The 40,902-nt window shown below is 37.2% G+C and carries 36 protein-coding genes, 1 tRNA gene, 1 other RNA gene and 1 pseudogene (1 of these 39 cut by a window edge); 23 read left to right on the forward strand and 16 right to left on the reverse strand.

Going from position 1 to position 40,902, the window contains the following annotated elements; genetic code table 11:
• Nucleotides 1-368, forward strand: partial view of a response regulator transcription factor gene (locus R2Q77_RS19365; protein ID WP_316805357.1) — the 3' portion only. Its footprint begins 319 nt before the window's first position; 368 of the gene's 687 nt are visible here — the last part of the coding sequence; the start codon falls outside the window, past its left edge; its stop codon occupies nt 366-368.
• Nucleotides 369-590: 222 nt separating this feature from the next.
• On the opposite strand, the gene R2Q77_RS19370 is transcribed toward R2Q77_RS19365, so the two are convergent.
• The 5 genes from R2Q77_RS19370 to R2Q77_RS19390 all read right to left on the reverse strand — a co-directional run bounded on the left by R2Q77_RS19370 (nt 591) and on the right by R2Q77_RS19390 (nt 6,462).
• On the reverse strand, nt 591-1,691 hold the full coding sequence (locus R2Q77_RS19370) for a serine hydrolase domain-containing protein (RefSeq protein ID WP_316805358.1): 1,101 nt from the start codon (nt 1,689-1,691) through the stop codon (nt 591-593).
• Entirely contained in the window at nt 1,684-2,196 is a 513-nt protein-coding gene (locus tag R2Q77_RS19375; protein WP_316805359.1) for a nuclear transport factor 2 family protein, read from the reverse strand. The genes R2Q77_RS19370 and R2Q77_RS19375 overlap by 8 nt, the downstream gene beginning before the upstream one ends.
• 128 nt (nt 2,197-2,324) lie before the next feature.
• Nucleotides 2,325-3,137 carry a helix-turn-helix transcriptional regulator gene (locus R2Q77_RS19380; RefSeq protein ID WP_316805360.1) on the reverse strand — a complete coding sequence of 271 codons (813 nt, stop codon included), beginning with the start codon at nt 3,135-3,137 and terminating at the stop codon, nt 2,325-2,327.
• A gap of 273 nt (nt 3,138-3,410) precedes the next feature.
• Nucleotides 3,411-4,859 carry a serine hydrolase domain-containing protein gene (locus R2Q77_RS19385; RefSeq protein WP_316805361.1) on the reverse strand — a complete coding sequence of 483 codons (1,449 nt, stop codon included), beginning with the start codon at nt 4,857-4,859 and terminating at the stop codon, nt 3,411-3,413.
• Between the two features lie 181 nt (nt 4,860-5,040).
• On the reverse strand, nt 5,041-6,462 hold the full coding sequence (locus R2Q77_RS19390; RefSeq protein ID WP_316805362.1) for a S41 family peptidase: 1,422 nt from the start codon (nt 6,460-6,462) through the stop codon (nt 5,041-5,043).
• 294 nt (nt 6,463-6,756) lie between these two features.
• Here R2Q77_RS19390 and R2Q77_RS21055 point away from each other — a divergent pair.
• The 4 genes and pseudogenes from R2Q77_RS21055 to R2Q77_RS19405 form a co-directional block, all read left to right on the forward strand.
• Nucleotides 6,757-7,023: pseudogene (locus R2Q77_RS21055) on the forward strand (hypothetical protein); the annotation flags it as partial.
• Nucleotides 7,024-7,037: 14 nt separating this feature from the next.
• The gene (locus R2Q77_RS19395; RefSeq protein ID WP_316805363.1) at nt 7,038-7,595 is read left to right on the forward strand and encodes a helix-turn-helix domain-containing protein; all 558 of its coding nucleotides are present in this window, start codon (nt 7,038-7,040) and stop codon (nt 7,593-7,595) included.
• Between the two features lie 96 nt (nt 7,596-7,691).
• Entirely contained in the window at nt 7,692-7,952 is a 261-nt protein-coding gene (locus tag R2Q77_RS19400; protein ID WP_316805364.1) for an aldehyde dehydrogenase family protein, read from the forward strand.
• A complete protein-coding gene (locus R2Q77_RS19405; protein ID WP_316805365.1) occupies nt 7,933-8,460 on the forward strand; it encodes an aldehyde dehydrogenase family protein in 528 nt (175 codons plus the stop codon). The genes R2Q77_RS19400 and R2Q77_RS19405 overlap by 20 nt, the downstream gene beginning before the upstream one ends.
• 187 nt (nt 8,461-8,647) lie before the next feature.
• Here the strand turns inward: R2Q77_RS19405 and R2Q77_RS19410 are convergent, their stop codons facing one another.
• The 3 genes from R2Q77_RS19410 to R2Q77_RS19420 are packed head-to-tail and all read right to left on the reverse strand — an operon-like array spanning nt 8,648 to nt 10,805.
• Complete coding sequence (locus tag R2Q77_RS19410; RefSeq protein ID WP_316805366.1) at nt 8,648-8,980, reverse strand: antibiotic biosynthesis monooxygenase family protein; 333 nt, start codon at nt 8,978-8,980, stop codon at nt 8,648-8,650.
• Nucleotides 8,981-8,987: 7 nt separating this feature from the next.
• The gene (locus tag R2Q77_RS19415) at nt 8,988-9,908 is read right to left on the reverse strand and encodes a helix-turn-helix transcriptional regulator (protein ID WP_316805367.1); all 921 of its coding nucleotides are present in this window, start codon (nt 9,906-9,908) and stop codon (nt 8,988-8,990) included.
• Nucleotides 9,909-9,920: 12 nt separating this feature from the next.
• Nucleotides 9,921-10,805 carry an NAD(P)H-binding protein gene (locus tag R2Q77_RS19420; protein WP_316805368.1) on the reverse strand — a complete coding sequence of 295 codons (885 nt, stop codon included), beginning with the start codon at nt 10,803-10,805 and terminating at the stop codon, nt 9,921-9,923.
• 786 nt (nt 10,806-11,591) lie between these two features.
• Between R2Q77_RS19420 and R2Q77_RS19425 the strand changes: the two genes are divergently transcribed.
• The 11 genes from R2Q77_RS19425 to R2Q77_RS19475 all read left to right on the forward strand — a co-directional run bounded on the left by R2Q77_RS19425 (nt 11,592) and on the right by R2Q77_RS19475 (nt 22,270).
• A complete protein-coding gene (locus R2Q77_RS19425) occupies nt 11,592-12,884 on the forward strand; it encodes a hypothetical protein (protein WP_316805369.1) in 1,293 nt (430 codons plus the stop codon).
• A gap of 143 nt (nt 12,885-13,027) precedes the next feature.
• Nucleotides 13,028-14,083 carry a reverse transcriptase family protein gene (locus tag R2Q77_RS19430; RefSeq protein ID WP_316805370.1) on the forward strand — a complete coding sequence of 352 codons (1,056 nt, stop codon included), beginning with the start codon at nt 13,028-13,030 and terminating at the stop codon, nt 14,081-14,083.
• 365 nt (nt 14,084-14,448) lie between these two features.
• Nucleotides 14,449-15,651, forward strand: a complete 1,203-nt coding sequence (locus R2Q77_RS19435) for a hypothetical protein (RefSeq protein ID WP_316805371.1) — start codon at nt 14,449-14,451, stop codon at nt 15,649-15,651.
• Between the two features lie 2 nt (nt 15,652-15,653).
• Complete coding sequence (locus tag R2Q77_RS19440; protein WP_316805372.1) at nt 15,654-16,283, forward strand: P63C domain-containing protein; 630 nt, start codon at nt 15,654-15,656, stop codon at nt 16,281-16,283.
• A gap of 340 nt (nt 16,284-16,623) precedes the next feature.
• Nucleotides 16,624-17,874, forward strand: coding sequence for a hypothetical protein (locus R2Q77_RS19445; RefSeq protein WP_316805373.1), 1,251 nt, complete (start codon nt 16,624-16,626; stop codon nt 17,872-17,874).
• A gap of 213 nt (nt 17,875-18,087) precedes the next feature.
• Complete coding sequence (locus tag R2Q77_RS19450; protein WP_316805374.1) at nt 18,088-19,284, forward strand: hypothetical protein; 1,197 nt, start codon at nt 18,088-18,090, stop codon at nt 19,282-19,284.
• Between the two features lie 58 nt (nt 19,285-19,342).
• Complete coding sequence (locus R2Q77_RS19455) at nt 19,343-19,651, forward strand: helix-turn-helix domain-containing protein (RefSeq protein ID WP_316805375.1); 309 nt, start codon at nt 19,343-19,345, stop codon at nt 19,649-19,651.
• A 514-nt stretch (nt 19,652-20,165) separates the two neighbouring features.
• Nucleotides 20,166-20,420: a helix-turn-helix domain-containing protein gene (locus R2Q77_RS19460; RefSeq protein WP_316805376.1), complete on the forward strand. Its 255-nt coding sequence runs from the start codon at nt 20,166-20,168 to the stop codon at nt 20,418-20,420.
• Nucleotides 20,407-20,736, forward strand: coding sequence for a hypothetical protein (locus tag R2Q77_RS19465; protein WP_316805377.1), 330 nt, complete (start codon nt 20,407-20,409; stop codon nt 20,734-20,736). Before R2Q77_RS19460 ends, R2Q77_RS19465 begins: the two co-directional genes overlap by 14 nt.
• A gap of 4 nt (nt 20,737-20,740) precedes the next feature.
• Entirely contained in the window at nt 20,741-21,289 is a 549-nt protein-coding gene (locus R2Q77_RS19470) for a BfmA/BtgA family mobilization protein (protein WP_316805378.1), read from the forward strand.
• A gap of 3 nt (nt 21,290-21,292) precedes the next feature.
• Nucleotides 21,293-22,270, forward strand: coding sequence for a DUF5712 family protein (locus R2Q77_RS19475; protein WP_316805379.1), 978 nt, complete (start codon nt 21,293-21,295; stop codon nt 22,268-22,270).
• A gap of 24 nt (nt 22,271-22,294) precedes the next feature.
• Here R2Q77_RS19475 and R2Q77_RS19480 read toward each other — a convergent pair whose 3' ends face one another.
• From R2Q77_RS19480 to R2Q77_RS19490, 3 genes are all read right to left on the reverse strand, one after another.
• Nucleotides 22,295-23,239 carry a hypothetical protein gene (locus tag R2Q77_RS19480; protein WP_316805380.1) on the reverse strand — a complete coding sequence of 315 codons (945 nt, stop codon included), beginning with the start codon at nt 23,237-23,239 and terminating at the stop codon, nt 22,295-22,297.
• Nucleotides 23,239-24,237, reverse strand: a complete 999-nt coding sequence (locus tag R2Q77_RS19485; protein ID WP_316805381.1) for a DGQHR domain-containing protein — start codon at nt 24,235-24,237, stop codon at nt 23,239-23,241. The genes R2Q77_RS19480 and R2Q77_RS19485 overlap by 1 nt, the downstream gene beginning before the upstream one ends.
• A gap of 154 nt (nt 24,238-24,391) precedes the next feature.
• Nucleotides 24,392-24,796 (reverse strand): helix-turn-helix transcriptional regulator, encoded by a 405-nt coding sequence (locus R2Q77_RS19490; RefSeq protein ID WP_316805382.1) that lies wholly within the window; start codon nt 24,794-24,796, stop codon nt 24,392-24,394.
• Nucleotides 24,797-24,921: 125 nt separating this feature from the next.
• Here R2Q77_RS19490 and R2Q77_RS19495 point away from each other — a divergent pair, with 125 nt between their 5' ends.
• The 3 genes from R2Q77_RS19495 to R2Q77_RS19505 are packed head-to-tail and all read left to right on the forward strand — an operon-like array spanning nt 24,922 to nt 27,436.
• Entirely contained in the window at nt 24,922-25,818 is an 897-nt protein-coding gene (locus tag R2Q77_RS19495) for a HEPN domain-containing protein (protein WP_316805383.1), read from the forward strand.
• Nucleotides 25,811-27,130: a hypothetical protein gene (locus tag R2Q77_RS19500; protein WP_316805384.1), complete on the forward strand. Its 1,320-nt coding sequence runs from the start codon at nt 25,811-25,813 to the stop codon at nt 27,128-27,130. The genes R2Q77_RS19495 and R2Q77_RS19500 overlap by 8 nt, the downstream gene beginning before the upstream one ends.
• A 9-nt stretch (nt 27,131-27,139) precedes the next feature.
• Nucleotides 27,140-27,436 carry a hypothetical protein gene (locus R2Q77_RS19505; RefSeq protein ID WP_316805385.1) on the forward strand — a complete coding sequence of 99 codons (297 nt, stop codon included), beginning with the start codon at nt 27,140-27,142 and terminating at the stop codon, nt 27,434-27,436.
• Between the two features lie 312 nt (nt 27,437-27,748).
• Here R2Q77_RS19505 and R2Q77_RS19510 read toward each other — a convergent pair whose 3' ends face one another.
• Together R2Q77_RS19510 and R2Q77_RS19515 are read right to left on the reverse strand one after the other, a co-directional pair.
• Nucleotides 27,749-29,092: a site-specific integrase gene (locus tag R2Q77_RS19510; RefSeq protein ID WP_316805386.1), complete on the reverse strand. Its 1,344-nt coding sequence runs from the start codon at nt 29,090-29,092 to the stop codon at nt 27,749-27,751.
• 245 nt (nt 29,093-29,337) lie between these two features.
• Nucleotides 29,338-29,410: transfer RNA gene (locus tag R2Q77_RS19515), tRNA-Lys, on the reverse strand.
• Between the two features lie 329 nt (nt 29,411-29,739).
• Between R2Q77_RS19515 and R2Q77_RS19520 the strand changes: the two genes are divergently transcribed.
• Nucleotides 29,740-31,026, forward strand: a complete 1,287-nt coding sequence (locus R2Q77_RS19520; RefSeq protein ID WP_316805387.1) for a sugar MFS transporter — start codon at nt 29,740-29,742, stop codon at nt 31,024-31,026.
• 128 nt (nt 31,027-31,154) lie between these two features.
• A complete protein-coding gene (locus tag R2Q77_RS19525; protein ID WP_316805388.1) occupies nt 31,155-31,649 on the forward strand; it encodes an HAD family hydrolase in 495 nt (164 codons plus the stop codon).
• A gap of 464 nt (nt 31,650-32,113) precedes the next feature.
• On the opposite strand, the gene fsa is transcribed toward R2Q77_RS19525, so the two are convergent.
• Nucleotides 32,114-32,773, reverse strand: a complete 660-nt coding sequence (fsa, locus tag R2Q77_RS19530; RefSeq protein WP_316805389.1) for a fructose-6-phosphate aldolase — start codon at nt 32,771-32,773, stop codon at nt 32,114-32,116.
• Between the two features lie 82 nt (nt 32,774-32,855).
• An RNA gene (ffs, locus tag R2Q77_RS19535) (signal recognition particle sRNA small type) lies at nt 32,856-32,955 on the reverse strand.
• A 434-nt stretch (nt 32,956-33,389) separates the two neighbouring features.
• On the opposite strand from ffs, the gene gltB reads away from it, so the two are divergent.
• Nucleotides 33,390-37,889: a glutamate synthase large subunit gene (gene gltB / locus R2Q77_RS19540; RefSeq protein WP_316805390.1), complete on the forward strand. Its 4,500-nt coding sequence runs from the start codon at nt 33,390-33,392 to the stop codon at nt 37,887-37,889.
• A 3-nt stretch (nt 37,890-37,892) separates the two neighbouring features.
• Entirely contained in the window at nt 37,893-39,359 is a 1,467-nt protein-coding gene (locus tag R2Q77_RS19545; protein WP_316805391.1) for a glutamate synthase subunit beta, read from the forward strand.
• 122 nt (nt 39,360-39,481) lie between these two features.
• Here R2Q77_RS19545 and R2Q77_RS19550 read toward each other — a convergent pair whose 3' ends face one another.
• Nucleotides 39,482-40,684 carry a DUF763 domain-containing protein gene (locus R2Q77_RS19550; RefSeq protein ID WP_316805392.1) on the reverse strand — a complete coding sequence of 401 codons (1,203 nt, stop codon included), beginning with the start codon at nt 40,682-40,684 and terminating at the stop codon, nt 39,482-39,484.
• Nucleotides 40,685-40,902: the final 218 nt, after the last annotated feature.

Raw genomic sequence — 40,902 nt, forward strand, 5'->3', positions numbered from 1 at the left:
TCGATGAGTTGTTTGTGCGTGTAGAGTCTTTATTACATAGATTTGGAGGGTTAAATGGTACTCAGGAACTAAAAACAAATTATGAGTTTGGTAACTGTAAACTGGAGACTTTGACCCAGAAACTAAGTACATCAGTTGGAGAATTTGCCCTCTCTTACAAGGAAATGATCTTGCTGGAGTTGCTGCTTTTAAACCGTAACCAAGTACTGCAACGAAGAGATGCCCTAATTAAAATCTGGGGAGAAGATACCTATTATAATGGCAGAAGTATGGATGTATTTATGGCCCACTTACGCAAGCTTTTGTTTAGCGAGCCAGAGATTCAGATTATAAGTTTAAGAGGGGTGGGGTACAAACTTATTTGCTAACAGAACAAAATCCACAACAATAAATACTTTGTGCTTAAAGGTTTTTGATAACATACAGGCCAGCTCATGCTTATTTTTATTTCTTTTAACGCGAAAAAAAGATAACACAATTGTATGCTCTTCCTAAAAAAATCAGTCGGTTGTTAGATGGGCAGCAGGTGTTCTGCGGGTTTACATACTGCCCATCCTATGTGGTTTTCATGGGTTGTGGTCGTTCATCACCTAATTCAATCGAAGATAATTTTTTAGGTGCTCATGCAGTTCTCCAGCCAAATCACTGTTGGTGAAAAAAACATAGCCATTTCCAGCTTTCCTATCCATCCAGAAATAAGATTGAAAATTACCATTGTTGCCCCGGTGTTCGTAACTAATTTTTTCAGGACCTTCCATAACGGCAACACCCAAACCCCAGCCCGTATCTCCATCATGGTCTTCATCAAGGGGTAGTTTAATCTGAGACCTGAAAAGCTCATCTGTAGTTGTATTTTTAAAACCCTTGCTTTCCATCAGTGCAATCAACAACGTGGCATAACTTACCGCTTCCGTATGTAAACCACCAGCAGCACCAAATTTTGTAGAATCCTGTGTAGCCAAAGACCCCGGCCACCTCAAAATGGGCTTTTTATTCCTATACCCAGTTACCTTGTTAAGTCCGATAAAATCGTTGTAGCTAAACCAGCACCGTTGCAAACCCAATGGCTGGGCAACTTCCCGTTGGAAAATAGAATCAAGTTGCTTCATATCAACTTTGTTAATCACCGCGATAACCTGTGAAAGATAATAATAGCCCTCTCCTGAATATGAAAATTGAGTGCCAGGTGTGAATTTGAGGTAGAGTTGTCCTCTTTTCACATTTAAGGAACTGTCTGGAAAGTCAGTGGTTCTCCAGTTGGGAAAGCCAGCAGTATGGCTAAGCACCATCCTGGCGGTTATCAGCTTGTAACGGGAATCATAGGCTATATCATCATATTCCATGTACTTGTAAAGTGGCTTATCCAAATCCAGTAATCCTTTGTCTACCTGCTTCATCACAAAATAGGCAAATGCAGTTTTTGATAATGATGCCGCTTCAAAAATAGCCTCATCGTTTATTTTTTTACCCGACTGAAGATTTGCTACCCCAAGTGCCTTATGGAAAACAATTTTACCTTTTCTAATAACAGCAATGGATAGCCCTGGCATTCCGATACTATCCATTTTAGCCTTTAAAAACGCTTCGAGCCGTTTATTTTCGGTTCTTCCGCCTTCAAAAATCTTGGTTTGAGCAGTCCCATAAAAACCAAAACAGCAAATAAATAGAGCGGTAATAAAGAACTTAGTCATTGTGCATCACATCATGTCCATAACTTATTACCCTTGCAATTTTCCATTGTCCGTTAGTCAGTTCCCAAACCTGAACAAACTTATATTCACCACTAAGTTTTTCGCTCTGGCCTTTATTGGTGTGGTAAAACCGATGTACTCCAATCTCAACAGCCCCATAACCTTTTAATGGATAAACCTCCAGCGTTTCTTTTAAAAGCTCTCGTCTGATGTGGTTACCTCTGGCACACATTTCTTTGATCGATTTCATCTCATTATCAACCCCCACGGTTAGCCCGCCCAGGTCATGATAAAACTCTAAATCATCTTTAATGAATTTACGGTAGCCAACCGTATCGCAGTTATTGAACGCAGCAAAAACCAGGCTATCTGCTTTCGCCACCTCCAGAAACAGTTTGCTTGGCAAGGGTTTTACCGGCTTCAAACCAGTAGTGGTAGTTTGTTGAGCAAAGGCAGCCGTTATGGCAAAAACTGCCGGCAATAGAAATATTAAAGTTTTTTTCATATTTGTTGTCATTGTTTATTAAAATATTTGCAATATAATTACCAATAGTATACGCGTGGTTAATTAAGTTGCGAAAACAAAGTTAGTACATAGTTATTTGTTGAAATTGTAAAAAAGCGAACAGAGGCTTATTTTTTTAGCGATAGAAGGTAATCTGTAGACTTGAAATTTTTCGGACTCTTTCCAAGAAGAAGCTGGAATTTATTATTGAAATGAGCTTGGTCGTAAAATTTATTTTCCAAGGCCACCCGCGATAAAGTAATTTGACCATCCGGAGGATAGGCGATATCATCTACCGATGTTCTTAATTGTATAATTGCAGACAATTCTTTTGGCGTAAGACCAACATGACTTTTAAAGCTCTTTTGAAGATGACGTGTTGAACAATTGAGAACCTGGGCAATGGCGGAGATCTTAATATTTCCATTCGCCGAAAAAATCATTCTTGAAGCTTTTTCTATAACTTCAGCAGCCTCCTTGTTTGTTGCTGCAAAAGAGGTAAAGGCTATGGCCAGCTGCCTTATTAAATCGGCATAACCTGCTGTGGTAATTAACTCGTTATTAAGTATTATCCCTTTAAATACATCGCTTATTGCCAGGATGTTATCGGTTAAGACTGTTGCATTTTGTAAGCCAAAATAAGCCGGGGTCCATGGATGTAGCTGAACCATGGTTGCATTTGTATGAGCGAGTACATCTACATAAACGGGCTTGGTAAATTGGCCACATAAGTATATTCCCTCGCTCAATTGCTGTTCCCAGTTCTGCGATCTTACAATCAACCCAGGCCCCTGCAAAATGGCAATATTAAAGCAGCCATTGGGCAGCACACATTTTTGTTCTACCGGATAATCATTAAATAAGTTTTCTAATTTCCAGAGTTTTTTCAAAAAACGTGAAAGATAATTTTTGACATAATACTCGCGGTAATTAAAGCTCATGAGCAAAAGTAATTCTTTGTAAGGGGATTTGAATGTTAAATTATGTTATTAATAAGCTAAGTATACAAACAGCGAGTGCTGGAATTTTTAAAGAATCCATCTGAAGCTTAATAAAATGTTTTAAGTCACTAACCTTTATTTCCCTTCCCCTGATAGTCTTTATTACTGTGGCTTTTGATCTTTTGTCTTTCTGGGTGAGACAGGAAGTCAAAAGATATAACTGCTAGAGTATTAAGTAAATGGAGATATTGGAAATGTTTTTTTCATAATGCTTTAATTTATTTTATTTGCCTGAGAACTGTCACCGCTTGATTTCCAAATTTCAATCGATTTACCTTCTCCTTTAGGAAAGATGAGTTTCAAAGACTTTTCAGGAATTAAAAATTGATTTTCGGCAATGGGGATTAGCTGATATCGGTCGGAGTTGATCAGTACAAAAAGTTTATCATCTTCTTTGGTAATTATCAAAAAATTCCCTTCCCAGTCAAACTGGCCTGTAAACTGCTTTAATGACTTAATATCAACTGAGGCCACCTCATAGAATTCGGGACGGAAATAATCCCATTTATATTCCTCGGCTACTGCACGCTGGATATGATCGAACAAATCCCCAGTATTTTCACCATTGCTCATCACGACAACAGCTTGGTTTTTATCAACTGATCCGAATATAAAGGAAGTAAAGCCAAGACTGTGTCCAGTATGCCTGAATATGATATCATTTTTATAGGTCCATAGTGAAAATGCAAGCTTATCCTTATCCTCTCCTTTGTTAAAAACATTTTTGGTTATTTCCTTAGATAATATAGTGTGTGAATCTGTTTTATAGTCTTTCATTAAAGAAATGACAAATTTTCCCAGATCGTCTGGCGTTGTCCAGATCGCACCTGCTGCTCCAAATGGATATATTTTATGAGGAAACGGACGCAGATTTCCGGAATATCCTGTTGCCAGCCTATTTCTTAACTGCTCAGGAAGGGGCTGCAGAAAAGTACTGTTTGTCATCCCACAAGGCTTAAATATTAGCTGGTCTACAGCATTGGCAAAGGACTGGCCACTTACGTCTGCAATTAGTTTTCCAACAATTAAGTAACCCGTGTTAGAATATCGATGGGCCTTTCCTGGTTCATTAAAAAAACGAAGTCTCTGATCAACAGAGGGTTTTTCACCAGTCAGCATCTGTTCAAAGGTTGGAATAGAATCCTTTTCAAGATATTCTGACCAGAGTTGTCTGTCAAGACCTGAAGTGTGGGACAGTAATTGTCTTAACGTTACTTTCTGTACTTTTGTAAACTCGTTTTCGGGCACCTTCCATCCGACCAGTCTTTTATTTATATTTTCATCTAAATCCAGTTTACCTTTTTCCACAAGATTTAAAGCGGTAACTGCTGCTACAGGTTTTGCCAGAGAAGCTCCCGCAAATACCGTATTGATACTTACCTTTATTTTTTTTTCAATATCAGCATATCCATAGTCTTCAGACCACGCTATTTTTCCCTTATCAATAAAAACAATTCTTAACCCCGGGATGTTGTCTCGCTTTAAAAAATCAGAGATTGACATTTTTGGAGTCTGTCCTCTAATGGAATAAATCGGAATCAGATTTTTTTCTATATTCTTAAAATGCTGAAGATCTGTTTCTTTTCTGGATACATTATCCTGAGCTTTTGCAGTCCAAACTAAAGTGCAGAGTATTAACGATGCTAAAAATCGAGTTTTCATAATTATATCTTTATTTTATTAATGATTGAAGCCATCAATAAGATAGTTCAACACTGTTTTTGTTACCTTATTTACTATAAATACCTATATTTACCATTTATGACATGGCTGGTAAATTAGGAGAAGAAGAATTGGCATATCTGGTTTAGGAAAACTAAGACTATATGTTAAACCTATCGGATTATGCCAGATAGTCTAATGCAAATTTTATCCAGTCTTTGATACTCTTATCTAAGTAGATGTCTGGTTGCAGACCGATATTGTCAATCGGATATTCTGGCAATCTCAAGGAACGATAGGTAGGTAATTGCAATAGATATTCAGGACATCCAAAATCGAACATGCGGGCCGCAGCATAATCAAGTCCTCCCGAAGTCACAGCGCCCAATATTTTCACTTTTTTACTTTGTTTAGCCTTCATAACGAAACTCTCTGCAGAACTCCCTACACCTTTATCGATCAAAATAATCACATTGTCAGGACTATTTTTGATAAGATCTGTTTCTTGTATGGAAAATGCGCTGTCTTTAAGATTTACGAATTTACCCATATTTTTTTCGTAAAGTCCAATCCAACGTTTAACAGTGTCTATTTCACCTTGCTTTTCTTTATTGTTACTTACTGTTTTAATATAATTCTCAAGACCATTTACTAAAGTTTGGGTTGCCAGATATTCAACTCCCATATTTCTAATAGCATTTGTCATGATGTAAGGAAATAACATCTCATAGGCATTGTCTGTTCCTCCAGAATTTCCTTTGATATCGATGATCAAATTTTTACACTGTAATAAAGATTGATTATTTGCTAAAAGATCTGCAATGATGTCAACGAAGGGATAATCAAAAGAGGGAAGTGTTAACAGTGCTGTTTTATCGTTGAGCTTTTTCAGGCCGAACCCATAAAGTTCTCCTATTTTTCTTTTCAATTTTTCCTGAGTTAAACCTAATACAGGTAATTCTTTTATAAAAGAGGCTTTTGCCTCTTTAAAGTAGATGATACTATTCTGGTAAATCTCATAATTTCCGGTCTTCAATTTTTTGTCAAAAGTGTATAATTCATACTTTCCATCTGGATACAATCTGAATTTTGTCTCATTGGGTTTCCAGAAAGAAGAAGTGGAGCTGATCACAAAACCTATTTTTACCCCATCACTGTTTTTAGTAATTCCGATTTCATAAACTGCACCTCCCGTCCATTCAAATTTGTTTTTCCAAACTCCTTCTAATGGATCATGAGGAGTTTTTAGCCCCATCCTAAATTTTTCAATATCGATATTAACCGAATCCGTACTGCTTACACCATTTTTGTTTATTGAAGTTGCTGGGTATATCCAGATATGGCCATCTCTAAAGAAATTTGCATATTTTTTTAAAACATTGAAGCAGTCCGTTTTATCTGTACCAATTGCTTGTTCCCTAAGTTGCTTTTTGAAACTATAATATAGTGTTTTATCCTTGGTCTTTTCTTCAAATCCAGGATATTCTTGTTCTATTTTTTTTATTAACAAGTTTAGGGCCTCGCTACATTTGCAAACGCTTTGAGCATAGGTTATATTTGTGAGGAAGATTATGGCTATTGTAAGAATTATTTTGCTTTTCATATCTGATATTAATGAGGTACAAAGAAAAACTTTGCCAAAGATTAGAAATTGTAAAAATCGTGCAGGGTATTTATATGGCAGATTTATGTCAGATCATTTTGGTAGAAATTTAAAGGTTTGCCTTCATAAGTCATAACTTTAAGTTGATTCAACATTAGCTATTGAATGTTGATTGTGTTTTTTGACTTACTCAAAAAATCATTCGAAATAAATTGTAACATAATGGTATTTCGCAGATCTGTTTACTAAACTTAAAAGAATCAGCTACTTTTTGCTAAGTAGTTATCCCATGATATGAATACACGCATTGTTACTGTTCAGGATTCGATATTGAAGACTTACATTCAATATTTTATTTTTTTTGATCGTAGTGATGAGGGGCAATTTTCTTATCAAACCTTTCCGAACACTAATCTTTGCTTAGCTATATATAGGAATAATAAGGTTGAATACAAACGGAATAAAAATGAAAACCAATGCACAATATTCGCAAGCCAAAATGCATTTTCGAGCCGTTTGTTTGGTTTTCATGAACAGCCTTTTAAAGTTGAAATTAATAACGCTCTTGACCAGATATGTATTTTATTCCATCCAGCAGGATTAAGGGCTTTACTAACGTACCATATTCCGATTTGCTTAACGAAGCAGATGTTTTTCAGTGTATTTTCGGAAATCAAACTTTTATGCTTGAAAAACTTTTTGAGCGCAATGACCCGCTAAAAAGAACTAATCTAATAGAGGCTTTTCTGATGAAAAAGCTAATGACGAGCTACATAGATTCGAGAACACAATTTGTGCTGGATCATATCTATCAAAGTAAAGGAAACATTTCTGTCTACGAACTGTCTTGCTCTCTAAAAATAAATGAGTCTACACTATACCGTTCTTTTAAAGCAGCCTTAGGCCAAAGCCCGAAAGATTTTATTCAGACGGTTTGGTTCAGAAATGCTTTTAAATTATTGTTGGATCAAGATTGCATAGGCTTGACAGAATTAACATATAAAGCGATGTTTTACGACCAGTCACATTTTATCAGAGATTTTAAAATGCGTTCTGGTATTCTACCTAATGAATTTCGAAAAAGCACACTTTTCGAGCAGTATTTGTTTGCATGGCTTGTAGATGATCGCTAAATATTGTGGACTGTTTGTTTGTAGTTAAGTCTGGATTTTTAGCTTCCCCTCAAAAATTTTTTTACGCATTTGAGCGTTTTCCGTTAAAGTGTAGATTTGTCGCTCAACTTCGGTTCTACGCTAGTAGGAAAAATTATTGCAAAAGGAGCCGTTGATACCATGAAGCGGGTTACACTGGAACTTGGTGGAAAGTCTCCAAACATCATTTTGGATGATGCTGATTTAGAGACGGCAATCCCGACAGCAATTATGGGTGCTTTTCTGAATAGTGGACAAGCTTGCGCCGCCGCTACCCGTTTATTAGTTCCTTACAGTAAATTGGATGAAGTAAATGTAATTGCAAAAAAAAACAGTTGAAAAAATAAAGGTAGGCGATCCCAAAAATGCAGATACCGGTGTAGGGCCGATGGTAAGTGAAAAACAGTTTGACCGGGTACAGGAATATATCAGAATCGGACAGGAAGAAGGAGCGACTTTATTAGCGGGAGGTTCCGGAAAACCTGAAGGATTAGAAGACGGAAATTTTGTAAAGGCAACTGTTTTTACTCACGTGAAAAATGAAATGCGTATCGCTCAGGAAGAAATTTTTGGACCAGTTCTAAGTATCATACCTTATAGAGACGAAGAGGACGGAATATCCATTGCCAATGATACAGCCTATGGACTGTGTGCATACGTTAGCTCATCAGATAAAGAAAGAGCTTACCGGGTAGCTACTCAAATTGATGCCGGAAGAGTCTGCATTAATGGTATTGCCCACGATTCGAAAGCACCGTTCGGTGGTTTTAAGCAATCGGGTATTGTACGGGAGTATGGTGAATTTGGCCTGGAAGAATATCTTGAGCCTAAAGCAATTTTGGAATAACAGCAACAACATTACTGTCCTATTTTTATAGGAAGGTATAAGGATGTAAAAAATAGATTAGAAATGCGGTTGACAGATGTCAACCGCATTCTGCTTAAATATTATATCGACCCCAAGAAAGACGTATTTGTTGACTAAATCCACAGTTAAATTTCATCCGATAATATCATCTGATAAAAAAGTTGTTTCAACCCTCCGCCTCCGGTAAGAACGTTGCAACAACTTCATACATTCCAGGATCAAATTTGGCTATTTTGAGTGCTTCATCAAAATAAGGAGAAGCTGCGGAATTATCCCGCATATTTTGATAGTCTTCTAAACTTTTCCACTGTGCATACATGGTAACTTTTCTGCCATCGATACTTCGGTGCAGACTTGATGAAATAAAGCCGACTACTTTTCGGACACTGTTTTCTGTTGCCAAAATTAGTAAGTCAACAAGTTTTTGCTGATTAATAGGATCAACTGTAAATACGTTGATCAGCGTCAGAAATTTATGTTCTTTACTAATGGTTGTCATATTTTTATCAATTAAAGTGTTCTCTAAATGCCAATGGCGATTGATTTGTTTTGCTTTTAAATAACCGGCTGAATGACTGTGGATGCTCAAAGCCCAATTCATAAGCAATTTCGCTAACAGATAAATCTGTAGTGGATAGTTTTTCTTTCGCTTTCTCAATCAGTTTATGGTGGATGTGCTGCTGTGTGCTCTGTCCGGTCAGTACTTTCAACATATTGCTTAAATAATTAGGCGATACATTTAATTGTTCGGTAATGTACTGAACGGTCGGCAGTCCTTTTCTTAACAAATCATCATTGTTGAAATGATTCAATAAAATTTCCTCCAAGCGGTCAAGCATTGTATGGTTGACTATTTTTCTGGTAATGAACTGGCGATGATAAAACCTATCCGCATAATTCAGCAGCAATTGCAGTTGCGCAATAATTAGGCCCTGACTGAATGTATCGATGTTTGAATGATACTCTTGTTTAATACTTTGTAAGATCGCTTTAATAATTGCTTCTTCTTTATCTGAGAGAAACAAAGCTTCATGAACAGCATAATCAAAATATTCATATTGTCCAATTGTTTTTGCCAGAGCAGTACCCCAAAGAAAATCGGGATGAATAAGCAGCAGCCAGCCTGAATGTTTTAATTCCTTCTCTTTGTTTACTTCAATTTTAAGCAGCTGGCCCGGCGACATAAATGTCATAATACCTTCGTCAAAATCATATTTCTGCTGACCATATTTCATATGGGCATTGAAGTTTCTTTTCATTGCGACTGAATAAAAATCATTGACAATACCTGCTGGCTCTTCTTCCGGTAAATTACTAATGTCTTCAAAATTTATTACACTGATTAGTGGATGCTCAGGCTTTGGCAATCCTCTGAACCGGTGAAATTCAGTAATGGTTTTAATCCGGTGTGGTTTTATGTTTGCCATAGTGAAATATACTTATTTTTGATGGTAAACCGCTGCAAATTCCTTTGCAAAATCTTCCAGTTTTACTTTCCCCATAACGGGTTGATGCTGGTCATAATCTTCCCTCATTGCACCACTGTGAATGGCCGTATTCAATTCTACCAATAAATTGGCAATATAGGGCGATATTCCATTACTTTCCAATGCAATCCCTGTTTGTTCATCGGTAAACAATTTCCATTGTAAATCCGGTTTGCCAATGGCAGCTCCCAAAACAGCAGCAACCTCGTTACAGGTTCGGTCATCGCTGGCTATATATCTTATTTTTCTGCCTGTCGTAGAAATTTCCAGCTCTTCTGCTGCTGCCGCTGCAATATCTACAGGCGAAACCATGGCTACTTTATCATTGCCGCCAAAGTTGGTACCTATAAAACCTGCCGTTTTGATCATGTCTATATAATGAAATAAATTATAGTAGAAAGAAGTCGGGCGCAGGTAAGTAATGTCCACATTTTTAAGTTGGTTAAAGATTTGCTCTACATGATACGAACCGGTAATAACGCCTGTACCTTCAGGCAGGTGAGCACCCCAACTACTCAACTGAACCACTTTTTTTACGCCTGATTGTTCAATGGCTTGTGCATAACAGCCGCCAATGGTTTGATAACGGGCAATAAGATCTGGGGCTGCAAAATCTGGTGGTATCATTGCGTAAACCGCATCTGCACCACTGAATGCCGCTGTAAGAAATCCGATATCTTCTAATTTTCCAATGGCTGCTTTTGCACCTAATGCTTCAATGTCTTTTTGCTTGTCAGGGTTACTGCTGATTACCGTAACTAAATGTCCTTTTTGTATTAATTCTTCAGCAAGAGGTTTGCTGATGTTCCCAAGAGAACCTGTTATAACTATTTTCATTTTCTATATTTTTTGTTGATACAAAGTTCAGCAGTAATAGAGAAACAGAAATAACCAAATCTACTTTTGTTGTAACAGTTTCCAATGGTCGGGGTAATTTACTTTGCCTGGTGGCTATCTATACTTGCTAAAATTGCTTCTTCTTTACTTCTTGGATGCTAAAAACAAAGTCATTAGTGGAGGCACTGTAACGCTTAAAAAACGCTGTAATCCTCTCAAATAGCAAAACCGTAGTCCACCCTGAATTGCTGATATGCTCCCAGGAGCGATCATTTTAGGCAGAAATTGAAAGATTATTACTGAAAGCCAGTTGCGAAAAAAACTGATCGAAAGATCAGAACGGCCAGTTTGCCCCGGAACAGGTGGTCACTTTAAAGCGAAATGGGGTGACAGTTTAAATGCGGAACGGGCGGCCATTTTTGCCGAAATGCACAATTAGTGAACCCAGTTTATGTTATTATACTAGGTTCATTTTATAAGTTTAAAACTGACAGTAATATTGACTGTAGAACTAAAAAGCCTCTGTAAGTATTTGACTTACAGAGGCTTTTGTTTGTTTTGGTGATCCCGCTGGGATTCGAACCTTGTGCGAAAATCAGCGATTAATAGTATTTGGTGTGGTTTTTAAATTCGACTCACCGAATCGCTCACCATTTTATTTGTACGTTTTTAACTGCAATTGCTATGTTTAAATATAATAATTATCTTTAAAAAAATCAACTAAATAACAAGGATTATTAATTTTTTGATTTCTTAAAGTTAGTAGAGGTACAAATAAATTTAATAGTGAGAGAAATATATAACAATCTTGTCGAGTGGATAAAAGGTAGTGCTCTATACAGGTTATTTTCAGTTGCAAAGGTTGATGATCGTCAATTAAATAAAGTCGATCCCAATACTATTAATTTTATACTAACAAATCTTGATGGTACAAAAACAGAGATGGAACTGTTGCAGTGGCTTGGTAATTTTGACGAAGAAGATAGAGCCAATGCCGTTAAAATCCTCACGAGGCTGGTGTTTGTTGGTCAAAAAGAGCTTTATTTTCGAACCAATGAATTAGTTGAAAAAGTTGAAAATATTGTTGCAAAAGAAAGCCATATTTATTTTTTACCTATTGCCAAATACGGAAAAAGTGCAACGATGTTGAGCTATTATTTCAAGAAATCTGGTGTCTTCCAAAAGATGGAAAAAGATGGGAGAGCAACTTTCCTAGTTACTGATCAACAAATTATGGATTGCAAATTTGATGGTTCTTGTGCATTGGTATTTTTTGACGACTTTCTGGGCACTGGTGGGTCTTTTGCAGAATATTATGCTAAGGTAATGTTGTTGAGTGCGAACAAGATTGAAAGATTGGATACATTTGTAAGTGCACTTCATTTTATGCCCGCAGCGGTCGAAAAAATTAAGCATGTTGTACCTCATGCACAGATTGATGGACATCTACATGAGCCAATTTTTGGATCTACGCCCTTATTCTGGACGGACAAGTCAGAGCGTGATCTCCTGCAAAAACTTGCTACTGAGTACTTCACTTTAAAAAAGCTATGGGGTAATAAGCATGCCCTAGGATTTGAAGGATCGCAAGCTATAATCGGCTTCGCCTATCTTCCTCCGAACAACACTTTGCCGATTATATGGTCTTCAAAGAACCAATGGTGGCCTTTGCTGCCAAGGGACTATCAATTTATCCTAGAAGATTACGAACGCGATCGACAAGGTATAATGCATGCCGCTTCGCTGATGAATCTGGAAATCCCTCCCGGTTTTTCTCTCTATCACAATTATCCTAAAAATAAGTATATTCTGGCTAATATTTTATTGATGATTGAGAAGAAGATAGCCGAGCCAGTAATCGCAAGAAGTCTTGGTGTGAACGTGGACATGTTGGATAAGTTCATCGCTGTTGGACAGGAGATGGATTTCTTGAATGATGAGCATGATTTGACACATCAGGGCAGAGAAGAATTGGAAGATGTTAAGCTAGAAATACAAAAATTTAAAAATAATAGGAGCAAAAAAGTTAAGTTTGTAAAGAAGGACAACTATGTTCCAAAGGATTTCTCTAGAGTTTGATGTTTCTCCGTGCATTAGCGTATTTAGTGTCTTGACACTATGCTCGGTGCCATTAGGGCTGGGTTCTGTAAAGGTCTCTTTGAAGAGATATTTTATAATTTTAAATAATTGGGCGCTTATGGGTCTGTATTTAGTAGTGATGTATGGATAACGGATTCTCTAGGGATTTTTTGCGTAAGACTGCTATCGCTTATAAAAGGCCTCAAGAGTTAATTGAAAGGTTAGATCAGTACGCGGCCAAATTGATAGCAGACAGTTTGCCTGTTATCTTCTCACCATTACATCTAAGTATTTTAATGGGTATTGAAGAAGACGACTTCAATACGGTTCTTAATAAACGTCATAGCTATTATAAGCATTTTCGCATTAAGAAGAGACGCGGTGGATTCAGGTATATAAGCGCACCAAAAAATGAGCTGCTAAATTACCAATATTGGATCAAGGAGTTTATCCTGGATAGTCTTTCGTTCCCAGACTATCTAACTTCATATCGTAAGGGAATTTCAATTGCACAGAATGCGTTTCCACATCAAGGAAAAGAGCTCATTATCAAATTTGACCTTAAGGATTTTTTCGATCATATCACGCAAGATAAGGTTTTCGGGATGTTTAAGATCCTTGGTTTCAATGAATCAGTGGCGATAGATTTGGCAAGAATTTGTTGTATTGAATCTGTTCAACGCTACGGTAAAAGCTACAAAAAAAATGCTGTTATACCACAGGGTGCACCTACAAGTCCAACGATATCCAATTTTATAGCAAGCCGAATGGATATTAGGTTAAATGGATATGCTTTAAAAAATGGATTTTCATATACACGCTATGCGGATGACCTTACATTTTCAGGGTCAGTTAGCAATAAACTAAAGAAGTCGGTGATTGAGAATATTATTAGAAAAGAAGGTTTTTTGGTGAATAATGAAAAAACGACCTATGTGACATCCTCGAATAATCAGTTGGTTACTGGCATAAACGTTAATCACCACGCTTGCGTGCCAAAGAAGTTCAGAAAGAATATTCATACACATCTTCACAACTGCCTGAGATTTGGCCCATATGCGAATTTAGAGCGTTTAAATTCAAGTGATAAGATAAATTATAATGGTTGGCTTTTAGGTAATATTCACTATATATCTGCACATCATCTAGTAGAGGGAAAGAAGATGTTGAAGAAGTTCGAACAGATAAATTGGATTTAGTTGTTTATCCATCTGCTTTTGTCTTTAAACTTCAAAAGTTTGTAGTTTTTTCAATTTACCAAATCTTCGTTAATTTTGGATCGTTAGAATCCTCGCGTAATGAGGTGCTATTCTTATATTTTTTATAGTAAAAGTATTTTAAAATGCTATTAATCGTTAAACTGTCCTACAGCACTAACTAAATTATCAATGATAAATCAGTGTACGTCAGAGAAACTACACAAAGTCATTTAGAATTTATAGACCTCCATTATTTGGAACCGATTTTCATTAAAAAATGTACTAATACATTTTTTAATATTTTAAAATAGTTTTATTGACACTTTTAATTATATTTGCAATGTAAATATAGGAGTGTTATTATTATGGGAGAGTTTAATGTTGATGATTTATTGGGGAAGATCATTTCTGATATGAATGATGGAGGCTCGGAGACATTGGCCACTGTATTTGAGAAAAGGTTGGCTGATCTGGATATTAATCAGACCACTGCTGCGGAGATTATGGGAATTCAGCATCGAGGACTAGTTGGCGTCCTTAATGGTACATTGAAGAGAGTTGATTTCTTAACTTTAATAAAGTTATCTTCTTTTTTGCAAAGACCAGAAAGGGAGGTCTTAGAATTGTTTATGAAATCCTTTAGGGAGCAGCTCCCTTCAAAAGACAATCAGGAAAAAGTAGAGTTTATTCGAGATAATTTTGATCTAGCCACATTAAAGAAAGTTGGTTTTATAAATGACATTACCGACTTCGATGAGGTTGAGGAAAAAATCTGCAAACTCTTTCATTTGAGTAATGTGCTTGATTATAAGCCATCTAATATTGTTCCTGCCTTTAGTTCTGGTAAGATAAAAAAGACAAATAGCCTCAGTCAGAATATCTGGTTAACTAAAGCTGAAGAAATTTTGAAAGACCTTAATAATCCTTACACTTATAATAGAGATAAGTTAATAGAATTTTTTCCGAAAATAAGGTGGTATTCTACTCAGGAAAAACTTGGTTTAAAAGATGTCATATCACAGCTTTATAAGTGTGGAGTTAGTGTTGTTTTTATGCCTTCTTTTCCAAATCTACATGTACGTGGGGCAACTATTCCGGTAGATGGCAAACCAGCCGTGATATTGACTGATTATAAAGGGTTTTATGCTACATTATGGTTTGCTTTAATACATGAGTTATATCATGTTCTCTTTGATTGGGAAGAGATATCTCAAGGAAGTTATCACTTAAGTTTAGATGAAACAGAGAATGCAGTTCTGGCACAGAAGGAGATGGAAGCTGACAGTTTTGCTAGAAAATATCTTTTTTCTAAGGAGAAATCATCAATGATAAAAAGACACCTTAATAATCATCAAGAGGTAATAAAATTTGCCAAGTTTAATGATGTCCATCCATGTATGATTTATTTGTTTGAAGCTTATGATGCCGGTAATAAGGCAACTAATTGGATGAAAGCAAGAACCTATAATGTTGATGTATCTCAAAGTTTAGGAGATTTGAGTTCTGCTTGGGATAATCTTGAAAGTATTAACAGGTATGTACTCCGTAATAGACAACTATATAGTTAATTATGAAAAAAAGAGAAAATAATAAGATAGTTGATAGCTTTTCGCAACCTAATGTTGACAAAAAGCAAGACCAGCTGAGTAAGGAAGCTCTTCAAGAGTTAATTTTTGATCTTACAGAAGCGCCTGTTAAAGAAAAATTTTCTGATTTTAATCTTGACAGAGAGAATGAGAAGATACTATTAACAGGTGGAAGGGAAATCTCCTTGTCTGATATAAAGGACAACCTAGATAAGTTCATAACAGCATATGCATCTGAATATACTAAGCGGTTCCCTCAATCATTTTATGACGAGATTTATAGATTGAATAATTGGCCAATTCCCAAGAATAAGACGTTCCGTAAATATATTGTTGGTAGATATACTAATGAACTTATATATAGGAGGTTTACTAACGAGGGACTGTCAAAACTTCAAAGGGTGAATCCTTATGTGCAAATGTTTAGTAGAGCATTTAAGCATTTTCAATTTCTAAGTGATGAAGCCAAGATATTTCTTGATCAATTTATATACGAGGCAACGGAGTGTATGAAAGAATGTACTACATGGTATGAGTTTAGATTGAAATATGGATTGAAATATAACCTTAATGTACAATTGAGGATGTTTGAGGAGTTAGGTTTAAAAAAATAGATTAAGGAGATATGAAAAGTTAATAGTTTAGATATTGAGATGATAGATAAAATAAAAAACTCAGGAAGATCCTACTCAACCTGAGTCCTTATAAATTTTACATCATCATCAAGCCAATCAGCTAGGATTGAAAAGAAGATTTAGTAAATGCGTTCGTCTAAAAACGCTGCAAAGGTATAATTTGTTTTATATGCAGCAAAAATAATTCCACTTCTTCTTTTTCTGATTGATTTCATGGTCGCTTATTAGCGAAAGGTGTGAGAATATGTTGTTTTCACAGCTAGTCAACCATGTCAATGTTTTTTGACGGAAAGTTTATTAGATTTTAAAATGAATAAGGATGGAAAGAAAAGATTTCTTCGTACAGAAGAATTACAAAATGGAAAATTTTGTGGGCGGTGAAGGTTATGTACACTCTCATCAGTTAATTGACTTAATAAAAAATGAAGAAGTCAAAGATTTGATTGTAGCCAAATATGAGCTCGAAGATGATACTAGGATTGAATTTGATAAGATAGATTTACTTGTGCCATTGGTAAAGAAGTATACCTCTCGTTTTGAGCAAATCCGACTCATGGCTACCAACGACAACGTTATCACATCATTTGATGTAGATAATGATGTTATTTTCACGATTAAAAATGCTGAGATTGAAGGTGCAGTAGTAGATGAATTGATAGCTACAGGACTTTATAACTCCGTAAATATGTTTTATGAAGGAAGGAAATTAAGTCAGTACATCAATTTTTTGAAAAAGAATGTTCGAGATCAACATTTATTAAATGCGGTCAATACATCTTGGCAAGATCATTATTTGGAGAAAGGATCGAAATTATCACCGCGATTGTATCGATTGTTGTATGATAGTGTAGACGGAGGATATTTTTTAAAAAGTATTAATTCAGATAAGTACAGGGAGTATGGAGTGGCAGAAACTTTTGTATTAACAATTTTAGAATTACATCGAATTAGTACAGTTGAAGGACGTAGTTTCAATATCAGCTCCATTGCCTTAAGTGAGTCTAAAATCGAGATAATTCTCCCAAGTTCTCACCAAACGTATTTGAAAGAATTGGGATATATTCATCCATCAATAGCTATTCGCAATGAAGATCAAGGAAACACCTCAATTGGATTTTATAGTTCTTTAGAATTTAAGTTAGCTCATGAGGATGAGAACGGCAAACTGTATTTTTTTCCTAACAAGCGTGTTAAGGATATTAAATTAGATAAAACAATTAATCACACAGTAGTACCTAAAACATTCGTCGAGAGCTATGGAAGTATATCAGAATTCTTTCACGATATAGATTTCTTCAAAGAGGAGTTTTATTTCTTAAAGGAAGCCACTTCGCCGGACAGCTTACGAGCGAAGATAGAAGAAAAAATTATAAGTCCTCGTAGTCCATTTAGAGGAATAAAAGAATTGAAGGATTTGTTTACTAGGGACAAAGTTGGACATCTGGATAATCTAAGCACACTTCTAAAATTATGTGGAAAAGCTGAGATGATAGATATGAATTATGATTTGAAATTTGAGCTTCGGTATATAATTTCAAATGTTCTTCTATATGGTAAACATAAAGAATAAGGCGACTTAAAAAAGGTCTTTTTGTGAAAACAACAAAACCAACAGGTTTTCAGTTGGTTTTGTTGTTTATTCAGATGAAGAACCGCTAAACACGGTGAATTTGTGCTTTAGGGTAAATAAAATGACTCATTAGAACAACTCTGGTTTATTATTAACTTATTGACTAACTAATTTCATTAATTTAGCAATAATAGTTTCTAAAAACTGAACTGTATGTTTTTCCATCACCTCAAAAATTTCAGCCCTTATTCCGGCCATATTTATGACGGCATGAGAGTGCCGTTAATCAAGAAGAAAGACAGCTATATTGAAAAAAGTGATAGCCGTTTTGATTTGCTTAACCGTTTAGGCTATTTTCCTTTTAAAGAACTTTTACGGAACGATCAACCATATTTCATAAGCGATATTGAGTTGTTTGAATTTTTGCAGACCAATACAGATCATTTAGAAAATTACGAAGTCAGTTTTTTTATGGACTGGAATTTTCAGGCTAAAGAGAATTTTGTAGAACTATTTATTAATGGTTATGGACTCGGGATAAAGGAATTTAATAGCAACATTGTTCAGTCCAATACCCTTCCTTCTGAACAAAAAATATCTTATCTACGCAATTTCTGCCTATTCTGTCTTGATTTCTTATACTTTGATGGAGAGTTAGATAAGGGCTTGTTTTATAATTTAGGTTACTTGCAAGCTAATCTTTATCGGGGCTTTGTTGAAATCAATAATTTAGAAAGCGCCCAACCTGGGGGAAGCCCCGGATTGCGCTTTCATTATAACGGCTATGGTAAGAACTTAGGTAATATCAATAACGAAAATATAACCGAAGAACAACCCAGTGTCAAAGTCAAATCAGAAGTTAAGCCCTCCGAGTTTATTGATTTTGACCCTTTTGAATCCACTGATGATGTAACTGATAGTGAAGTTGTAGCAACCGAACGCATAGAGCTTCTTTGTAATTTAGAGGAAATTAAATCGTTATGGCTGATACTTACAGCCCCACTAGTCACCAAAAACGGTAAAGAAGAAGCGATATTTGATACTGATCAATTGTCGAAGTTTCTGGGGGCATCTTTTAGTTCGGGTGCATTTCCAGATGCTTTCATACCATATGACAAAGATTTGAATAAACGTACTTCTAAGGGCGATATGCGTCAAGTACTGAACGCATTAATGTATGCAACATACAACGTTAATCATGAATATAACCGTAAAGTTACACAAATGGAATACGTAGGTATTTTAAAAAGACACTTCACTGTCTTTTCAGGTTCTGAGCCTATGAGCATTAAGAACACAATGTCTACCAATAATCCAAAAGGCCTTGAAATAATAAAGAACAGCAAATTGGTTAATCCTTATGTAGAAGAATTGTTAAACATCCTTAAAAAACATAAATTATTACATTAATGACATTGTAAATTTATATGTTTTTGTGCTATTCCTTTGTGTCCATAAAACGAATATTATGGACAAAGAAAAAATCTTATTTACCGTCCTATCTAAAGAAGAGCTTTCCGCCATCATGGAAACATCTGTTAGAAATGTTATCGGTGAATGTGACATTAAAGCATCCGGTACAGACCAGTTACTAAATGCCAGGCAAGCAGCCAAACTAATCAACTACAGAAGACCTACGCTTTATGGTCTGGTCAGACAGAACAAAATCCCTTTTTCCAAAACAGCAGGCAAATTGCTGTTTTCCCGAAACAAATTACTGGAATGGGTCGCTAACGGTAAACATAGCCCCACAGCAAAAAGTCCCCCGCAAGAATAAGGTGTATAACTGCTTAGCTATATAACCGATAGGCTGTCTATCTATATAACCATATAGCTAGATAGTTGGCAGGCCATATATCTATATAACCAATACGCGGCATATCTGCATAACAATATAGCTGATAAGCAATATATCTACGAACCTATTATAGCGGGTTATGTGTAACAAAAACAGAGGACACATCCATGAACAGCATACCGTTAATGGGCTTGTGGTTATGTAAGACAGCATGTTCTAAAGTGGTAGAAAGGCGGTTCAGACAGTCAGTCCCCTTTCGGGGTTTGAGCAAGCGGAAGTTGGGCAGAGCCCTACTTTCTTGCCCCTACGCTATCACTAGATGGGTTCAAAGTATCCTCCGGGGATACTTTCAGGGGTTACAAGCCCCCAAACGCAATAAACAGGATACCCGGCGGTATCCTGAAAATATAGCCACTAGGCTATAGTAATACAGTGAAATAATAACATAAAATAACAGAAAGGAGCGCAATTTATGAAAATGGATATTATCACAATGGAAGACTTACAACAGTTCAAGACGGATTTTTTGGAGGAAATGAAAGGTATCATAGGGCAGAAAAAAGAAAGCCAGAACAAACAATGGTTAAGAAGTTCCGAGGTCAGGAAAATGTTAAACATATCGCCCGGTACTTTGCAGAACCTCCGCGTTAACGGCACGTTACCGTTCCGTAAAATTGGCGGTAGTATGTTTTACAGCAAATCAGAGATAGATCAGATCATGGAAGGAGGACAAAATGCAAAGCTATAATATGGATTACCTGAGCATACAAAAACACGCCCTTAGTAGTTACTTTGAGCATGTGGCATCGGATGAACGATTGTTTCCAACTCATATCAGCCTGTTTATGGCCTTGTTTTATTTCAGTAGTGGAGAACACCCCGGCGCACCTTTTCAGATCAGCAGGCCAAAGTTAATGCGTTTTTCACGCATCCGATCAATAGCAACCTATCATAAAAATATTAAGGACTTGGTAAGTTACGGCTATATCGAATATAAGCCCTCATGGCATCCCCAGAAGGGTACACAAATCAGGCTGACTTTTGAAACAATAGATAACAGATAAGCAGATGGAAGATCTTAATGTTAAATCTATACGTTACCCGGTAACGGTAGATGATAAGCTGGAAAAACTTACTTTAAAATTTGGGCGTACCAAGCGGCTGTTTTTCATTCAGATGGTTGACTATTTCTATAAGAGCAAGAAAGACCCCTCAGACCTTAGCGATGAAGTATTGAAAAAAGAGCTAATTAACGGCGTAAGCAGGATCATTTCTTTTATCCGCCAGCAGGAAAGCGATTTCCTCATGCCTATTTTGTCGGACATTGGAAACCTTATTGCTATCGCAAATGTACACACCAAATACTTTAAAGGCATTAGCCAATATGCGTTAAATGATGAAGAGCAGACCAAACAAATCCTTATGCGTATGGCACTTCTCGACAAAGCTATTGCCATAACACAAGCCAGTCTGGATGATAAGGCAGTATTAAAAGCCAACTTCAAAAAGATACTGGAGTATTATATCACGCACCGTGAATCATTGGGCTGGCCTGTATCCGCTGTAAAAAAAGAAGAACTGCAAAGTCATGTAAGGGATTCCCTCAAAAAATTATAATGTATGTTTATCAACATCACAGCATCCGAGACAGGCAATAACAAAGGGAGCAGCGGCGCACTGGTCAATTATCTGGAAAAGGAAAACCACCTGCAACCCGAAAAAGGCAGAGGCTTACCACAGGAAAATTGGTTTAATGGTACAGGAAACGAAATCAGCCGGCAGGAAGTCAGGATGAAGATAGACCGTAATATTGCTAAACTCGGCCGTAACGACAATAAGTTTTTTCTGATTAATATCAGTCCGAGCCAAAAGGAACTAGCACACCTGTTCGCCAAATATGGCGAACAGGGTGCAAAGGACAAGTTAAAGCAGTTTGCAGTGAAGGTAATGGACGAATACGCCCGGAATTTCAAAAGACCAGGCATTAACAGTCACAAAGATTTAGTTTGGTTCGGGAAACACGAAAACTACCGTTATTACAGCCACAACGATAAAGAAGTTAAAAGTGGGACGAGGCAAAAGGGAGCGCGCAAAGAAGGCCGTCAAATGCACATACAGATCATTGTCAGCCGTAAGGACAAGAACAATACCATAAAATTAAGCCCGCAAAATACCTCAAAAGGGACAAATAAAGAACATTCTGAAAAATTAGGACAGTTTAATCGTACTGCCTTTAAACAATCCGGGGAAAGTCTTTTTGATGAGTTTTTTGAATTTGAAAGGGGGCTGAAAGATAGCCTAGCTTATGCCAATACCATGAAGAACGGAACAGCCGTACAAAAATCACAGATGCAATTATTAGGCAATCTACCTGAACATCACACCGGGCAGAATAATATGATTAGAGAATTAAGCAGGAACGTGGCAAACGGGCTTTTTGAAACCACAGGACAGATGGTCGCATCCGCACCAAATACGGGAAAGGATTTACTTACTATTTTATTGGAACCTGTTTATGAAGCACCACAAATAAACCCCGAAGAAGAAGCCGCAATCCGCAGGAGAAAAAACAAGAAAGGAGTTAGCAAAAGTAGATAATCAAAAAATTATAGATTCCAGTCCTCAATTATTAAAAATTGATATGCCTTTTAGCTTGAAAAAATCCTTTCTAATTTTTTCAAAATCTTTTCCAAATTCACTTCTGGTATTGTATTCATTATATAGTGTATTTGCATACTTGAATAGAAATGACGAGAGAAAAGAAATCGCATTAATTTGATTTTCCAACCTCGAATCATTATTAATTGATAAAATACCCCTTATTAAATCTCTCTCCTCAAATTTTAAATCTTTGTTTATCAATTTTTTATCTAAATCTAATAAAGAGGAGTCACCATGATAATTTAATTTATTCCTTAAATGAGATGGAAATTCCGATTTGAAATATATGAAATAATTTAATAGAGATTGAAAAATAGTCTTTTCATCAGCATCACAAAATGGCAAGAACTCCCTAATCGTATTTTCTAATTGAATCCAACTGAGTTTATGAACTCCCTCTCCTTTATTACTTAAATTTAATATTATGTTACCGTTTGCACTTTCCCCGTTATAGCTAAAATAATAGTTGCCAGGTTTGACACTTATGATAGTACCATACATGGCTAAGCTAAAATTTTCCAAATTTCTGGCTTGGTCTTGTTGCAAAAAAATAAACCCTTTTCGCATCAAACGAAAAAAGGCGGTCATGGAAAAAAAAGATAGATAATACATCGTCACGAAAGACCACGTTGAAGAGTTATTTTTTGAAACAACGAAATCATTATATTGAACGAAACATTTGTTCATAAACAGCTCAATATCACAATGTAAAGCCTTGTAGAAATCTGACTTAGATATTTCTATTTCATAAATATTGGCTGAAATTTTACGCAATTCAATGAGCTGAGTTGTCAAGACTTCCTTGAAGCCCCAATGTTCAACCTTAGTTTTTTTTATGCCATACCCAATGCTGGGAATTATAGATTCGTTCCTTATTCGGAAATAGTTCTGACCAAATAATTCCATTAAAATAGATCTTCACTATCCATAGCATTATATCGCTTCTCATATCCATTAAGTTCTCTCCGCATATCAGAAACAACCTTGTTGAAAGTTGCGTTACTTGTACCTGTATAAAGATCAAAAGCAATTCTGGAAATTGGGTCTAAACTATTGGTCAACGATTCGACCTTTAGGTCTCCGCTATCTTTTAAGGCGGCATCTATTATTTCATTAAAGATCGCAAATAAAGACCTAAATAATGTTGAATTTGTTAGTTTTGCTTTTTCGGATTTACTTCTCTTAAATACGAGTTCCGCCGCTTCGAGATAGTTTTTGACCCCTTTGTAGACTGTATCGATATCCTTATCTTGGAAAAAACCACTTTCAAAAAGTTCATTTGTAGCTTGGTTAAATGAAACTCTAGTAATTTTACCAACTTTACTCTTAGCTGGTGACATTAATCCAGCTAAAACACTCTCTTTGTTTAATCTATCAAACAAATCCCTTTGCTTTTCTTCTTTTTTAGACTCCCTTCCTGAAAGATTTTTAATATCAAGTAACAAAGTTGTAGGAACGCCTTTTTGGGTCGTATTTATATCAATAAATAGATTAACCTCAGAAGCAGTATTTAATCCGTTAAATATTACTACTGGTATATCATAAGTTTTTGTTGCTTTTAGCAATCCATATAGTCTATGTTGCCCATCCAAGACCATAAAGCTACTTGGTGAGGTTAGGAAAGCAATCTTTCCCGTTTCTTTGTCAAACCTGAATTTTGCGGTATCTTGAGCACTAAGGATGAGTGCCGAGGGTATAATTCCCTTATTTTCATCTAAGTATTTAGCGATATCTTTAGCTCTAGATTCATTTAGAGTTCTCTGAAAACCTTTTTCTGCATCTTCATCTCTTCTGGAAATAAAGCATACTTGCTCTAATATACTATTTGGCAATATTGCTACATAGAATACTTTATTATTTTGTGTGCAATCTAAAGCATTATAACGGACTGTTTTGGGTGGCATAAAAATGTGTTTAAGTAATTGTTCAATTCGCCAATTAGAATTAGTTTGTGGTTATTAACGACTAACTACCCATTTTAAATTCTAAGCACAAAGACGGTATTCGATTGTACTTCAATAAAGAGATTTCATCTGGATTGAGAGGTTAAAAATTAAGTTACTTGCTTTTTTTTAATATTTCTATTTTATCCTGCTCACTTTGTAACAGTCGTTCCAGAAGGGCAACCTTTTCATCGTAAAGTTCAATTATCTTTTCCAATGGATTTATGGTACACAAATAATTGTTGTTATTTGAACTGCTATCAGTAAAAGTGTTGCCTATAATATTAAACACTGCTTCGTCATTAAAATTTCGTATCCCTTCGCTCGGCACACCTAATACCTTGGCAATTTGTTCTAAAAGCTCTTCTTCAATCTTCTCGCTTTGTTCGATTTTAGAAACAGTTTGCTGGCTAATACCCAATTCCATAGCCATTGCTTCCTGCTTCATTCCTCTTAACTCACGAATCCGACCGATTTTTCTTCCAATATGCAAGTTGTTAAGTTTGGTTGTTGTTTCCATAGGAACAAATATAAAAAATTATCACGCAGTAAAAAACAAGTAATCAGGCGTAATATACCACGCATTCCGGTTCGGTACGTACCTGATCGGGATGAGATTTGGTTTTTAATCAAACGCTAGTTATTATGGAAACACAAATCTCATTACCTGTATTCGAGCAAAAAGCTCATTTTAAAGACTTCATACAATCTATTGTTCAGAAGTTCCAACCCCTACAGATTTTCTGTTTTGCAAGAAATGCTTTATCAGAAGAGACGGCAGGATGTTTTTTTGAAGAGCAAACAAAGTATAAATGTAATTACTGTTTGCTTTTGGTTACCGAAAGTCCCACCCGAATTGATTATGAGGTGCAGGATTTTTCAAATACACATTATAAACATGGGACAATTACCATCTTATGTCATGGAAGAGAATCAATCGAAGAAGCCATAAAAGCCAACAGCCGCTTTTTCATTACCGTTTATAGGGTTGGAAAATTGATCTACAGCCATGATGGCATGACCAATCTTGATTTTCCCTTTTGTTTTATTCCCAGTGTAGCTGCAATAAAAGCAAAAAAACACTTTGATTACATACTGCCGTTAGCAGAAAGTTTCCTGATTGGTGCAAGTGAATGTCTGAATAAAGAACAGTATAATGTTTGTGTATTTATGCTCCATCAAGTAGTTGAACAAACATGTATTGGATTAATCAGAGTTTGTCAGGCTTATCGTTCAGAAATACATAATCTCCATAGGCTCTTACGCTTATGCTGTAGTTTTTCGTATGAACCGATCAAAACGTTTTTATCTGGCAGCTACGAAGACGAAAGGCTGTTTGATATATTACAAAAAAGCTATTCTGGTGTCCGTTATAAAAATTCATTTGTTGTTTTAGCTGATGATGCTTGGCTATTGTACAACAAAGCTGTAGTGTTTATAGCACTTGCTAAGGATATGTGTACCAATAAAATAGTACAGCTACAGCAGGAAGCCGAGCAATACAAGGAACTTGCCGGAGAAAGTGAGGTGGACGATGAATAAGGCAATTAAATCACCACCTGCCGGGTTACAGTTCTTTAAACTTCCATTTGAAAAAGGCACACTAAGGCTGACCCGGTTAACCCTAGACAAACATTCTGATTTTAGGAGAACAGAACGACCTTATCAAAGCATTGATGTCCGGAAAATCTCTTACCATAACGAGATATTGACTATTGGCATTGAACTCGAAAACGAAAATAAAGAAAGGGTTTATTTACAGGCAACGGCTACAGAATTGCTGGTAAGTTGCAGTGTAGATACCCATGAAGCCTATTTAAGCCGTCATGCTTATTTGGCTTTAAATCGATTGATTCACTTCGATGACCACTATGATTTTGACAAGTATTATTGGCCGGGATTCTTTGATACGAAAACAGGCAAAAGTAAATTCCTGACTGTAATTAATGACAGGCAGGGTTTAGATGTATACCTGAAGCCTAGATATTCTAATTTCTATAAACCGGAACAGCAACTAATATACCCGCTTAACGATACAAGAGATAAAGTGCGTGTGAATCTGAAGCAAGCCAAAGAAAGTATCGCAGGCGAAAACGGTGAGACTATAGGTTATTGTTTGGCCGATACATTATTAAGATCATGGCATTCTAATCACCTTCCTTTCTTAATTCCTTATTCGGGACTATTGACAAACAAAAAGGATGCTGTTAAGACCTACGTGAATTTCATTAAAGATCAAAAGGACTTACCTGTACTGGATTATACACCTGTTCAGCAAAAGCTAAATCAACTTTGCTTTAAAATGATGGAACTGGCTTTAATCAAGTCGCCTGAATATCAAAGCACTGAAAAAGAAAAGGAAGACATTAAAAAGGATAACATCCGAAAAAGAGAGAAAGTATTCCTTTTATGGCAACAGGCAATTCCGCTATTGAAATGTCAGTTATTTGCCAGTCATTACCATACGCTTGGTATGAAGAACATAGTCGGTAAACCCAGAAAAAAAGATATGCCCGTCTGTTCTTTTTCTATGGAAGTTCCTAGAATTTGCTTCCTGTGGCTGGATAAAGGGGATTATTACGAATTAAGGTTACGCTTTAAAGTGGGTAAAAAAATATTCATACCGGAACAACGCAATGTTACATTTTTCATCAGTGCGAAGAATGACCCCAAAAGGTTCTATCTGCTGGAAACCTTAACCGATTATACTGTTCTGACCTATTTTGAAGAACGGAAACTTAATATTTCAGTACTTAAAAGCCATTATCAGCAACATTTTAAAGGCTTTAAGGAACAATTGGCAAGGGTCTATGAATTTATAGAAAGTCCTAAACCTTCAATTGCAATTAATTAACTAATCTGTATGGACTTAAATCTTATTATTATGGAAGACGTAATGAAAGAGCTGGATTTCCAGCCCGCAAACTTAACCAACTATGAAATGGAAAATCCTTTGAACGTGATGATCGACTTTTTTGGCAATCATGCCCTGCATGATATAAGGGAGAAAACATGGCAACTTTACAAAGGGTGGATAAATGCATCATCTGATTTTGCCGAGGGAAAGGAAAGTACCGATATGCTGTTTTTTTATACCCAACTTATAAACTTTATGAATGCAAGCTATATATACACCGAGAAGAAGAAGTCAGAACTGTAAAAATTTGAAGCCTTATGTATAATTGCAATGGCCATGTTTCAAAGGCCAATAAATAGAAGCCACCACAGCAATGCAGTGGCTTTTATCATGAATGGATAGGCTCTTTTAATTTATCCCCACGCTCGGTGTGGCTTGCGAAACCCAGACGCACTGTCTTTGCACTGTTCTCGCTTTTGGCATTTACGGAGTGGTGGCCGTCAGTTTCCTTCGGTTGAGGCCTGGACATTGCAGAGCCGAACGTTCAGCCACTTTTGGCGCACTTTACAAGGACTAAAAGCAAGCCCGAAACAACGTTTCAGGCTTGTTTGGCGTTTATACCGCTGTCTGGAATTTCTCCCGTAGTATGGCTACATCCGCAATTATTTTATGGTCTGTAGCATCAATAGCCAGTATTTCATCTGTAATTATTTTACCAGCTATAGCTTTTACAGCTACAGCGGGGCTTGCGGCAAACATTTCTCTTAATGGTGCCATGTCATTACCCACTTTTTCATCCAATATCTTAGCGTAAAGCTGGGTAGTACGTAGGTTAGTATGCCCAAGCATTTTAGAAACACTTTCAATCGGTACACCGTTCATTAAGGTTACTGTAGTAGCGAAAGTACGTTTGGCAATGCGGTTGCCCAGCTTTTTGTCTACTTCCGAAAGGGCGGCAATTTCTACCAGATATTCGTTCATTTTCTGGTTACTGGAAACAGGTAAAGCCTTTCCTTGATTAACGCATACAGGACAGTCTTTATATTTGTTCAGTATGACTTCTGCAACGGGAAGTAAGGGAATTGCTGCTCTTGTATCTGTCTTTTGTCTGTAGGTCACTATCCAGCGTTCTCCGTCAACCCCGATACCAATATCTGATGACTTTAGTTTTTGAACATCCGCATAAGACAACCCTGTATAGCAACTGAACAGGAAAAAGTCCCTTACCTGTGAAAGTCTTTGTGTGGTAAAATCCTTTTGCGCTATTCTTTGCAGTTCATCCGCTGTCAGGTAATTACGGTGTACTTCTTTGGATTTTAATTTATAGCCAAAGAAAGGATCGCTACTGATCCATTTGTTACTTACGCAAATGCGGATGATCTTTCCTAAGTTTTTAAGGTGTTTGACAGCGGTATTGTTGGTGTTTGCTTTTTGACTGCGCAGGTAAAAATCAAACCCGCTGATAAATTCATGGTCTACATATTTTACCTTCAGGTCGCTTTTACGGTATTGAAAAGAGAGATATTCCGAAACGTGCCTTCCAAGTACTTCAAATCTTTTGAGCGTTCCTTTGGCATAATCTTTCCCTACTAAAACTTTCATGTTCTTATTATGCGCTTTGATGGCTTCACACAAGGTATGCGCTTTTTTTGCTTTGCCCAGATACCTTAATTTAACATTTTCAGCGGTTATGTCTTCTTCTTCTACACATGATAGCGTATGTGAAGCAGTAACGCCCGCTTTCATTTTGTCCAGATAGGCATTAAAGTTTTTGGTTTCTTCCTTTGTGCCTGTCATGTGTCCGGCCTTCGTATTCCATAGCCCTGGTTCACATTCCCGGCTGGTAGCAAGTTCGGCACGTTTGCCGTCAACGGTAATTCTTAAATAAACAGGAACAGCACCTTTAGTGTAATTTTTTGGCTTTTTCAGGTAGAAAAGCAGACTGAAACTTGTTTTCATAATCAACTGATTTAAGGTTAACAAAAGTAGCCTTGCAGTCAGTGTACGTCAAGTCGTTCAATAGATGAAGTTTCTGTAAATCAGAAACTTACATTCAATTTGGTGAGTAAATAAACAACTAAATTACTCACCGAATCACTCACTTTTTATATGTGATTTTTTGAATATTTTAGTGTTAACCGTAAAAGCAAAAAGCCTGCAATCAATTGATTGCAGGCTTTTGTACGTTTTGTTACTATTCTTTGTGATCCCGCTGGGATTCGAACCCAGGACCACTACATTAAAAGTGTAATGCTCTACCAGCTGAGCTACGGAATCATCTCTTCTTAAAACGTCTCCGTTTGTTTGAAGTGCTGCAAATGTAGGGTTCTAATGCATGTTTTGCAAATATTTTTTCTCAAAATCCCTTAGTTTGTTGATTTATAGGAAGATTAATTATTGTGCAGATAATTTAAATATGAGGCTACAGGCCGGAGATCCAAATTTAACAGGATTTTAGGGCTTTATCGACTTGTTTTCGGATTCAAAAGATTAATTATTTACCCGATGTAGTATAATTTGAAAATCACGCAAACGTTTGATGGTGTAATTTTTAAATTATTTGTTTAGTTTGGCACCATCAATCAAAACCAATCCATAACCAAACTATGCTGACCCAAAACACACAAAACCCTTCAAGAGGACCAAAACCACTTGTAATCATTTGCATTCTGTTTTTTATTTTCGGATTCGTAACCTGGGCAAACGGAACCTTAATTCCATTTTTCAAGTTATCCTTCGGTTTATCTGATATTCAGGCATTCTTAGTTACTTTCGCTTCTTATATGGCTTATTTCTTTTTAGCCCTTCCAGCTTCCTGGATTTTGAAAAAAGTAGGATTCAAAAATGGAATCATATTAGGCTTAATTGTGCTGGGCATTGGTTCTTTAATATTTATACCGGCTGCACAAACCAGAACATTTGGATTGTTTTTAACAGGTATTTTTGTACAAGGCGCAGCCTTAGCTTTATTGCAAACTGCTTCTAACCCATATTTAACAATTATTGGTCCGATAGAAAGTGCTGCAAAACGCATTAGCATGGCCGGCATCTGCAATAAGTTTGCCGGTATTATTGTACCATTTATTATGGGAACCTTATTTCTTAAAAATGCATCAAATATTGAGAAAAAGATAGAAGCGGCTACCGGCATTGCAAAGGAGCAATTATTAAATGATGTACTTGGGCGTGTAAATATGCCTTACATTGTGTTGGCTATAGTTTTTTGCTTATTTGCCCTGGTAATTAAGTTTACCAGTTTACCCGAAGTGCATGTAGAAGAAGATGTAGTAGATGAAAGCAATGGAGCCGTTGTGGAGCATAAAAGCATATTCCAGTTTCCGCATTTGTTTTTAGGTGCCTTTTGTATTTTCGTTTACGTAGCGGCAGAAGTAATGGCTGGTGATATTATTGGTGTTTATGGTAAAGCCTTAGGAATCAGCCCTGATATTAGCAAGTACTTTACGGCGCTAACCTTGTCTGGAATGTTAATTGGTTATATTTTAGGTATTATCGCCATTCCTAAATACATCTCACAGCAATTTGCGCTTCGCATTTGTGCTATTTTAGGGATTGTTTTTACTTTGGTAGCTTATTTAACAACAGGTTATACCTCTGTTATTTTTATTGCACTTTTAGGTCTTGCAAATTCTTTAATGTGGCCGGCAATTTTTCCGCTGGGCATTAGTCATTTAGGTAAATTCACTAAAACCGGATCAGCAATTATGATTATGGGTATTGCAGGTGGTGCGGTATGGCCTTTATTGTATGCGTATTTGAAAGATCATTTACATTTAGATTTCCAGCTATCTTATTTTATAACGGTTTTACCTTGTTACCTATTTATCCTGTTTTTTGCCGTAAAAGGACATAAAGTAGGTTTAAAATTAAAATAAAGAATCTTAAAATAGTTTCAAAGCCCAATCCATATCCGGTTGGGCTTTTTTATGCCGTTAATTTTCCCTTATTTTGGGCAATTATTTAAATGAGGAATAACCTCATATCTCAATATTCATATCTGATAATGAACAAAGCTATTTTTTTGGATCGTGATGGTGTTTTAAATCACGAAATGCACGATTACATTTGCCGTGTAGAAGATTTTAAAATTCTTGATTACCAAATTCCGGTACTTAAAAAACTATTTGACGAAGATTACCTCTTAATTGTAATTACCAACCAGGGCGGTATCGCTTTAAAAAGATATAGCGAAGAAGAATTGGCAATTATGCACCAGTTGTTGCGCAATGCCTTTACTAAAAAAGGAGCAGAGATTGCAGCGTTTTATTATTGCCCGCATCACCCAACGGTTTCGGGCGATTGTAAATGCCGCAAACCAAAATCAGGTATGCTTTTAGATGCTATTGATATGTTTGATATTGATCCGGCGTTATCAGTTATGATTGGCGATAAGCCGCGCGATGTTGAGGCGGCAAACGGAGCGGGAGTGAAGGGCATTTTAATTGAGCCTGATGAACAAATTAGCTATGAAAAGATTAAAGAAGTATTAGGTGCATAAATAAACTATTTCATTTTTAATATTAAAATCCTGAGTTTTAAATCGATACCGCCGGCTTATAACTTAGGATTTTCTTATTTATGATTCGGGCGTTTTAACACGCTGTTCGTTATATCTTTTTTGCCGCCCTTGATTACAGCCCGGTGTTTAAGCAAAAAAGGATGTCACTTCCATCGTTAACGCCTATATTTTCCGGTATAATAAAGCTATAATTTTTATTTCTTACCCGGGTTAAGGTTCAATAGCCTCCGATTGAAATGGCAGCCCAATTTTTCTATTGGGCTATAATGGAAAACGGGAGTATGGTAACCTATTTACGCAGAAACCTGCGCTTCAAATGGTTATTTTGACCCTGTATTCCTCTATTTATTAAGTTATTTACTTGTACCCTCGGTAGAAAAACAATGTAAACAAAGAAGCCCGCATCAAACGATACGGGCTTCTCTTATAAAATAACTTAACGCTTATTTACCTGCAGCCTTAGCATGATCTGCCAGGAAAGTAGCTAAACCGCTATCGGTTAATGGGTGTTTTAATAAACCTACGATTGCAGTTAAAGGAGCTGTAATTACATCAGCGCCTAATTTTGCACAATTTACAATGTGCAACGGACCACGGATAGATGCGGCTAAGATTTGAGTTTCGTAACCGTAATTATCAAAAATAGTTCTGATGTCTTCGATTAAAACTAAACCATCGCTTGAAATATCATCTAAACGGCCTAAAAATGGAGAAACATAAGTTGCACCAGCTTTAGCGGCTAATAACGCCTGTCCGGCAGAGAAAATTAAAGTACAGTTGGTTTTAATTCCTTTTGATGAAAAGTATTTAATCGCTTTAACACCATCTTTAATCATCGGTACTTTTACAACAATTTTAGGGTTTAAAGCCGCAAGTGCTTCACCTTCTTTAACGATTTCGTCGTAAGTAGTCGCAATTACCTCTGCACTTACATTATTGTCAACAATATCGCAAATTGCTTTATAGTGGTTAATTACATTTTGGTCGCCGGTAATGCCTTCTTTAGCCATTAAGCTCGGGTTGGTGGTTACGCCATCTAAAATGCCAAGATCTTGTGCCTCTCTGATTTGATCAAGATTAGCTGTGTCAATAAAAAATTTCATGTTTATAAATTCTTAAGTGATAATTAGGTGTAAACCCTGAAGAATTTCGTGTCCCCCTTCAGGGGAATGGGGGAGTAAAAAAAAAGGGCAAGCACCTCTTATCGCACCGCTACAACCTTCTACCCTTGCTGCGTTCCCGCCCTGGGGGGATTCAAAGGGAGCTGGTCGTAAAAGACTTGCCCGCCACAAAGGTAGAAAAACAAGTTGTTTTACAAAATTCATTTTTCTATTTTTTTGAATAGTAAAGCTATGTTGTTGATTGTTAAATTAATATAATTATTAAATTATTTTTAGTTGCTGCTTTTGGCTGCCAATAATTGTTTTTTTTAGGTTGAATTGCATTTTTCGGTCGTTTTTTAGAAGATTTAAATCATATAATTTATGGATTAGTAAAATGTTTTAGTACTTAAAAAGGCTCTTTTTAGCGTTTTTTTAATAAAATTACTGATTATCTAAATTGTAAATTATTGGTTTGAATTTTACGAATATGATAATTAACTTAATTTAAATTACTTTAAAACTAAAATTATCCTAAAAGGAATGTAAAGTCTATAATTTGTAATCGATTTCTTTTATCTTAGTGTTTCCTATACACTAACAACTAACGAGCAAAAGAATGAAATTAAACAGTGGATTGTACGATGCACAATTTGAACACGATGCCTGCGGTATTGGGTTCGTTGCGCATGTGAAAGGGCGGAAATCGCATCAGATCATCTCAGATGCACTTACTATTTTAGAAAATTTAGATCACAGAGGCGCTTCGGGAGCTGAACCAAATACCGGAGATGGCGCAGGGATTATGATTCAGATTCCACACGAGTTTTTCTATGATGAATGTCTGAAAACAGGATTTAGTCTTCCTGCAACAAATAATTACGGCGTAGGCATGCTTTTTATGCCTAAAGATTTAAGATCAAGGGAAGAGTGCAGGGAATTAATTTACCGCGCTGCAGAAAAATTAGGGCTTGAAGTTTTAGGTTTTCGAAAAGTTGATGTAGATACTACAGATATTGGAAGTATGGCCCTTTCTGTTGAGCCAGAAATTGAACAGGTTTTTATTGCCCGTCCTTATGCTGTTGCTCCTGGTGCCGATTTCGAGCGTAAGCTTTATATATTTAAAAACTATCTGATTAAGCTGATTTTGAATACCGTAAATGGTGGTAAAGATTTTTATATTGTTTCCTTATCTGCACAAACCATTATTTATAAAGGGCAGTTAACTTCTTTACAGGTACGTACATACTTTAAAGATTTAAGCGATAAACGCCTGGTTTCTGCTTTGGGTTTGGTGCATTCTCGTTTTGCAACCAATACTTTTCCTTCATGGAGATTAGCGCAACCCTTTCGTTTTATTGCGCACAATGGAGAGATTAATACTTTACAGGGAAATTTAAACTGGTTCAGGGCAGGTGTTAAATCATTCGCATCTGCTTATTTTACACCTGAAGAACTGGATATGTTATTGCCGGTTATAGACGAAACCAATTCTGATTCAGGTTGTTTAGATAACGTAATTGAATTATTACTTCATGCTGGCAGAACATTGCCTCATGTATTGATGATGCTTGTACCCGAAGCCTGGGATGGTAACGAGGATATGGATCCGCTTAAAAGAGCTTTTTACGAATTTCACGCTACTTTAATGGAGCCCTGGGATGGGCCAGCTGCAATTGCCTTTACAGATGGTAAATTAATTGGTGCTACTTTAGACCGTAACGGCTTACGTCCTTCGCGTTATGCCATTACTTCTGATGACCGGGTTATTATGGGGTCAGAAGCAGGTGCTTTAGCTATAGATCAAAGTACAATTATAGAAAAAGGCCGTTTAACGCCGGGCAAAATGTTTGTTGTAGACATGGAGCAGGGCAGGATTATTAGTGATGATGAAATAAAAACACAGGTTTGTACAGCCAGTCCGTATGCAGACTGGTTAAATCAGTATCAAATCCGTTTAGAAGAATTACCTGAACCACGTGTAATGTTTACGGGTCTTTCTAAAGAATCGGTACTTAAATATCAGCAGGTTTTTGGCTATAGCAGAGAGGATGTAGATTTATTGCTTAAGCCAATGGCTTTAGAAGGTAAGGAACCTATTGGATCAATGGGAACCGATACACCTTTAGCCATCCTGTCGAAACAACCACAGCACTTATCTAATTATTTTAAACAGTTATTTGCGCAGGTAACCAATCCACCAATTGATCCTATCCGCGAAAAAGTGGTGATGAGTTTAGCTGGTTTTATGGGTAATAATGGTAATCTTTTAGAAGAAAGCCCAATGCAATGCCACTGTGTGGGTATTAAACACCCAATTTTAACCAATCAGGAATTAGAAAAATTAAGAAGTATAGATACCGGGGTTTTTCAGGCCAAAACTTTACAAACCTATTTCAGGGCTGATGGGAAACCTGGTGCCATGGCTAAAGCTTTAGACCGCCTTTGCCGTTACGCAGTTGATGCTGTTGAGGATGGTTTTCAGGTTATTGTGCTAACCGATAGGGCCATCGATTCTGAACATGCGGCCATGCCTTCGTTATTAGCCGTTTCGGCTGTGCATCACCATTTAATCCGTAAAGGTTACCGTGGTGCTGTTGGTATTGTGGTAGAAGCCGGCGATGTTTGGGAAGTTCATCATTTTGCTACTTTAATTGGTTTTGGTGCAACGGCGGTTAACCCTTACTTAGCTTTAGAAACCATACATGGTTTTACGGCAGAATCGGGTTTATCAATCGAAACTTTAACTAAAAACTATACTTACGCCGTAAATAGCGGTTTGTTAAAGATCTTCTCAAAAATGGGAATCTCGACCTTGCAATCTTATCACGGCGCGCAGATTTTTGAAATTTTAGGTTTAAACAAGCAAGTTGTTAATACTTATTTTACAGGTGCGGTTTCGCGCATTGGAGGTTTAGGTTTAGATGAGATTGCGCACGAAACCTTAATTAAACACCGTCGTAGTTTTGGCGTTTCTACACAAACAGAAAATTTGTTGCCAGCTGGTGGTACTTATAAATGGCGCAGAAGGGGCGAACAGCATTTGTTTAACCCACAAACCATTCATTTATTGCAGAATGCAACCCGTAAAAACGATTACCATATTTTTAAACAATACTCTAAACTGGTTAATGAGCAAACACAACAGGCTTATACCATTCGCGGTTTGTTTGAGTTTAACTATAACCGTCCTTCAGTACCTTTAAATGAGGTTGAATCTACTGAGTCCATCTTAAAAAGGTTTGCTACCGGAGCCATGTCTTTTGGGTCTATTTCTCACGAAGCCCATTCTACACTCGCTATTGCCATGAACAGGATTGGCGGTAAAAGTAATACCGGCGAAGGTGGTGAAGATGAAATGCGTTATACCAAATTACCAAATGGCGACAGTATGCGTTCGGCCATTAAACAGGTTGCATCTGCACGTTTTGGGGTAACCAGTTATTATTTAACCAATGCAGACGAACTGCAGATTAAAATGGCGCAAGGGGCCAAACCGGGTGAAGGTGGGCAATTGCCTGGGCACAAGGTAGATGACTGGATTGCAAAAGTCCGTCACTCTACACCAGGGGTCGGTTTAATTTCTCCACCGCCACACCACGATATTTACTCTATTGAAGATTTAGCCCAACTGATTTTTGATTTAAAAAATGCAAATCGTGAGGCCAGGATTAATGTTAAACTGGTTTCTAAAGCTGGTGTGGGTACCATTGCGGCAGGGGTGGCAAAAGCACATGCCGATGTAATTTTGGTATCTGGCTTTGATGGTGGTACAGGTGCTTCTCCGTTAACATCCATCCAGCATGCTGGTTTACCATGGGAATTAGGCCTTGCAGAAGCACATCAAACGCTGGTTAAGAACAGACTGCGTAACCGTATTGTTCTTCAAACAGATGGGCAACTAAAAACGGGCAGGGATATTGCAATTGCTGCGCTTTTAGGTGCCGAAGAATGGGGCGTTGCAACTGCAGCCCTGGTTACTTCCGGCTGTATTATGATGCGTAAATGCCATTTAAATACTTGTCCTGTTGGTGTTGCAACGCAAGATCCTGAATTAAGAAAATTATTTACAGGCGATCCTGATCATGTGGTAAACTTGTTTTATTTTCTTGCCGAGGAATTACGCGAAGTAATGGCAGAACTTGGTTTCAGAACCATTCACGAAATGATTGGCCAGGCTGACGCTTTGAAAGTCCGTGATTTAGGTGCTGAGGACTGGAAATTAAAACACATCGATTTATCAGGCATTTTGTATAAAGCAGAAGATAATGGCTTACCATATTACAACACTGAAAAACAAGATCACGGGCTGGCCCATGTTTTAGATCACCAGCTGATTGCGGCTGCTAAACCGGCTATTGATCATAATGAGCCTGTATTTGCAAGTTTCAATGTTAAAAATACTGATCGTGCTACCGGAACCATGCTTTCAAACGAAATCTCGAAAGTACATTTAGGTATGGGCTTGCCTCCTGATACCATTAACTTTAAGTTTAACGGTTCTGCCGGGCAAAGTTTTGGCGCCTTTAGTACTCGTGGTTTAACTTTATCGCTCGAAGGCGAAGCAAACGATTATGTAGGTAAAGGTCTTTCGGGGGCAAGACTTGCCATTTATCCTTTTGGAAATGTAACTTATGTGCCCGAACAAAATATTATTATTGGTAACGTAGCCCTTTATGGGGCCACATCGGGCGAGTTATTTGCCCGCGGAAAAGCTGGTGAACGTTTTGCTGTTCGCAACTCAGGTGCAACTGCGGTTGTAGAAGGTGTGGGCGATCATGGTTGCGAATACATGACTGGAGGTGAAGTTTTAATTCTTGGTGATACCGGAAGTAATTTTGCCGCTGGTATGAGTGGCGGTGTGGCCTGGATTTATGATGCCAATGGAACTTTTGCACGTAAATGCAATAAGGAAATGGTTGATTTAGACCCGCTTTTAGCTGAAGATGAGGAACGCATTTTAGCTTTGCTTAAAACTCATATTCGCCTAACTGATAGTAAGGTTGCTGAATTTATATTAAGTGATTGGAAAACACAGTCTGCTCATTTTGTCAAAGTATTCCCCAAAGAATATAAAGCCGTTCTTAGCAAACGTAATCAACAAGTTAAAACACACTAAGCCATGGGAAAAGTAACAGGATTTCAAGAATACGACAGAGTTGCACCGCTTAGAGAAGAAGCTACTAAACGTGTGAAACATTACGGGGAATTTTTAAATGAATTGCCTTCAGCAGAATTAAACAGACAAGCAGCCCGTTGCATGGATTGCGGCGTTCCATTTTGCCAGTCTGGTTGCCCGCTGGGTAACGTAATACCCGAATTTAATGATGCTGTTTACCAGGCTAAATGGGAGCAGGCAGCAAATATTTTATTAAGTACAAATAATTTCCCTGAGTTTACAGGCAGGATTTGCCCGGCTCCATGCGAATCAGCATGTGTGTTAGGCATTAACCGTCCGCCGGTTTCTATTGAAGAAATTGAAAAACACATTATTGAAATCGCCTTTGAAAAAGGCTTTATTAAAGCTAAAGCACCCCTTATCCGCACGGGTAAAAAAATAGCAGTTATTGGTTCAGGTCCGGCAGGCTTAGCAGCTGCTGCTCAATTGAATAAAGCAGGGCACGAGGTTGTTGTATTTGAGCGCGATGATGCACCAGGCGGTTTACTCCGTTACGGTATTCCTGATTTTAAATTACAGAAAAATATCGTTGATCGCCGCATTGACTTAATGAAGGAAGAAGGGATTGTATTTAAATGTAATGCTAATGTTGGCGAGAATGTAGAGATAGGAACCATTCTGCGCGACTATAGTGCAGTGGTTTTGGCGGGTGGCTCAACCATTCCGCGCGACTTGCCTATTGATGGGCGCTCGGCTAAAGGTGTGCATTTTGCAATGGATTTCTTAAAACAACAAAATAAGCGTGTTGCAAATCGAGAAGTGGTCGTAGAAGACATTATGGCAACCGGTAAAAATGTAATCGTAATTGGTGGCGGCGATACGGGTTCAGACTGTATTGGAACATCTAACCGCCATGGTGCAAAATCGGTTACCCAGTTTGAAATTATGCCTATGCCTCCGCAATTGCGTAATGCACACATGCCATGGCCAACCTATCCAATGCTTTTAAAAAGTACTTCCTCGCACGAAGAAGGTGCGCAGAGGGCCTGGTCAGTAAACACTAAAAACTTTATATCAGATGAAAACGGCAACTTAAAAGCCTTAAAAGTAGTGGATGTAGAGTGGGACATTGATGCAAACGGCCGCCCTGTTAGTTTTAAAGAGGTAGCCGGAACAGAAAGAGATTTACCTTGCGAATTGGTATTATTGGCTATGGGTTTCTTGCATCCCCAAAAAGAAGGTTTGATTGAGAAATTAGGTATAGAGCTGGATAACCGTGGAAATGTAAAGGCCTCCGAACATACTTATCAAACCAATATTGCTAAAATTTTTGCTGCCGGTGATGTTCGTCGTGGACAATCACTTGTTGTGTGGGCAATATCAGAAGGCAGGGAAGCGGCCCGTAAGGTAGATGAATATTTAATGGGAACTACAAAGCTTGCATCAAGAGATGCCGTAGCTTATGCTTAAATAAGAAAAGTTCAAATTTAAGGCCGTAGCATCTGTTACGGCCTTTTTTTATGCATCCCAGTTTTTCAGTATTTGCAATACGATGAAGATTGAGAAATAATTTTTAGAAAACCTTACTTACTTTAAAACAACTTCAGCTGATCATCTTGCGGTGGCTTCTCTTTCCCAAAAACGGTTCTGCCCCCATATTTCCAGCTTTCTTTGCGTTCTTTTTCTATAACTTTATCAAAATCAAGGTTTGGAGTAAAGTTTTGTTCTGCATTTTTTGCAATTTGATGAAGTGACTTTATAGCCTGCTGTTTATCTGTAAAACCAATTTTTGCCTGATTTACCGCTTTGGATAGAATGCTGATTGTTTCATCATAAACTTTAGTAGGTACCGGAAAAGGGTGTCCATCTTTACCGCCATGCGCAAAAGAATAACGGGCCGGATCGCTAAAGCGGGAAGGTGTACCGTAAATAATCTCGCTCACCAAAGTCATCGATTGTAAGGTTCTTGGCCCCATACCTTCAAGCAGCAATAAATCTTCAAAATCAGCAGGTTTCTTTTCCTGTGCAAGCCAAAGGATACTGCCTAAACGTTTTAAATCAACATCTTTAGCCTTTAATTCGTGGTGGGCAGGCATCACCAGTTTCTGTATTTCAGTTAACATTCTAACCGGCGATTCGTCTGTCATGCTGATTAAGCTTGCCCGGGTCGCAACGGCATCATTGGAGGTCAGATTTAAAATTTTCCCCTGGTTAATTCCGCAAATACCGGTATGTGGCTCCTCAATAAATGATTTTAGATTGGCCGAATGCCAGTGATACCGCCTTGCCGTAGAACTATTATTACTCATACCTTGTTGCACCACAGTCCAATCGCCATCACTACTTAAAATGAAGCTGTGTAAGTACAATTGAAATCCATCCTGAATAGCTGTATTATCTACTTTTGCACTTAATTTGCTTGACCGAACCAAATCATGTCCGTTTAAGCCTGTTTTTTCAGCAATTCTGAGCAACTCGTTAGGTGTTTCACGACTGTATTTGCCTTTGCCTCCACAAATGTAAATGCCCAATTCCTGCGATAATGGATTTATTGCTTTTTTTAACGCACCCATTACTGAAGTCGTAATGCCGGATGAATGCCAGTCCATGCCCATAACCGCGCCTAAACTTTGAAACCAGAACGGATTACTTAAGCGCCGCAACACTTCAGCCTTTCCATATTCTACCAATATGGCTTCGGTAATGGCTAAACCTAATTTTGCCATGCGCTGCGCCAGCCAGGGTGGTACATGGCCATAATGTAAAGGTAAATCTGCGCTTCCTGATCTTTTCAATGCTAACAAATTTAGTAAATTTTGTTGAAAAAATAAAAGAAGATGTAATTCAGGCGGCGCTGCATATCAAATAAATGATATTATTTAACCTTTGGTCGGTGATATGATCAATCAAAACATGTTTAACTTTTGGTTGGTGTTATCACTAATCAAGTGAAAGTAAGTTCCGATTATTTTTTTGTTTTAGGAAAGCAAGGCCAGCGGATCTTGGGTGATTT

The organism is Pedobacter nototheniae (assembly GCF_032678625.1).
In the GTDB taxonomy this organism is placed as follows: Bacteria; Bacteroidota; Bacteroidia; order Sphingobacteriales; family Sphingobacteriaceae; genus Pedobacter; species Pedobacter nototheniae_A.

What these genes read in the sequence shown, in the direction of transcription:
- R2Q77_RS19415 (WP_316805367.1), bottom strand. Translation starts at nt 9,908, where the DNA reads ATGGCAAACATAAAACCACACCGGATTAAAACCATTACTGAATTTCAC.
- R2Q77_RS19385 (WP_316805361.1), bottom strand. Translation starts at nt 4,859, where the DNA reads ATGAAAACTCGATTTTTAGCATCGTTAATACTCTGCACTTTAGTTTGG.
- R2Q77_RS19505 (WP_316805385.1), top strand. Translation starts at nt 27,140, where the DNA reads ATGGACTTAAATCTTATTATTATGGAAGACGTAATGAAAGAGCTGGAT.
- R2Q77_RS19445 (WP_316805373.1), top strand. Translation starts at nt 16,624, where the DNA reads ATGGAAAGAAAAGATTTCTTCGTACAGAAGAATTACAAAATGGAAAAT.
- R2Q77_RS19430 (WP_316805370.1), top strand. Translation starts at nt 13,028, where the DNA reads ATGGATAACGGATTCTCTAGGGATTTTTTGCGTAAGACTGCTATCGCT.
- R2Q77_RS19420 (WP_316805368.1), bottom strand. Translation starts at nt 10,805, where the DNA reads ATGAAAATAGTTATAACAGGTTCTCTTGGGAACATCAGCAAACCTCTT.
- gltB (WP_316805390.1), top strand. Translation starts at nt 33,390, where the DNA reads ATGAAATTAAACAGTGGATTGTACGATGCACAATTTGAACACGATGCC.
- R2Q77_RS19545 (WP_316805391.1), top strand. Translation starts at nt 37,893, where the DNA reads ATGGGAAAAGTAACAGGATTTCAAGAATACGACAGAGTTGCACCGCTT.
- R2Q77_RS19390 (WP_316805362.1), bottom strand. Translation starts at nt 6,462, where the DNA reads ATGAAAAGCAAAATAATTCTTACAATAGCCATAATCTTCCTCACAAAT.
- R2Q77_RS19440 (WP_316805372.1), top strand. Translation starts at nt 15,654, where the DNA reads ATGAAAAAAAGAGAAAATAATAAGATAGTTGATAGCTTTTCGCAACCT.
- R2Q77_RS19435 (WP_316805371.1), top strand. Translation starts at nt 14,449, where the DNA reads ATGGGAGAGTTTAATGTTGATGATTTATTGGGGAAGATCATTTCTGAT.
- R2Q77_RS19510 (WP_316805386.1), bottom strand. Translation starts at nt 29,092, where the DNA reads ATGAAAACAAGTTTCAGTCTGCTTTTCTACCTGAAAAAGCCAAAAAAT.
- R2Q77_RS19520 (WP_316805387.1), top strand. Translation starts at nt 29,740, where the DNA reads ATGCTGACCCAAAACACACAAAACCCTTCAAGAGGACCAAAACCACTT.
- R2Q77_RS19375 (WP_316805359.1), bottom strand. Translation starts at nt 2,196, where the DNA reads ATGAAAAAAACTTTAATATTTCTATTGCCGGCAGTTTTTGCCATAACG.
- R2Q77_RS19480 (WP_316805380.1), bottom strand. Translation starts at nt 23,239, where the DNA reads ATGGAATTATTTGGTCAGAACTATTTCCGAATAAGGAACGAATCTATA.
- R2Q77_RS19490 (WP_316805382.1), bottom strand. Translation starts at nt 24,796, where the DNA reads ATGGAAACAACAACCAAACTTAACAACTTGCATATTGGAAGAAAAATC.
- R2Q77_RS19525 (WP_316805388.1), top strand. Translation starts at nt 31,155, where the DNA reads ATGAACAAAGCTATTTTTTTGGATCGTGATGGTGTTTTAAATCACGAA.
- R2Q77_RS19495 (WP_316805383.1), top strand. Translation starts at nt 24,922, where the DNA reads ATGGAAACACAAATCTCATTACCTGTATTCGAGCAAAAAGCTCATTTT.
- R2Q77_RS19455 (WP_316805375.1), top strand. Translation starts at nt 19,343, where the DNA reads ATGGACAAAGAAAAAATCTTATTTACCGTCCTATCTAAAGAAGAGCTT.
- R2Q77_RS19485 (WP_316805381.1), bottom strand. Translation starts at nt 24,237, where the DNA reads ATGCCACCCAAAACAGTCCGTTATAATGCTTTAGATTGCACACAAAAT.
- R2Q77_RS19500 (WP_316805384.1), top strand. Translation starts at nt 25,811, where the DNA reads ATGAATAAGGCAATTAAATCACCACCTGCCGGGTTACAGTTCTTTAAA.
- R2Q77_RS19475 (WP_316805379.1), top strand. Translation starts at nt 21,293, where the DNA reads ATGTTTATCAACATCACAGCATCCGAGACAGGCAATAACAAAGGGAGC.
- R2Q77_RS19380 (WP_316805360.1), bottom strand. Translation starts at nt 3,137, where the DNA reads ATGAGCTTTAATTACCGCGAGTATTATGTCAAAAATTATCTTTCACGT.
- R2Q77_RS19395 (WP_316805363.1), top strand. Translation starts at nt 7,038, where the DNA reads ATGTATTTTATTCCATCCAGCAGGATTAAGGGCTTTACTAACGTACCA.
- R2Q77_RS19370 (WP_316805358.1), bottom strand. Translation starts at nt 1,691, where the DNA reads ATGACTAAGTTCTTTATTACCGCTCTATTTATTTGCTGTTTTGGTTTT.
- R2Q77_RS19465 (WP_316805377.1), top strand. Translation starts at nt 20,407, where the DNA reads ATGCAAAGCTATAATATGGATTACCTGAGCATACAAAAACACGCCCTT.
- R2Q77_RS19450 (WP_316805374.1), top strand. Translation starts at nt 18,088, where the DNA reads ATGTTTTTCCATCACCTCAAAAATTTCAGCCCTTATTCCGGCCATATT.
- R2Q77_RS19470 (WP_316805378.1), top strand. Translation starts at nt 20,741, where the DNA reads ATGGAAGATCTTAATGTTAAATCTATACGTTACCCGGTAACGGTAGAT.
- R2Q77_RS19460 (WP_316805376.1), top strand. Translation starts at nt 20,166, where the DNA reads ATGGAAGACTTACAACAGTTCAAGACGGATTTTTTGGAGGAAATGAAA.
- fsa (WP_316805389.1), bottom strand. Translation starts at nt 32,773, where the DNA reads ATGAAATTTTTTATTGACACAGCTAATCTTGATCAAATCAGAGAGGCA.
- R2Q77_RS19410 (WP_316805366.1), bottom strand. Translation starts at nt 8,980, where the DNA reads ATGACAACCATTAGTAAAGAACATAAATTTCTGACGCTGATCAACGTA.